The organism is Pseudomonas sp. PSB18, assembly GCF_014596565.1.
Taxonomy (GTDB): Bacteria; Pseudomonadota; Gammaproteobacteria; order Pseudomonadales; family Pseudomonadaceae; genus Aquipseudomonas.
Genome location: NZ_NOIN01000001.1, coordinates 57,672 through 114,991, shown reverse-complemented (window position 1 = coordinate 114,991; position 57,320 = coordinate 57,672). Strand labels below are relative to the sequence as shown.

The following is a 57,320-nucleotide window of genomic DNA, read 5'->3' as shown; positions in this document are numbered from 1 at the left end:
ACGTTGAGCATTGATGGCGCGCAGTTGAGCAAAGTGCTGGAGGAGGCGTTGTAACCATCGGCGCTGATTTTTGTGGCGAGGAGGTTTGTTCCCTCGCCACCGGGAAGATTGGCAGTACCGCTTTTCCAAAAAACGACAGGGAGTCAACAATGTCATTCACCGAGCCCGCAGGACGCCTGGCTGTCACCGGATACCGCGCGCCCTTGCGCCCCCCCGAGTCCTGGCTGTCCCTCGCCGTCAGCATCGACCCCCAGGTGGCACAGTGCTTTCTGGTCAGCGCCCGTTGCGGCTGTTTCATGCAGGCGGCCCGTAGCTTGAACGTTAAGACCTCCTGGCTGCGAAAACAATTGGCCCGACTGGAAGCACGCCTGCAGCAGTCGTTGTTCAGCTTCCAGGGCACCACCTTGACCCTCAGTCGCGAAGGTCGGCAGTTGCAGAAACGCTTGCTCACGCTGGTCGAGGACGACCCGCCGCCGCTTGCCGGTCAACCGCTGATCCGCCTCGCTGTCGCCGAGTCGATCCTGCATGACATTCTGGGCCGCGACCTGATCTCGTTGCTGCGCCGCAACGCCAGCGTGCGACTGCAAATCATCACCCTGGATAGCGAGCTGGCGTTGCAGGCCGTCAACGCCGACCTGGCGCTGTGGCTGAGTGATCCACAGGGATCGGCGCCTGGGCCGAGTTTTCCAACGCAGGCGCCGGAGCGGTTGGCGCGCTTGGATTACCTGCCGCACATTGCCAAACGCTATTCGCGGCCGGCCACCCGTCCGGGCCGGCTGGATGATTTGAATGATTACCTGCTGGTGCAATGGCAGGCTGACCGGCAGCTGGACAGCTTCACGCCATGGAATGCCCTGGTGGAGCAGCGCCACGCTGGCGTCGTGCAAGTGCAATCCTATGGACTGATGCTGGAGATGATCCGCTGCAGCGCCTGCATTGGCCTGTTGCCGCAGTACATGAGCCGTTTCGACCGTGGCCTGGTGGGCTTGCCGGGACTGTTCGACCAGCCGATGCAGCGTCATCTGTGGCTGGCTGTGGGCTCCGAGGTCCAGCAGACGCCGCAGGTGCAGATGCTCGTCGAATTGATCCGCCACACACTGGTTGAGCGCAGGGAGTGGTTCTGATGCTGAAACCCATGGACTGTGGTCTGGCGGCGAAGCCAAGGCGCGTATCAACTTGCTCCATGACGATGCCCCAGAAGCTCATGGACCTGGTTCCAGGTGATGTTGAATCGCGCCAGGAATTTTCGAATTCGATCGGAGTCGTTACTCGATGACTTGACCGATCGGCTCTGTGAAAAGAGTTTGCGACCGGCATCCGCCTGGCTTGCCGCTGTGCTGCAGACCTTCAGGACCGATTCCAGTTGCAGCCGATCAAACAAGTCGATCTCAAGACCGGCCTTTGCCAAGTGCTCTGACAATGGGTCCGGTGCGGTCGGTATCCGCCAATCCAGGCGCAGTCGCTCCAGCTCGTCCTCCACTAGCGCCATGTCGATGCGTCCACTGTCAGCCAGTGTAGCCATGCGAGTGATCGAAGCAGAGAGCTGTCGGAAGTTTCCTGGCCAGGCGGCATCCCTGGCGGTCGCAAAGGAAAGGTATCGGCGCCGAGCTTCGGTGTTGAAGCGAACCAGCTGACCGTGGTCTCTGGCATATCGCTGCAATTCGAAATCGATGTTCGGTTCGATGTCCTCGCTCCGGCTGGCCAGTCCGGGCAGTGCAAACGTCCAGATGTTAATCCTGGCCAACAGGTCTTCGCGGAACAGGCCTTCGGCAACGCGCTCGTGAAGGTCCCTATTGGTGCCCGCTATCAGCGTGAAGTCAGATTCGACTTCCTTGTCGGAGCCCATCGGCAGGAACTTTTTTTCCTCGATCGCTTTCAGCAGTATTGCTTGTTCGTCGAGCGGTAATTCTCCGATCTCGTCGAGGAACAGGACGCCCTTGTGTGCCGAGCGCAGCAAGCCCTCGCGAGCCTGTTGAGCGCCGGTGAACGCGCCTTTCGTATGACCGAACAACGTCGACATCGCGGTATCACCGCGCAACGTGGCGCAGTTCACCTCGACGAACGGACCGTCTATCTGGTGGCGGCCCCGTTTGAGCTCGTAGATCTGCCGCGCGAGAAGGGACTTGCCTGCGCCGGTGGGGCCGCTAATCAAGATCGGCGCCCGGGATCGCACGGCGACCCGTTCGATCTGTTCTATCGTCCGGTTGAACGCCGCGTTGCGGGTCGCAATACCGGACTTGAGCAGTTCCGTGCCTTCCAGGCGCTCGGCTTGGAATCGCTTTGCGATCTGGTCGTAGCGTTGAAGGTCGAGGTCGGTGATGACGTGTTTGCCTGCTGGCCCTGAATCATCATCGCGCAACCCGCTCGGCTGCGTCTGTATCAGCCTGGCAGGGATGTGCCGGGACTCGGCCAGCAGGAACCAGACGATTTGCTGGACATGGGTGCCCGTCGTGATGTGAACGAGATAATCCTCATCCTCCGTATCGAACGGGTAGTCAGCCGCGAAATCATGCAGTGCGGCGTAGACCTCTTCGAAGTCCCAGGGGTTTCGCATCGCCATGGTATGCAGGCGAACCTCGGTCTCCGGCGAGACTTGGGCGATATCAGCCGCTATTTTCAGAGCGAGATCGATGTCCCAGCGCGCTTCGCCGTGAATCAGTTCCAGGCGATCGATCACCAGGTCGGGCTGCTGGCACAGCGAGAGGGTGGGGCGCCATTTGTTCCAGCGTTGCTCCCCCTTGCCGACGCGGTCAAGCTTTGACCCAAGGATGCCAATGGCGATCGTCTTTTTGTTCTGCATTGTTGAATATCTCAAAAGATAGCGAGCGATAATTGAGTATAGTTTTGCGGCCTTTCAGTGAACAGTACCGACCTGTGAGGACTAACGGAATTACGTTTAAATTCCTTTAATATCAATCGGATAGTAGGAATATGATCCGTCAACCGTAGAACTGGCATGCCGCTCGCTATAGAGCTCCCAAACAGAAATCACAGGAGCGAAAAACAATGACCACTCAAACCTTCGAGCTGCTTGAAGTCGAAAACGGCAAGCCCATCAAAATGTGGACCCGAGGCGTTCCGGTTGAGCCCGAGGCCAGGCAGCAACTGATGAACACGGCGCAGATGCCGTTCGTGTTCAAGCACATGGCCGTCATGCCCGACGTTCATTTGGGGAAGGGGTCGACGATCGGGAGCGTGATTCCTACCAAGGGCGCGGTCATTCCCGCTGCCGTCGGGGTCGACCTCGGTTGCGGAATGTCGGCTGTCCGCACCTCGCTGCGCGCCAGCGATCTTCCCGATCATCTGTTCGGCCTGCGTTCTGCAATCGAGAAGGCTGTGCCGCACGGACGCACCTCGGGACGTAGCGGCCGGGACAAAGGGGCCTGGGACACCGCACCGGCGATTGTCGACCAGGCCTGGTCAGCCCTCGAGGGGCGTTTCGACCTCATTACCCAGAAGCATCCTGGCCTTGAGAAGTCCAACAACCACAAACACCTCGGAACGCTGGGCACCGGCAACCATTTCGTCGAGGTGTGCCTGGACGAAGCCGACCATGTGTGGGTGATGCTGCACACCGGTTCCCGTGGCGTAGGCAACGCGATCGGTTCCTATTTTATCGAGAAGGCCCGTGAGGAAATGCGCAGGCACATGGTGAACCTGCCTGACCGGGACCTGGCCTACCTGCGGGAAGGAACGTCCAGCTTCGATGACTACGTCGAGGCTGTCGAGTGGGCCCAGGATTTTGCCAAGCAGAACCGCGCGGTCATGATGTTGGCGGTGCTGGATGCCGTACGATCGGTCATCACCAAGCCCTTTGAGTCGCGGCTGATCGCCGTCGACTGTCACCACAACTATGTGGAGCGAGGGACTTACTTTGGGGAGGATATTCTTCTCACCCGTAAAGGCGCTGTCTCTGCGCAGAAAGGTCAGATGGGGATTATTCCCGGGTCGATGGGCGCAAAGAGTTTCATCGTCCGGGGCCTGGGGAACGAGGAAGCCTTTTGCAGTTGTTCACACGGTGCAGGTCGGGTGATGAGTCGTACCAAAGCCAAGGCCATGTTTACGGTCGAGGACCAGGTGCGGGCGACCGCCCATGTCGAATGCCGCAAGGATGCGGCGGTCATCGACGAGATCCCGATGGCCTACAAGGACATTGATGCGGTCATGGCGGCCCAGCGCGATCTGGTTGAGGTGGTCCATACGCTGCGCCAAGTCGTCTGCGTGAAGGGGTGAGTGGATGAGCCAGGATCTGATTCTCATCGACGGCACCGAGGGAGGAGGGCAGGTGCTGCGTACCGCCCTCAGCCTCTCCATGATCACCGGCCAGGCGTTCCGGATGACAGGGATACGCGGCAAGCGCTCCCGGCCCGGCCTGTTGCGCCAGCACCTCACCGCAGTACGAGCAGCGGCTGAGATCTGCGGCGCCAAAGTCCTGGGAGCGGAACTCAATTCGACCGCTATCGAATTCCGTCCCGGGACCGTAAAGGCAGGGGAGTATTCGTTCGCGATCGGCACGGCGGGCAGCACGATACTGGTATTGCAGACCCTGTTGCCTGCGCTGTTGCAGGCTCACGGGCCGAGTACAGTGCGGATTACCGGCGGAACACATAATCCGGCGGCTCCTCCTTTCGATTTCATAGAACAGGCGTGGCTGCCATTGATACGGTGTATGGGGGCGCAGGTGGAATTGTCGCTGCTGCGTCATGGTTTTGTCCCCTGCGGAGGTGGCGTGATCGAAGCGACCATTCGACCATCGACGCTTGAACCATTGGTGCTGGACGGCGAGCAGGAACCCGTCACCATCGTTTCGGCTGAAGCGCTGGTTTCCGGCATTCCTGTCTCGATCGGGAATCGCGAACTCGATCGACTCTCGGCAAGGCTGAAGATAGCGCGACGCGATCTGTCGGTTACCGATCTGGGTGACCAGGCGGGACCCGGTAATGTGGTGTCGATCACTGCCACCAGAGCGGGCGTTACCGAGGTGTTCGCGAACATCGGGCAAGAACGTGTGCGCGCAGAGCAAGTCGCTGACTTGGCAATCGACGAGTTCACGGCGTGGGCCCAGTCAACCACAGCGGTTGGCAATCGCCTGGCGGATCAGTTGATGTTGCCGATGGCCATCGCCGGCGCTGGCAAACTGACGACGGAGCGCTTGAGCAATCACATCCGCACCAACGCCGCGGTGATCCAGCAGTTCATCGCTGTTGATGTGCGTCTCACTCGACTTTGTGACCAAGGAAACGTTGTTGTTGAGTTTCATGCCCGCTAGGCGAAGGGAAAACCAATCTTCGCGGGATCAACTAACAAAGAGTTTGCTCGGTTACTCATTTCGGTAGGCCAAGGCTTGTGGTTCCGTTGGGGAAGATTCTGTATGCCCGGATGTTGCTGGCCTGGACGTTTTGATCATCACAGGCCAACGGTCGCGAGTCGCTGACCCAGTGAACCTTGGGACGAACGGTGGCCATGAATTCGTTCCATGCGCTGCACTCACGCTTCCAAAAACTGCGACTACACTCGGTCTTGCTGGCCCAGAGATGGAGCTGCGGCTCTGTGGGGAACCTAAATCCAATTGCTCGAGCTATGAGGCTCAATCCGGCTACCAGCACATCTATGAGTACATGTCGTTGCTGGGGTTGCAGCTTAACGATATACCGATGCCGCCACCGTCCGGCAGCTAGTGTCCTGTATCACAAATACTGTTCTTTTTTGACGGCGTCTGTCGTCGTCATGCTGCGTTGCCGCTCCTCGCCATAGCGGGCTATGACTCGTCGCGGCGCCTTGCCTGACGACAACAGACACTCGTCAAAAAGGAACGTATTTGTGAAACAGGACACTAGGTCCTGACCGTACAGGGCCCTGGGACGATCCTCTGATCGTGCCGATGTTCGAGTTGCAGTTGCGGGCATTTCTTCGAGGTGCTCTCCAGCTGCAACTCCTGCGCAGCAGATCGACTTGATCTGCGGACGCTGACCTTGACCCTACTAATAGTGCGACCAGCCCAACCGCTCATTTCCCCCCAGTCACGTCGAGGAACGTGCCGGTAACAAAGGATGCCTCCGCACTGGCCAGCCACAGAATGGCCCGCGCCACTTCCTCCGGCTGACCGCCTCGGCCCATGGGGATCGAATCCTTGACGCGATCGACTCGCCCCGGCTCGCCGCCGCTGGCATGCATGTCGGTGTAGATGTGACCGGGCCGAATACCGTTGACGCGTATCCCTTCCCGAGCCACCTCTTTGGCCAGCCCGATGGTGAAGGTCTCCAGAGCCCCCTTGGACGCCGCGTAGTCGATATATTCGTTGGGGCTGCCAAGGCGCGCCGATGCCGAAGAGACGTTGATCACTACGCCGCCCGGACCGTTGTGCCGATAAGACATACGCTTCACCGCTTGCTGGGCGCAAAGCATCGGACCGATGGAATTGACCGCAAAGATGCGCTGCATGCGCTCGAAACCGAGGTCCTCCAGGCGTGACTGAACGGACAGTATCCCGGCGTTATTGACCAGGACGTCGATGCGTCCGAACGAGCGGTCGATGGCTGCGAACAACTCGGCGACCTGCTCGGAGTCGGCACTGTCGGCCCGCATGGCCAACGCCCGGCGTCCCATTGCCTGCACATCCGCCGCCACGGCCAGCGCCGCGGACTCGTTGGCCACGTAGCTGATCGCGACGTCGTAACCTCGGGCTGCGGCTAGCCGCGCGGTGGCGGCACCCACTCCGCGACCGCCGCCAGTAATCAGCATCAACGGGGCCTGTGAGACGTTATTCATCGAGATTACCTCCTGTAGCGGGGGGAACAGACGTGTCAGCCAATCATGAGAGTGCCGCTGACGATCACCGCGCACGCCAGGACCCGGCGGGCGGTGAGTCTCTCGCCGAGGAACACGGAGCCAATCAGCGCCGCAAACAGCACGCTGGTTTCGCGCAGTGCCGATACCGCGCCCAAGGGCGCTTCGCTCATGGCGTAGATGACAATTCCATAGGCCAGCAAAGAGACCAGCCCGCCGACCACGGCGGCCAGCATTCCGGGCCGGACGCAGAACAAGCTTCGGGCGTCGCGCAGGCCGATATACACCCCAGGCATCATCAAGCCCCACAAGGCGCACATCCACACGGTGTAGGCGAGCGGGGCGCCGGAGAGCCGGGTGCCGATGCCGTCGGTGACGCTGTAGGCGGCGATGAAGCAGCCGGTTCCCAGGGCGTAGGGCAGGCTGGGGACAGACAGTCTGCGCCCCCGGAAGGCCAGCGAAATAATCCCGCCTGAGACCAGCGCAATCCCCAGTAATGTGACAGGGGCGATGCTTTCTCCGGCAAAGACAGCGGCGCCAAGGGTGATCAGCGCCGGTGACGACCCTCGGGAAATCGGATAGGTCTGCCCCAGGTCGCCGACCCGGTAGCTGCGTACGAGAAACAGGTTGTAGCCGACATGCAGCAGTGCCGAAAGCACCATGTGGCCCCAGCTGGCGGGCGCCGGTGGCACCATGAACGCCGCGGCGACGGCACTGACGATAGCGATGGCGATGCACATGATCGTCATCGACCAGAGCCTATCGGCGCCGCCGCGCAGCAACGCATTCCAACTGGCATGCAGGAGCGCGGCGAAAAGAACCAGCAGGGTGATTTGGATTGGCATTCGCCATCTTATGCATTCGGGCGGGAGGAACTACAGCGAAGTCTCCTCATCGTTTCATGAGCAAATCCTCATGCATCATTCATAGGCGCGTTGGACTTTCAGCGCCTCACCGTTCAGCCACTGGCGAAAGCTGACGATGTGTGGCTGCGATTCGATGCCTTTTGGGCAGACGAAGTAGTAGGCAAGGGGTGATGGGAACGGCACGTCAAACAGCCGCACCAGACGACCATCGCTGATCTCGGTTTCGACATGCCCGCTGCGCACCAGGGCAACTCCCTGGCCCAGCAGAGCGGCCTCGACCGTCATGTTGCTATCGCCAAACCTGACGCTTTCCTTGAGTGGCAAAAACTCCAGCCCGACCTTTTGAAACCAGGCCTCCCATTTTGGCACCAGGTCGGCGCCATCTCGGGTCAGCAGTGGGTAGTGCAACAGTTCGGCAGGGCTGCGTGGTGTCCCGTATCGCTGCAGCAGATCGGGGCTTGCCACTGGAAACACCTGTTCGCCGAACAGGAACTCTGAATACAAGCCCGGGTAGATGCCCTTGCCGAGCCGGATCGCGACATCGGCCTGGGCGTCGGAGAAGTGGATGATCTTGTCCGTGGTGTCCAGCGACACCAACAGCTCGGGATGCTGGCGAGAGAGACTTGGCAAGCGTGGCAGCAGCCATTTCAGCGCAAAGGAATACGTAGTGCTGACTTCGAGCCGGACCCTGCCTTTCTGCTCGCGCAGATCGGCCAGGGTCGCCTCCAGGCTCAGGAAGAACTCCCTCACGATGGGCGCCAGCGTAGCCCCCGCTGGGGTAAGGCTTAATGATTTGCCGCGCTCGAACAGTTGCAATCCCCAAAGCGCTTCGAGGTGCTTGAGCTGGTGGCTGACCGCGCTTTGAGTGACATGCAGCTCCTGTGCGGCAGAGGTGAAGGTCGCGTGCCGGGTGGCGACTTCAAAGGCACGCAATGTAGCGGTGGGCGGCAGATCTCTCACGGATAGGGTATCCCGGCGAATCGTCAGAACAGGCGTGTCATGAATGTCAGCTCATGATAGAGCATCGTCGGGAGGTGTCGATCAGCGTTGTGATGGAAGCTACTTGAGGTACGCCATGCGTCTTTTGACTTTGTAGCAATCATTGATATCAAGCGCCTTCTGGTAATACGCCAATCGTTGCGCGCGATTGTTGTCGCCCAACAGTCGGTAGATTTCGGCCTGGTAGTCTCGACTGCCGCCCCACTGCATGGCGAAGCCCACCGGTTCTTCTTGCCTGCACTCAAGCCTGACAACCGGCTGCGGAAAATACTGCTCGTAGAGGGGCATGCTGGCTTCCAGCGCCAGCAAGGCTGTTTCGTATTGGGGCGTGTCGGTGAATGCCAAACACCAATATGCAATTTCAAGTGCAGGCGGAGCGAAGCCCTGGGCGAGGCTCCGTTCGAACAAGGGGCACGCTTTGTCTTTGATCACTTCGCTTGGAGACAGCATCACGTAGATAAGTCCGAGGCGATACTGGGCGACGGGATGATCAAGGGCCGTGGCTTGTTCGAGCAGCGTAAAGGCTGGCTTGAGCAACGCGCCACCTTCTTGCGCCAGGGCCAGGGAGCGCTCTCTCTCCTCTGCGCTTGTCGTAGGTGTCTCGGCAGTGACCGCTTCAAGCTTGCGATCCGCCTGTACCAGTTGCGCAACAGCCTGCTGGTAAAGGCTCTCGCCACGAGGATCGATGTGTAGCGCGTTGGCCATGCTCCACTGAGGTAGCAGGCACGCTAACAGGGCGTAGTTCCAACGGTTCAAGTGCACGATTGGCGTCCTTGCATCAACTATTCGACTGGCGGGTAGAGTACTCGAAATCCGGAGCGGAGGAGGGAGTGCTTAGCCTGAACTGATGAGGCGATGTAGGTATATGAAGGCGCAATTTTGTGACCATATTGTGTTTTGGTCATTGCTTGTCACCCCATGGGGGGACAGGTAAGCTGGCGCCATGAACCAAACATCCTTCCCTTCGCGCAACGTCCGTGGTCCTGTCGACCATGAAATCCGAGCCCAGATTGTCGCAGCGGCGAATGAGCATTTCAGTCGCTATGGCTATGGCAAAACCACGGTATCGGACCTGGCCAAGGCTATTGGTTTTTCCAAGGCCTACATCTACAAGTTCTTCGATTCGAAACAGGCAATCGGCGAAGCCATTTGCAGCAATTGCCTGGAGACGATTGTCACGGCCGTGGATGAAGCGGTCAGCGTGGAGTCCCTCAGCGCCACCGAGCGCTTTCGCCGCTTGGTCAAAACCGCGGTCGTCACCGGTGTCAGCCTGTTCTTCAACGACCGGAAACTCTACGACATTGCGGCATCCGCGGCGTCGGAGAGTTGGCCTAGCGCCCAGTTCTATGAGGCCAGCATCCGGGCATTCGTGAGGCAGATCGTCTCTGATGGGCGTGAGCTGGGTGAGTTCGAACGCAAGACGCCCCTGGATGAAACGGTCAATGCAATCTACCTGGCGTTGCGCCCGTACATCAATCCATTGCTATTGCAGTACAGCCTTGATGGCGTGGAGGATGCGTCCACGAGCATCGCCAATCTGGTACTGCGTAGCCTCATGCCTTGAGTCTCGGCGGTACGGGTATAGCGGTCAGCTGCGTTTCCATCACGACATACGTCTCCTCCATTCGATAAAAGCAGGATTAACGCTGGGCTCCTCTGCGGAAACTCGCTCTACATGAATCGTGACCATTGGCTAAAATGGTTACCAAGTAGCAGCGAGTACAGCCTGAGAAAAACATCCGACCTAAGCACGAACGCATGCATGCTGACCGATAAGCATCGGGTTCATTTCCCGAGCGTCCGTTCTAGCGGTTCATGAGACGGCTTTCATTCAGGAAAATGGAAGTGAAGCTTACGGTCGAGCAGCAAATGCAGTCAGCGCGTAGCCACGGGTTGGGTTTCAGTCGGCTGCCAACCGCCACCGAGCGCCCGGAATGCAGCGACCGCTGCGCGTGCCGACTCCGTTTGGGCCTGCGCTCTGGCGTCGGATGCCTGCAGCATTGTTTCATCGGCGTGCAGCACGTCGATCAGGCTGGCGGAGCCTTTCTGGTAAGCGATGAAGGACGACTGTCGAGCGCTGGTCAAAGCGCTTTCACCTCCGGTCAGCGTAGATGCCTGCGCCTCGCGGTTGACCAGCGCGGAGAAGGCGTTCTCGACGTCTTCGGTGGCTCGCAGCACTGACTGGCGATAGGCGGCAAGCGCTTCGGCTTCCTCTCCTTTCGCCTGATCGATCTGCGCGTTGATACGGCCGAAATCGAAAAGCCTCCAGCGCAACCCCAGGACCCCCGAGGCCTGGCTGGCCCCGCTGGAAAACAGATGACCGCTGGAAACGGCTGTCGCGCTACCAATCAAGGCGCTGAGCGAAAACTTTGGATAGTACTCACTGATCGCCACGCCGATGCGGGCATTGGACGCCGCCAGTCTGCGCTCGGCCACGATGAGGTCTGGCCGGCGGCGCAGCAGATCGGCCGGGGTGCCAGCGGAGGTAATCTGCGGTGCCTGAGGAATCGCCCCCGTCTCAGTCAATTGAGCCCGGTGGGTGCCGGGAGGGGTGCCGAGGATGACATCCAGTGCGTTCATCGCAGCGTCCAGACCAGTATTGAGGACCGGCACTGTCGCTTGAACCTGCGCAAGCGCCCCCTCGGTCTGGCGAACCTGAAATTCGGCGGCCAGCCCTTTGCCGTGGAGCAGTTGTACTTTCTCCAGCAGGTCTTGTTGGGTCTTGACCTGTCGATTGGCAATGGCCAGCCGGGCCTGCAGGCCTCGCAGGGTGATGTAGATGTCCGCGGTCTGCGCGGCGACGGCCAGGCGCGTCGCGGTAAAACCGGCCTCGGACGCCTGGTATTCCGCCAGTTCCGCCTCGCGGCCTCGGCGTAGGCCGCCGAATACATCCGGCTCCCAGCTTGCGCCGAGGTCCAGTTCATACAAATTGCCATAGCGATCATAGCCGGGCGTCGAGTTGAGCACCTGGCCCAGTGGTGTTTCGACTGACTGATAAGCGCGTGCGGCTTGTCCGCTGATGTTGCCCGACGGCAACAGGGCAGCGGTCGCCGCGCCAAGCCCCGCGCGTGCCTGAGTGACTCGTGCCGAGGCCTGGGCCAGATCGAGGTTCTGCGCAAGCGCCTTGGCGATGAAGTCACTGAGCAATGGATCACCGAAGCCTTCCCACCAACTGGCAAAGTTTGCCGGGCGGGCTGCCGTCCTCTGTTGAACGACGGATTGAGCCTGATAGCTGTCCGACAGCGGAGCGTCCGGACGTTGATAGTCCGGGCCAACCGCGCAGCCCGCCATTAAGCCGGTGTTCACAAGCAGAGCAAGCGTACGGAGGGAAGGCATGACGACTCCAGGTTTAGCCAAGTACTGTTCGTGACGATATTACCAATTGGTCACTCGTTGTCAATGAGGGTGCATGGAGCTAAGCTGGAAAAATGACTAAACACATGCATGCACCCCAGATACGTGGGCCGTCAGACCACAGCGTTCGCGATCAAGTCGTGGAGGCCGCCACGCTGCACTTTGGCCGCTATGGATATGAGAAGACGACCGTGTCTGACATCGCCAAGGCCATTGGTTTCTCCAAGGCTTATGTCTATAAGTTTTTCGATTCCAAACAGGCGATTGGAGAAGTGATTTGTACGAACCGTCTCGTCATGATCATGGCGATTGTGGATTCAGCGATCGTGGATGCGCCGACCGCTGCCGGAAAGCTGGAGCGTCTATTCCGGGCGCTGGCAGAGGCGGGCAGCGACTTGTTCTTCCATGATCGCAAGCTCTACGACATTGCTGCCATTGCCGCTCGCGAGCAGTGGCTTCCTGCGCAGGCGCATGATGAACGCTTGCGCCAGCTTATCCAGCAAATCCTCCTGGAGGGGCGTGAGTCCGGGGAGTTCGAGGGGGAAACTCCGTTGGATGAAGCCGTCCAGGCGATCTACCTGGTCATGAAGCCTTATGCCAATCCCGTGCAGCTGCAATACAACCTTGATACGGCCTCATCGGCCGCGGCGCTTCTATCGACGCTGCTGTTACGAAGCCTTTCGGCGCAGTCGTCCTGATATTTGTGACTGTTGACATTATTGGTCACTAGAATGAAGATGTGTTCCTGTTCTTTTTATTGAGTAGAGAACCATGCTTCGGCTAAAACCTGTTGCCGTCTGCTTAATGCCTCTCGTCCTGGCGGCGTGCGGTAATTCATCGACCGCCGTCGACGCACGCACCCAGTCTCCTCTGGTGAGGGTCGCGGGCGTCGAGAACTCGGTCGACATCGCGCGTTCGTTCACAGGCGTTGTGGTCGCTCGTGTCCAGAGCGATCTTGGCTTTCGAGTATCGGGGAAGGTGCAGGAGCGTCTGGTGGATGCCGGCCAGACGGTCAAGCGTGGTCAGCCACTCATGCGCCTGGACCCGGTCGACCTTGGCCTGCAGGCGCGTGCGCAGCAGCAGGCCGTGGCTGCGGCCCGGGCGCAAGCCAAGCAGACGGCGGATGACGAGGCGCGTAATCGCGAGCTGGTGGCGGCAGGGGCGATCTCGGCCTCTGCATACGACCAGGCAAAGGCCGCCGCTGACACGGCAAAGGCGCAGTTGAGCGCGGCGCAAGCGCAGGCTGATGTGGCAAGCAATGCCATGGGCTATGCGACCCTGTTGGCCGACGCCGATGGCGTCGTGATGGATACGCTGGCCGAACCTGGCCAGGTCGTCAGTGCGGGACAGCCGGTGGTCAAGCTGGCACGCGCCGGTCAACGCGAAGCCAGCGTGAACCTGCCCGAAACGCTGCGTCCAGCTGCGGGCTCGGTGGCCCAGGCGACTTTGTACGGCAACGGCAAGGTAGCCACGGTTGCGAAGCTGCGGCTGCTTTCCGATGCCGCCGACCCGGTAACGCGCACCTTCGAGGCCAGGTACGTGCTCGAAGGCGCGCTGGCTAATGCGCCGCTCGGTTCGACCGTCACGCTCAATATCGCCCAGGACAAGTTGCCGGGACAGGCGCTGCGAGTACCTGTCGCGGCTGTTTTCGACGCGGGTAAGGGCCCCGGTGTATGGGGCGTTTCCGGCGATCCGGCAAAAGTCTCGTGGCGTCCGGTTCAGGTCCTTGACCTTGGCGATGACATGGCGACGGTCTCCGGCAGCCTGAAGCCGGGTGAGCAGATCGTGGCTTTGGGCGCGCATTTGCTGCATGACGGCGATGAGGTTCGGGTGGCGCAAGAGGAACAGGTTGTCGCCAAGGGGAACCAGCCATGAGCGAGGGGCGTTTCAATCTCTCGGCCCTTGCCGTTCGTGAGCGATCGATCACCCTTTTCCTGATCTTTCTCATCACGATTGCCGGTGTCCTGGCGTTCTTCGGTCTGGGGCGTGCGGAAGATCCGCCCTTCACCGTCAAGCAGATGACGATCATCTCTGCCTGGCCGGGGGCTACCGCGCAGGAAATGCAGGACCAGGTCGCCGAGCCGCTGGAAAAGCGCTTGCAGGAATTGAAGTGGTACGACCGCACCGAAACGTACACGCGGCCTGGGCTGGCGTTCACCATGGTGTCGCTGCTGGACAAGACGCCGCCGGCAGAAGTGCAGGAAGAGTTCTACCAGGCCCGCAAGAAAATCGCGGATGAGGCGAAGACCCTGCCGGCCGGTGTCATCGGGCCGATGGTCAACGATGAGTTCTCGGACGTGACCTTTGCGCTGTTTGCATTGAAGGCCAAGGGCGAGCCGCAGCGCTTGCTGGCCCGCGATGCCGAGTCGTTGCGCCAGCGCCTTCTGCATGTGCCGGGGGTGAAAAAAGTCAACATCATCGGCGAGCAGTCCGAGCGTATCTTCGTGTCGTTTTCCCATGATCGATTGGCGACGCTTGGGCTTTCGCCCCAGGACATTTTTGCCGCGCTGAACAATCAGAACGTACTGACGCCCGCCGGCTCGATCGACACCAAGGGACCGCAAGTATTCGTGCGCCTGGATGGCGCGTTCGACAAGCTCGAAAAAATTCGCGATACGCCGATTGTGGTGCAGGGGCGGGCGCTGAAGCTTTCGGACGTCGCGACGGTCGAGCGTGGCTACGAAGATCCGGCGACCTTTCTGGTCCGCAACCAAGGCGAGCCAGCCCTGTTACTGGGTGTCGTGATGCGAGAGGGCTGGAACGGCCTGGATCTGGGCAAAGCGCTGGATGCCGAGACGGTCAGTATCAACGAAGGCATGCCGCTGGGCATGACGTTCACCAAGGTCACCGATCAGTCGGTGAATATCAGTTCGGCTGTCGACGAATTCATGATCAAATTCTTCGTCGCGTTGCTGGTGGTGATGCTGGTCTGTTTCCTCAGCATGGGCTGGCATGTGGGTGTGGTGGTGGCGGCGGCCGTGCCGTTGACCCTCGCTGTGGTGTTCATGGTGATGGCCGCCACTGGCAAGAATTTCGACCGCATCACCCTGGGGTCACTGATCCTGGCGTTGGGCCTGCTGGTGGACGACGCGATCATCGCCATCGAAATGATGATGGTCAAAATGGAGGAGGGCTACGACCGGATCAAGGCCTCGGCCTATGCTTGGAGCCACACGGCCGCACCGATGCTCGCCGGTACGCTGGTGACGGCCGTCGGCTTCATGCCCAACGGTTTCGCGCATTCGACCGCGGGCGAGTACACCAGCAACATGTTCTGGATCGTGGGCATTGCCCTGATCGCGTCCTGGGTGGTCGCGGTGGCCTTCACGCCTTACCTGGGTGTGAAGCTGCTGCCGCAGGTCAAACAAGTCGAGGGTGGTCACACGGCCATCTATGACACACCTCACTACAATCGTTTTCGCCGGTTGCTGACACGGGTCATCGCTCGCAAATGGCTGGTGGCCGTAGCGGTGATTGCCTTGTTTGTCATCGCCATCCTCGGCATGGGCCTGGTCAAGAAGCAGTTTTTCCCAGCGTCCGATCGCCCGGAAGTGCTCGTTGAAGTGCAAATGCCTTATGGCACGTCCATCGAGCAGACCAGCGCGACGACGGCCAGCATTGAGGCCTGGCTGCAAAAGCAGGACGAAGCGAAAATCGTCACCTCCTATATCGGACAAGGTTCACCGCGTTTCTACCTGGCGATGGCGCCGGAACTGCCCGACCCATCCTTCGCAAAAATCGTGGTACTGACCGGTAGCCAGGAGGCGCGTGAAACCCTCAAGCACCGTCTCCGCCAAGCGGTGGCTGACGGACTCGCGCCTGAGGCCCGTGTGCGGGTTACCCAGCTGGTGTTCGGTCCCTATTCCCCCTTTCCCGTCGCTTATCGGGTGATGGGGCCGGATCCCGCCAAGCTGCGTGAAATTGCGGGGCGGGTCGAGGCTGTCATGCGGGCAAGTCCTCTGATGAGGACCGTCAACACCGACTGGGGCACGCGCATACCGACACTGCATTTCTCATTGGATCAGAACCGGTTGCAGGCGGTCGGGCTGACGTCCAGTACGGTCGGCCAGCAATTGCAGTTCCTGCTGTCGGGGATTCCGATCACATTTGTGCGCGAAGACATTCGTTCCGTGCAAGTGGTGGGGCGTGCGGCGGGCGATATCCGCCTCGATCCGGCAAAAATCCAGGGCTTCACGCTGGTGGGCGCGGCCGGACAACGTGTTCCGCTGTCGCAGATCGGCAGCGTCGAGGTGCGCATGGAAGAGCCGGTCCTGCGCCGTCGTGACCGTACACCCACCATTACGGTACGCGGGGACATTGCCGAGGACCTGCAGCCGCCGGATGTATCCACGAACATCCTGACCCAGCTGCAGCCGATCATCAGCACGCTGCCGGCCGGATACCGCATCGAACAGGCCGGTTCGATCGAAGAGTCGGGGAAAGCCTCAAAAGCGATGTTGCCGCTGTTCCCGATCATGATCGCTCTGACGCTGCTGATCATCATTCTGCAGGTCCGTTCAATGTTGGCGATGGTGATGGTGTTCCTCACCGCACCGCTGGGACTGATTGGTGTGGTACCGACCCTGCTGATCTTCCATCAGCCGTTCGGCATCAACGCCTTGGTGGGCCTGATCGCCTTATCGGGCATCTTGATGCGCAACACGCTGATCCTGATCGGGCAAATCGATCACAACCAGAAAGAAGGACTCGATCCATTCCATGCGGTTGTAGAGGCGACGGTGCAACGCGCCAGGCCGGTACTGCTCACAGCGATGGCCGCCATCCTGGCCTTTATTCCGCTGACTCATTCGGTGTTCTGGGGAGCCCTGGCTTACACACTGATCGGTGGGACATTCGGTGGGACCGTCATGACGCTGGTGTTCCTGCCGGAGATGTATGCCATCTGGTTCAAGATCCGTCCCGACACCGCAGCAAGAACTGAAGCGCAGACAGCCAACTGAACGTCGACATCAAGAGGGTCTCATGATGAATTCCAATGATCAAACGCGAATCGTAGTCACGGGCGGCGGTATTGTCGGCCCCCTGGGATGCGGCATGGAAGAAGTCTGGAGCAGGTTGCTGGACGGCCGTTCGGGTATCCGCCGCCTGCCAGACGAAATCGCTGAAGGCACTGGCGTCGCCGTGGCGGGGCAGGTGCCGACCCTGGAAGAAGATCCCGTCGCCGGTTACGCGCCCGAGCGCATCATTGCGCCCAAAGAGCGCAAGAAGATGGACCGCTTCATCGAATTCGCGCTCATGGCCGCCCATGAAGCGCTGGAACAGGCAGGCTGGCATCCCACGGATGAAGCGCAACAACAGCGGACCGCGACCATTATCGCTTCCGGGGTCGGCGGTTTCGGTGCGATTGCCGAAGCCGTACGGACCACGGATGCCCGTGGGCCACGCAGGTTATCGCCGTTCACCGCGCCGGCATTCCTCGCCAACATGGCTGCGGGTCATGTCTCTATCCAGAACGGTTTCAAAGGCCCGCTCGGCGCACCGGTGACGGCCTGTGCCGCCGGCGTACAAGCCATTGGCGATGCGGCGCGACTGATCCGGAGCGGGGAGGCCGATATCGCCATTTGCGGCGGCACCGAAGCGGCGATCGATCGGGTGACGCTCGGTTGTTTTGCTGCCGCCCGCGCGCTGTCCACCGGGTTCGCTGACCGGCCACAGGAAGCATCGCGTCCATTCGATCGCGAGCGCGACGGGTTTGTCATGGCCGAAGGCGCAGGGTTGCTGGTGATCGAATCGCTGGAGCACGCACTCGCCCGTGACGCGACGCCCCTGGCGGAGCTGGTGGGCTACGGCACCAGCGCGGATGCCTATCACCTGACCGCAGGGCCGGAAGATGGGAATGGGGCCCGGCGCGCCATGGAACAAGCCTTGCGCCAGGCGGGTGTCAGCGCTGGCGACGTACAGCATATCAACGCCCATGCGACTTCGACGCAGGTGGGCGACAAGGGCGAACTGGCGGCTATCAGGTCCGTGTTCGGCGGCCACTCAGGCGTGGCGATCAGCTCGACCAAGTCAGCCACCGGGCATTTGCTGGGCGCGGCGGGGGGCATCGAAGCGCTTTTCACCGTGCTGGCTTTGCGGGATCAGATCATTCCCCCGACATTGAATCTCCTCAACCCCGATGAAGCCGCTGGCGGCCTCGACCTGGTTGGCCTGGCGGCACGCAAGGCCTCGATCACCTATGCGCTCTCGAATGGATTCGGCTTCGGCGGCGTCAATGCCAGCGTTCTGTTTCGTCGCTGGGAGTCGGCGTCGTGATCGCGAGGGGAGTGTCTGTGTAGGTTCTCGTCGTGAGTATCGATTCTGAATATTCAGTTTCCCGTAGAGGAAAAGACCGTGACTTCATTTTCCCAGCTGGTTAATCAGTTCGACCCTGACAGGCCTTTCGAGGCCCCCGCCAATTGGCTGCAAGGCAGGACCGTATTTGGCGGGCTCTCGACGGCTCTGTCGTTGCAGGCGGTGCATTTGGTGAATGGTGGGCAACTGCCGCCGTTCAAGTCCGCCCAGGTGTCCTTCATCGGCCCGGTGACCAAGGCGCAGACGTTCAATACCAGCGTCTTGCGCGAGGGCCGATCAGTCACCTCGGTGGCGGTTGACTGCCTGTCGGGGGATGAACTGGCGCTACGCACGACCTTGTTGTTCGCCCATCCGCGTGCCAGTCGGATCAGACACGACTTATGGGAGTGTCCGTCCGTGGGAGGGCCCTCCGAGCACCAGACGCTGGAGCTGGACAGACGGGTTGCCCCCGCCTGCGCCTACAACTTCGAGATGCGCCCGGCCGGCGGATCGCTGCCGGTGTCGGGTGCTGAAAATCCTGAGTTGCTGATGTGGGTGCGTCATCTGGACGCCCAGGGGGTCGATCCGGCCGTCGCGTTGATCGCACTGGCTGACAGCTTACCGCCCGCGGCCATGACCTGCTTTATCACGCCGGCCGCCATCAGTTCGGTTTCCTGGACCATAGACCTGCCGCAACCCGCCGTGGTCGGCGAATGGTTCCTGATCAATTCGTTCAGCCAACAAACCCAAGAGGGCTATTCCGTCCAGGATATGGAGATCTGGGATGAAAGCGGTCTGCGCGTGCTGTGGGCACGCCAGACCGTGGCGATTTTCGCTTGAAGCCAAAAGAGCCGAGGCCCCTGTTTTCCCTGCAACACCTATCTGCGACCACCCTAGAGATCCAATAATGAAAAAAATGATCTTCAAGACTCCGCTTGGCCTTGCTGTCGCTCTGGCCTCTTCGCAACTGTTCGCCAGCGGCTTTGCGCTCAATGAACAAAGCATCAGTGGGATGGGCACCGGTTTTGCCGGTCGATCCTCTTCCGCCGATGACGCGAGCACCGTTTTCGGTAACCCGGCGGGCATGTCTCGTTTGAAGCGAGAGCAAGTCAGCGTGGGCGCTGCGACGCTGTTCGCCAAATCAGACATCAGCCAGACCCGCAGCACGTTCGGCGGCCAGCAAGACGGCGACATGGTGCCCGTGGTCACGGTGCCCATGGGTTATTACGTCAATCCCATCGATGAGCATTGGGCGTTCGGTGTCGGTTTCTACGCGCCGTTCGGCCTGATAACGGATTATGGCAGTGGGTTCGCCGGTCGTTACTTCACCAACAAAAGCGAGGTCAAGACACTGACCTTCCAACCGACGGTCAGCTACGCCTTCAATGACAGGGTTTCCATCGGTTTCGGTCCGACGATCAACCGCATCAGCGGTGAGTTGTCGGCAATGGTCCTGAACCCCTTCAGTCCCGGTACCAATGACGGCAAACTCACCAGCAAGGGCGACGACACCGCCCTGGGTTTCAACGCCGGTATTCTGGTGCAGGCCACGAACAGCACCCGGGTGGGCATGACCTACCATTCCAAGGTCAGCTATCACCTGGATAATGCCAAGACCAAAGTCACCGGCGGCGTCTTTTCCCTACTGGGAGTCAGCGGCGAAAGTTACGATGCTTCGCTGGACGTGGACACGCCCGAATCCGTGGACTTCTCGGTGACCCAGCAACTCAATGACGATTGGACCCTGTACCTGGGCAGCACCTGGACACGTTGGAGTCGCTTCAAGGACATCACCATCGAGAACAGCGGATTGCCTCCGGCGCTGAGCGGCACGTTGAGCAGTGTCACTGAAGAGGAGAACTGGCACGACACCTGGGCACACGCGATCGGCGCTTCGTACCAGCTCAATAAGCAATGGGTGCTGCGCACTGGTTTTTCGGTGGATCAGTCCCCCACCAACAACACCAACCGTTCACCACGTATTCCAACAGGTGACCGCACGGTGGTCAGCTTGGGCGCCGGGTGGACGCCCGTGGACAATGTCACCGTCGACCTCGCTTACTCCTATCTGTGGGAGGAGAGCGTGAAGGTCAACGACGCTTCAGCCAGCCGGGGCGCCTACAGCTCCAAATACAAGAACAGCGCCAGTGGGTTCGGCACTTCCATCACTTATAAATTCTGATTCGCTAACGATGAAGCGCCTCTGCGAACGGAGGCGCTTTTCAGTGTTTTGAGGCAGATCCCGGCTTTTGATCTTCCTTATGTACTCGAGCCCTGGATTTCCAACGTCGGTACCATGCGAATGGCCTTGGAAAAATTTGCCAGATTCACCGATGTCCTGCTGACCACCCGGTGCAGTTCCTCGACCTTGTCGGGTTCAGCGTCCGTACTGATACATACCACATAGCCAACTTCGTCATACCCTGGGTTGACGTTATCATCCAGGCCGAGAAAACCGCGCAGATCAAGGCGGCCATCGGTCTCGATCTCCAGGCTCCTGATTTCGATGCCCATGGCGGCGGCGTTTGCCACATAGCCGACTGACAGGCAGGCGTTCAAGGCGGCCATCAGCAGTTCCTGAGGATTGGGGGCGGAGTTGGTGCCCAGCAACTCTGGCGGTTCGTCGGCGGCAATTTCAAAGTGGCGCTGGTGTGTTTCGCCGCCCAGGGTGTAGTGATTGACGGTCGCCACTGTGCGCGTCTGATGCTGCCATTTTGTTTTCACGTTGAAGCGAACTTCGCCTGCCGCCGGTGATGCGGCCACGCTTTTCGAAAACTGCTGCAGGGCAGCGACATCAATGCCGTTCAGGTTATTGCTCATCTCATAATCTCCAGTCGTCGGGGACGGAGCGATGAGGGAACTCTCTCTTCGAAAAAGACAGCTCCCTCGGTCGCTTTAGCCTTTCAGGCGCTCACGCAGTGTTTCGGCAAGGGGGACGGCCGACGCCGGGCTTTGGCCAGACATCAGCAAGCCGTCGACGACCACGTGCGGTTCCCAGTTGGCTGCGCTGCTGTACTTGGCGCCGCGTACCTTCAGTTCATCTTCCAGCGAGAACAGCAAGTGATGCAGCAGTTCGATCTCGCTGTCTTCGGCGTTTTTGAAACCAGTGACGTTCAGGCCCTTGACCAGATACTCGCCGTCGCTTTTCTTGACGTCGCGCAGGATGGCCGGTGCATGGCAGACCATGGCGATCGGGCGGTTGGATTCGTAGAAGTCGCGGATCAACTTGATCGCATGGGAGTCGGACGCCAGGTCCCAAAGCAGGCCGTAGCCGCCTGGGAAGAAAACGGCGTCGAAACCGCTGTAATCGATGTTGCGCAGCTTGCGGGTGTTTCTGGCGGCAAACAGGGCGACCGGATCGGCGAGGAAGCGATCGGTGTACTCGGTGGTGAAGGGCGCCTTCATGCTCAACAGATCAATGGGGGCCTCGCCGCCAGCCGGAGATGCGAAGACCACCTCATGGCCTGCTTCGGTCAGGATGTAGTAAGGCGCTGCCAGCTCGTGAAACCAGGTGCCGCTCTGCTTGCCGCTGATGCCCATCTCGTCGAGGGACGACATGATGAGAAGGATGCGTTTCTGTTTATTGACGTGGCTCATGGTGGTTCTCCCGTTGGATTTGAGAAACGAAACCGGGGCATAGCTCGACGCTTCTGCCACCCAAGCCAGGGTCAGCGATGAACGCAAGAAAATCTATTTGATGAAGGACAGCTCGAATGACTCTGCTGCCCTGATTTTTTGGGTTAATCTCCCTGGCTTGGTTGGGATTTTCCGGTCATTTCTGGCGGTCAACAAACGAGATTAAATGTGTTTTATCGATAGAAAATCTTCTAGCCTTGTGTTTGCTTCAGGCAGGTGCAGTTCTTCTCGAGGAAGAGAGCAGTTCGCTGGCGATGGGCAGGTTGGCGCTTACCGGCTGATAGTCATTTCGCCGTGGCCTTTGACGGGCGTGTTCACGCCCGAGTCTGGGCTGTTCTCAAGCGGTAGGCCGACGCATGGCGAGGATAGCCGCGCCGAAGCCGATGAATGTCGAGCCCACCAGCCTACTGATCCACACAGAGAACGCCGGGCGGGTCAGCAAGCCTTTGACCTGAGCCGCTGCGAGGGCATACACGCTCAATGATGTCAGCGACAACCCCATGAAGATGGTCGTAAGCAGCAGGAATTGCGGCAGCAGCGCTGCGCCCTGATCGATGAACTGCGGGAACAGGGCGGTAAAGAACATGGTCGCTTTGGGATTGGTGGCGGCGGTCAGGAACGCCGACTTGTAGAGTTTCATTCGCGACGGGGCCGTTGCTTTTCCATCCGGCTGCACATCCTGGGCGAGGATCGGGCGTTTGTTGAACAACTGCTTCGCACCCAGGTAAAACAGGTAGCCGGCCCCCAGGACCTTTACCGCATTGAACATCCATTCGGAGCTGGCGAGCAAGGCGCCCAGGCCGGACATCGCGGCAGCCGACAGGCAGAACAGTCCGCACGCATTGCCCAAGGATGACCACACCGCGTAACGCGGCCCGTACGCCAGACTGTTGTTGATCGCCATTAGCGTCGCAGGTCCAGGGCTAGCGATAGCAATCGCGGCGACCAGGGTAAAGGCCAAGACTGAGTGCAGTTCCATGTTTTCACGTTCATAAGTGGTTGGCGGGGAGGGGGCATAGTACAGGACTCTTTGCACCTGCCTGATACCGAGTGCGAAAAACTCGGGCTCTGGGGCGAGGTGCATAGGGTTTAGATTTTTGCGCAGGGAGCAAGGCTTCTGACGCGTTTTACAACGTATTGATACCGTCGGCTCCGGGCAGTGTGAGTTGGGCTGATACACGCAGGTGACGGGAGCTTATAGCGTAGTGGCTCAACGCTCCCGTGCCAGTCCGACTCGGCTTTGCTTTACAGGCTGGGTGCTAGCGTGGATCGACGTTATCCAACGCCCGATTTGCCAACAGCTCACTCAACTCGATGACTTGCTGAATACCCAGCGCAACATGCCGCCGCGACCCCTCAAGGTCGAACGCCAGGTCGTTGATCATGGCGTTGGCCGAGGCCAGGCTCTCGCTGAGGTTGGCGAGCAGACTTTCGGTGTCGATGCCGTCGATGACGGTGAAGAGCTGACCCGGGGGTGTGTCGGTTCCGGCGTCGGTGTCTTTCGGGTTCAGATAGAAATCCAACGCCCGATCGGTGGCCTCTTGAACTTTCTTTGGATCGAGGCCGTTGGCGCTGGGGTCTGTTTGCGGAGGGTTGGGAGTTACTTTGAACATGATGACGCTCCTATAGGGAAATGAGAGCCGCCAAGACCTGTCGCTAAACAGAATGGTGGCGACTGCACGCAGGTTAGCGAACCGGACATAGGCACCCGGTAGACCCGAAGGTCTCCTACATACAGCCGCCATAACGTAATTGCAGTTAGATCCCGCAACGAAGCATGGACGCTTATGTGCCTACGGTTCGGGTCGCTAAACCCGATCACTGATGAGCAGTGACGGAAACCAAGCTACCGGTACGGCCCGGGGCACACAATCGGGCGGATTCTGGCTTAGTTGTAGGCAAAGGTGCAAGGCGACGTAGCCTCGGGACTAGGGCTCGGTGTTACGGAGGTGTATGGCTAGAGGACTCGACCCGCCGGATAAAATGGATGTCCTTTTCCGGGGTTGTAGGCAAGCTCCGATAGTTGCGTAGGAGGAGCCTTTTACGGTGTTTTTTTAATCGTAACTGCCTTGATGGCCAGCTCTTCACCGGGATATTTTCCTCAGGTGGCTGCAAATTCAGCGACCGGGATTGGTACCCGATGAGTTTGTCGAAGACACAGCGTTCATACGCGATACCGACCGAAAAGCCAGGGCTGGGCATTACTTCACGGTGATGGGCAAGGCGGTCATCGATGACGTGGTAATGGCCGTTACGCCCAAATCCGGGCTGGACCTGTACGGGGCAAAACCATGACGGTCCATAGGAGCACACGCCGCATTGACGCCGCGGTGATGAGCGCAGATACTTAACCCAATAGCGCCCGAACCTCTGGTGCTGGCTCAGTCCAGCACTATGTTCGGGCCTTCTTGTTTCTGGACAAAGGATGTCGCAGCCATTAGCTCCGCCAAAGCCGTTTCGATCCTATAGCGATCTGTGCACTCTGCTCACCAGCCGTGGTATGCAGATTCTCGATGTACCCCGCGCCAAACGTAAACTCAGTCAGATTGGCTACTACCGCTTAAGCGGATTCTGGTATCCGTGCCGTGAATTCCTTCGTAATGCCAGGGGTGACGTGGTGCTGTGCGCCACGGGTAAAAGACCACGGCGTCAAAACGCGTTTGCCCCAGGCACCCATTTCGATTCCATTATTGAACTCTATCTGTTCGACAAAAAATTGCGCCAACTGATGCTGGATGCCATTGAGCGCGTTGAGGTGCACCTACGCTCGGCAATCGCTCACGAGGTGGGTTTTCACGACCCGCTGGCCTATCAAGACATCCGCTATATCAATCCTTCGCAAACCAGGAACTTCACAACCAGACAGGGTAAGCCGCGCAACATTTGGAACGACTGGTCAAAGCGTCAAGAAGAGCAAATTGCTCGTAGCCGCGAGGACAGTATCGAGTGGCATCGACAGCAGCGTAAAGCAATGCCCTTTTGGGTGATCGTCGAAGCATGGGACTTTGGAATAGCATCGAAGTACTACGAGATACTCAAAGATGGCCATCGGAACAGAATCTGCAAACGGTTCGGCCTCACTCACGCAAGAATTCTTAAAGAATGGCTCCAGGAGATCAGCATCCTACGCAACCGGTGTGCGCACCATAGCCGCATCTGGAACCAGGTTTCAGCCAATCCTGTACCCACCGTGCCAAACGATCCCTACTTCCAGAGGATCGGCCTCGACTCGAATGCGACGAGCCGTCTTTATGGTCTGATCGCGGTGCTCTGGTATCTGGTCAAAAACATCGGCGTCAACTCGAAATGGATACATCAGGTAGCGGATGTCATCGACGCTAAACCCACGTTGCCTGGCTGCCCGTTTGCGGCGCTGGGTTTTCCTGATGAAACCGGATTCCCTCGGAGTCTGTTCGGGATATGACTGTGCTTGAGTGATGTGGTGCTCGCAAAAACACGTTAACCATTATCGTTCGGTATGGTCATTCTTCCTCACAATTATCTTGTGAGGAACCCAACGGAGGCTCTTCAACGTGTTCCCATTCCAAGTACCACTCGTATGTTTCGTTGTCAGCCTTGAATTCATGTTTAATAGTCCAGCCAAGCCCCACTAGCTTTTGAGCCTTGTGAGAGCCGTGTGTCTTAGTCATTCTCGACGCTTTCATATTTCGGCCTCCTTTTTTCTGCGTCCTGCCTTTGGTGAGCGCACTGCTAGAGTTTGGCATTCAACCAGCATGTTAATTTATCCCCAACAGGACTTCGGTGCAGCCCAATTCTATCGGCTGTTCTTGGCCGGTAGCCGGCTACTATCTGATGTTGAAAATTCGAGAGATCAGGGCTGTAGCTTTTTGACCGTCAGCCTCATAGAGGCCAGTCAGCAATCTCTGATCCGTGAGCTTATGAAGGTTGAAAAAGTTGTAGAAGGCTTGACCGAGTCTCTGTTGTTGGAAGGCGTCTTGGTTCCATTGGATCAGAAACTCATCGTAAGCAGCTTGCTCGATTTCCAATGCTGCATGGCTTTCCATATGCACCTCCCGTTGGCTATAAGCGCTTTCAGAGCGTACTCAGCCCGTTTGGCTGGTGCAAGGAATGACGGCTGCTAACTCGAAGCGGACATTGCTTGGATTTGAAGTTGACCGTCAATGAAGCCGGATTGCAGCATGGCATTGAACATGTGGCGGCTGTGCGGCCACTCTGTTGGATAGAAAACTTATGAGTGATGCAAGCGTACTTTCGTACCTAACCGGAAGAAGCTCATGATCAGGGTGTTACCCAAGAGTGAGCTCGAGAAGCTTTCGATAAAAGCTGGCGCAGAGGGTTTGATCCTGAGTGATCTTGTCGCCACATGCGAGAAATTTGATGTTACACCGCAAGATGTGCTGAACGAGCTGTCCGTTGCGGTTGCGGAAGGTTATTTACAGGGATCTTTGCTCTATGATTTTTGCGACGGCGTCATGAACGGGATCATAAATGCCGTGGTTGAGGTGGGTGTGACCAACGAAATGCCTCAGCCTGCTTTCTCGCTTTACCAAGCGTTCGATCAAGGTGAGTGGATTCGTAGTAGCGACCCGCCTGAGACTGACCCCAGTGAGAAATATACAAGGCCGGTGGTTAGCGAAATAATGCGAGCTCTTACAAATTGAGAGTTTTTTGTTTTTCTGGTTCGCCCCGCCAGATTATGGCTAAGCGGGGCTATTCCTGTTGCACCGGCCGCAAGGGTATTGCATAGGCTGTCCCAATTTGTGCCAGCCTATCCCGGACTGTGCCTGCGCGGCCACGGACATGCCTACCCAAGCCTTAAATGAAGTCAGTACCGTCCCAGGCGTGCATCCACCGAATACGCTCCACCGCCGCGCGCGACGATGTAGAGCGCCAGAAACCCCATCAACACCGGAAACTCGATGCCCCGGTCTATCCAGGGCCATGTCGGTCCCAGCGCATAGCTGATGGCAAGCATTTGAAGGGCAATAAGCAGGGCGACCAGCCTCGTGGCGAGGCCCATCGCCAACAGAAGGGCGCCTGCTGTTTCCAGCAGCATGACCAGAAAAGCGAGTTGCGCAGCAAAAGGCAGCCCCATCACGTTCTGGATGAGGTTGATCGAAGCGGCCATGGGGTCGGCCATCGAGCCGTGGGAGGTTCCCAGTGCCTTGGGGAGTCCGTGGGTCAATAACACGACAGCGAAGACGGTGCGCAGCAAGGCGTACAGATAAGATTCGAGATCCGTGGCTCGTGCGCTCAGCATGGTCAGGGCGGAGCGTAATGACGATGGGGTTTCGCGTGTCATGGGAAATCCTTGCGCAGCGGCGGATGACTAGGAACCGGGGTACCTGGGCGGGCTTGCGGGCATTTTTCTTGTTTGGGGCGAAGAGATAAATCCTGTGAAGTTGCCATGTGAATTCAAGGCAGAACAACAATCGGCCGGCTCCAGTTCTGCGTACAACGCAAAGCCATAACCCTTCGATAGGGTTCAAGCTTTTCTATTTTATGAAACCTAATAATCGAAATTAGGCGTCTTTTTAGATAAGTGAATTACCCGCAGAATTTCCCTCATTGCGGTTCACCAAGGTGGTGGGCCCTTCCAGAGGAAATCGCCATGACTCATTCCAACCTGTCGTCCAGCACCCTTGCCAACACTGCCATCGGCTCCGCCAGCACACTGTCTTCATCGGTTGCGCTCTCCGGGCGTATCCTGTTGAGCGCCATCTTCCTGCTCTCTGGCGTCTCCAAGATCGGTGCGTCGGCCGGCATGATCGCCTACATCGAATCGGTCGGCTTGCCGTTCCCGAGCCTGGCGCTGGCCATCGCCATCCTGGTGGAAGTGGGTGGGGGGATCGCGCTGATCCTGGGCTACCGCACGCGTCTGGTCGCGGCCGGGCTGGCCTTGTTCAGCGTCGCCACCGCGTTGGCGTTCCACAACCAACTGGGGGACCAGAACCAGTTCATCCACTTCTTCAAGAACATCGCCATGGCGGGCGGCCTGTTGCAGGTTGTCGCCTTTGGTGCCGGTCGTTTCAGCCTGGACGCGCGCCGCGCGTGACCCGAAGCCGGTTTCCCGCCGGCTCGCCACTTTTTACGAGGTGAGATATGAAAACGATTCGCGTAGCGCAATATGGGCAGGTCGAAGGTTTGTCGTTCGAGGAGCTTCCTTCACCAGTGCCAGGCCAGGGTGAGGTGCTGATCGAGGTGGCCGGTAGCGGGGTGAATCCGATTGACTGGAAGATCCTTTCCGGCGCCATGAAAGCTTTCATTCCGCTGCAGTTGCCCTACACCCCTGGCGTCGAGGTAGCCGGTCGTGTGGCGGCCATAGGGGAACACGTCACGGGCTTCGCCGTCGGCGATGAGGTGTTCGGTTTTATCAATATCGTGGGTGGGTACTCTACTGAGGTTGTCGCCAGTGCGGACCGTCTCGCGCATCGGCCCGAGCGGCTGTCAGCGTTGCACGCCGGTGGTGTCCCGGCCGTCGCGTTGACCGCATGGCAGGCCCTGCATGAGCACGGGCAGATCAAGGCCGGCCAACGGGTGCTGATCCACGGCGCTGCGGGTGGCGTCGGTAGCATGGCGGTGCAGATGGCGCGTATTGCGGGTGCGACCGTTATCGCCACCGCCTCGGCGCGCAACCGTGACTACTTGCTCAAGTTGGGCGCCACGCAGGTGATCGATTACAACCAGACGGCATTCGAGGCCGCGGTCGAGCCGGTCGATGTGGTGCTGGACCTGGTCGGTGGCGATACCCAGGAACGCTCCTGGTCGGTATTGAAACCCGGCGGTGTGCTGGTGTCCCCGGTGAGCCCACCGGATGCCAGGCGGGCCGAGGCTGTTGGGGCGACCGGCAAGCATTTCGCCACGCGCTCCGATGGCGCGCAGCTTCAGGAGATCGCCGCGCTGTTCGAAACCGGCGAGCTGGTGATCGAGGTCGAAGTGCTGCCGTTGTCCCAGGCGCAAGACGCACTGCGCAAGAGCCAGGACCGGCATATCCGTGGCAAGCTGGTGCTCGACGCCCGTCGGTAAGCCGGGAATCGGTAGCGAACCAAGCCGGGCGGAAGCCCGGCTTTTTTCATCGGGGATTTTCCCTGGACAGAGCATCTCACGTCTGGCGGTAAGCGCTGGGCGTGACGCCCACCTCGCGACGAAACACCTGGGAGAAATGGCTTGGGCTGGAATAACCGACCTCCAGCCCGATGTCGATGATACTGCGGTCGGTTTCCAGCAACAGGTGCCGGGCGCGACTCATCCGCACGCGGATGAAGTACTGCGAGGGCGACAATCCGGTCGCGCGCTTGAATACCCGGCTGAAGTGGTACTCGCTCAATTCGGCGATCCGGGCCAGTTGCGCCAGATTGAACTCATCGGCCAGGCCCTGGTTCATTGCCGTCAGCACACGGCGCAACTTGTACGCTTGCAATGCGCTGCCGCGTCTCTGGCTGCCGTGTGGAGCGGGGTAGCGACGGAGCAAGTGCACGGCCAGCGCCTGGGCCAGACTGTGAACGAACAGCGGGCTGGGCTGGCGTTCTTCGATGAGTTCGATGCGCAGCTGATCGAGAATGAAGTGTACCCGCTCATCCCGGGCGCCGGAGATGTCCAGGAAGCTTACGGGCGCGGACTGCTCGCCCAGGAGATCGCGGGCAGCCTGGTCGATCAGCGACAGGCCTAGGTACAAGTGCATCACTTCGAAGGTGTCGCCCTCGAGGGTTTGCCAGCGCATCTCGTAGGGCTCTTGAGTATGGGTGAGAAAAAAGTCGCCGGCCTTCACGGTGGTGGCTTCCCATGCGCCGTTGAGCGCGCGTTCCTCGACCCTGGCCTTACCTGCCAGCACCCACACCAGCAGCGGCTCCACGACGGCAGGTACCTGTATCGGTTCGACAAGGCTGTGATGGCTGAACAACTGAACGACCACATCCTGCAAGTGCGGATGCGATGGCAACGCCTGTGCTGTTCCTGGCAGGTGATGGGGCATCGACTCGGCCATGATCCGCGGGGTGTCGCTGGCTGCCAGGTCGTCATGTTCAGGTGGATGCACAGGAGGCTCCTTGGACAGGTTCGGCTTGATCAAGTCTTCAGAGGGCAGTTGCCTGGGCCTTGAAGCGCTCGATCAGCCAGCGGGTCGCAGGCCCGGGTGGCATGTCCGTCCGGTAGATGGCGTCAAAGGCATAATCCCCGCCAACGCAGTCAGGCAGTTCGAGACGCACCAGTCGGCCGCTGGCCAGGTCGTCGCGCACCCGGTCGATGGGCATGTTGCCCCAACCGATGCCTTCGCGAAGCAACATGTGCTTGGCACCCAGATCCGCCAATCGCCAGGTACGGGTGCCGACCACTGCGAACTCTTGATCTTCGGTCAGACGGGAGCGGTCAGTGAGGACCAACTGCACATGGGAGCGCCCGGTACCCGGCGCATGCGGCCCCGGTTGTGCCAATGGGTGATCGGGTGCAGCGACCGGTATCAAGGCCACCTTGCCCACGCCGATACGCTCGATGCCGTCGAGGCTATTGGTCAGCGGGCCGCTCACGCCCAGCGTGGCCATGCGGTCGAACACCCGCTGCGTCACGCCGCCCAGGGCCTCGATATGCAAGTGCAGCGACACGGTCGGGAACTGCTCGCGAAACGCCTTGAGCGCGTCGACCATCCGTTCACTGGGCAGCATCACATCCAGTACCAGGTGCACTTCGGCTTCAAGGCCGTGCAGCAGCCCGCGAACCTTGGCCCGCAGGCCGTCGATACCGTTGTAGATGGTGCGTGCTTCGGCCAGCACGGTGCGCCCGGCGTCGGTCAGTTGCGGTTTGCGGGTGGTCTTGCGGTCGAACAGGCTGACGCCGAGCTGCATCTCCAGGTTGGCGATCGAATAGCTCACCACGGAAGTGGCCCGATGCAGTTTGCGCGCCGCGCCGGCGAAGCTGCCGACATCGACCACGGTCAGGAATACGCGTAGCTGGTCTAGGGTAGGCGTGCCTGGGTCTGAAATCATTGCTAATCGCTCGAACGTTTCATGGATGTTATCCGGATTTTTCGGACAAGCGCAAAACCCCGACAGCCTCGGCAAACCTGCGAAAGCCTGGCGCTCCCCGTTGCGAGACAGTGAAGCCGTCGATAACGACCGCGCCCCGTGGGCGCTGAGCCGGCGAATGTCTCCTCGGCTCGCAACGCAGGAGAACATCATGACTGATATCAAGCACGCTCTACCCAACGAAGTCGAAGGCAAGGTCGCACTGGTCACCGGCGCCGCCAGTGGCATCGGCAAGGCGATCGCACTGTTGCTGCATGCCCGCGGAGCCCAGGTCGTCGCCGAAGACCGCAACCCGGCCGTCGAAGAGCTCGCCCGCCCAGGGCTGGTGCCGCTGGTGGCCGACATCACCGAGGACGGCGCCGCCGAGCGCGCGGTGGGATTGGCCGTGGAACAGTTCGGTCGTCTGGACATTCTGGTCAACAACGCCGGGATCATCATCAACAAACGGGTGATCGACATGACCCGTGAAGACTGGGAGCGCATCCAGGCGGTCAATGCCACCGCAGCCTTCTTGCATTGCCGCGAGGCGGTCAAGGCCATGATGCCCAACGAGGCCGGCGCCATCGTCAATATCGCGTCCTATGCCTCCTATTTTGCCTTTCCCACCATTGCCGCCTACACGGCATCGAAAGGCGCGTTGGCTCAACTGACCCGCACACTGGCGCTCGAAGCGATCGAGCATGGCATCCGCGTCAATGCCGTTGGCGTCGGCGACGTGGTGACCAACATCCTCAACGACGTGGTCGATGACGGTCCGGCTTTCCTGGCCCGGCACGGCGAAGCCGCCCCCATCGGTCGCGCCGCGCAACCGGAGGAAATCGCTGAAGTCGTGGCTTTTCTCGCATCGGATCGCGCAAGTTTTATCGTCGGCTCGGTGGTCATGGCCGACGGCGGCATGACCGTCACGGCCGGTTGATCAATCCGGTAGTGCCTTGCGGTGAAGAAAAAAGCCCGATGCAGGAGGGCATCGGGCTTGCGCTTGGACATTACCGCCCGGTTCGCTTGAACGTCTGCCTGAACCTGTGCAGCAGCTGCTCGGTATAACCGTTGGGCTGGTCGCAGCCTTCGAATACCAGGGCGCAGGCGGCTTGGAAGGCGAGTGATTGTCCGAACTCGGGCGCCATCGGCTTGTAGAGCGGATCGCCCTTGTTCTGCTCATCCACCACCCGCGCCATGCGTTGCAGGATGTCCAGGGTCTCGTCCCGAGTGATCACCCCATGGCGCAGCCAGTTCGCCATGTGCTGGCTGGAGATGCGTAGCGTCGCCCGGTCTTCCATCAGTCCCACGTCATGGATATCCGGCACCTTCGAACAGCCGATCCCATGTTCGACCCAGCGCACCACATACCCCAGCAGGCCTTGCGCGTTGTTCTCGACTTCCTGGCGAATGTCCTCCGCCGACCACGGCCTGTCGGCTGACACAGGGACGCTTAGCAGGCCTTCCAGCAGCGCCTGGCTGAGCCCATCCAGATCGACGTCTTCCAGCGCCGTTTGCACCTGTCGCACACTGACTTGATGGTAATGCAGCGCGTGCAGTGTCGCGGCGGTGGGCGAGGGCACCCAGGCGGTGTTCGCACCTGCTTGCGGATGGGCGATCTTCTGTTCGAGCATGTCGCGCATGCGGTCCGGCATCGCCCACATGCCCTTGCCGATCTGCGCCCGGCCGCGCAGGTTGCAATCGAGGCCGACGAGTACGTTGTTGCGCTCATAGGCGTCGATCCACGGCGTACTTTTCATATCACCCTTACGTAGCATCGCGCCGGCCTGCATGGCGGTGTGCATCTCATCGCCGGTGCGATCCAGGAAACCGGTGTTTATGAAGGCCACCCGTTCGGCTGCCGCCGCGATGCAGGCCTTGAGGTTGACACTGGTGCGGCGTTCTTCGTCCATGATGCCCATTTTCAGCGTGTGACGTTCGAGCTTGAGCAGGTCCTCGATGCGGCTAAACAATTGGTCGGCGAAGGACACTTCGGCGGGTCCGTGCATCTTCGGCTTGACGATGTAGACACTGCCGGTGCGGGAGTTGCCGCGGCGTTGCAGGTCATGCAGGGCGATCAGGCTGGTGATGACGCCATCGAGAATCCCTTCCGGGATTTCCAGTCCGTCCCTGTCGAGGATGGCGGGGTTGGTCATCAGGTGCCCGACGTTGCGAATGAACAGTAACGAGCGCCCGTGCAACGTCAGCGTGCGTCCATCGGCCGTCGTGTACTCGCGGTCCGGGTTCAGGGAGCGGGTGAGGAGGCGGCCGTTCTTCTCCAGGTCCTCCTTGAGATCACCCTTCATCAGGCCCAGCCAGTTGCGGTACACCTGGACCTTGTCATCGGCGTCGACCGCCGCCACCGAGTCCTCGCAATCGATGATGGTCGAAAGGGCCGCCTCGATCAGCAGGTCCTTGACGCCGGCGGCGTCGGTCTTGCCGATGACGCTCTGCCGGTCGATCTGGATCTCCACGTGCAGATCGTTATTCTTCAACAGGATGGCCGCAGGCTCGGTGAGCGAACCTTGATAGCCGATGTACTGCCCGGGGTTCGCCAGGCCGGTTTGGCGGCCGTCTTCCAGTATGGCTTGCAATGTTCCGCTGTCGATCTGGTAACGCATCACCCCGGCGTGGGAGCCGCTGCTCAAAGGGAACGCCTGATCGAGAAAGCCACGGGCGAATGCAATGACTTTCGCACCGCGCACCGGGTTGTAGGTCCGTCCCGGCTCGGCCCCGCCGTCGTTGGCAATCACATCGGTGCCGTACAGCGCGTCGTACAGCGACCCCCAGCGGGCATTGGCGGCATTCAACGCATAGCGAGCGTTGGCGGCCGGCACCACCAGTTGCGGCCCCGCCTGCACGCTGATTTCCGTATCGACGTGGTCGGTGCCGACCTTGACGTTATCGGGTTGCGGTTGCAGGTAACCGATGCGGGTCAGGAAGTCGCGGTACGCCGACATGTCCGCCACCGGTCCCGGGTGAGCGCCGTGCCAGGTGTCCAGCTCGCTTTGAAGGCGATCACGTTCAGCCAGGAGTGCGCGGTTGATCGGTGCCAGTTCATGCACCAGTGCGGCGAAGCCGGTCCAGAACGCTTGCGGGGCCAGGCCGGTTCCGGGCAGTACGTCGCAATCAACGAAGCGTTGCAGGACGGGGGCCACCTTTAGGCCTTGGCAGTTGACGAAATCAGTCACTGGGATCTCTCCATCACTCGGGTTTCCAACGGGGCGCAGACCGCCCACTTCAGTTCAGGCCTTGCGCGCCGGCTTTGGCGACCTGGGCGTCCTGCTCGGCCTTGACCCCGGACACGCCCACGGCGCCGATCACCTGACCGTCGACAATGATCGGCACGCCGCCCTCCAGGGACGTCAACAGCGGCGCGGACAAAAAGGCCTGGCGTCCACCGTTGACCATCTCTTCATAGCCTTTGGATTCGCGCCGGCCGAGGGCCGAGGTGCGGGCTTTCTCAGTGGCGATATAGGCACCGATGGGCGCGCAGCCGTCGAGGCGTTCCAGGGCCAGCGGGTGACCGCCATCATCGACAATCACGATGGCGACGGCCCACTGGTTGCTGTTCGCTTCATCGCGGGCGGCCGAGAGGATCCGGCTGACTTCGTTCTGGCCGAGTACGGCTTTGCTTTTCATGGGAGGCTCCAGAGGTTTAAGGCAAGGCGGCTTCGACCCACTCGATCCAGTGCCGGACCGGGGTCCGGCCTGCACCGTCGAGATGGGACTGGCAGCCGATATTGGCAGTAACAATCACGTCGGGGCGCCCGCTTTCCAGGGCGTTGAGTTTGTTGTCGCGCAGTTGCCGGGACAGTTCGGGTTGGGTGATCGAATAGGTGCCCGCCGAGCCGCAGCACAGGTGACTGTCGGGAACCTGCGTGAGGTTGAAACCCAGCTTCGTCAGCACCGCCTCAACGGCGCCGCCCAGTTTCTGCGCATGCTGCAAGGTGCAGGGGCAGTGGAAGGCCAGGCGCTGGTCGCTGTGGATGCTCAGTTTTTCCAGTGGCTCTTCGCGCAGTACTTCAACCAGGTCCTTGGCCAGGGCGCTGACCTTTTTCGCCTTTTCGGCGTAGGCCGGATCGCTGCCGAGCAAGTGCCCGTAATCCTTGATGAACGCGCCACAACCGCTGGCGGTTTGCACGATGGCTTCGGCACCGTTCGCGATGCTCGGCCACCACGCATCGATGTTGCGACGGGCACGGTCCAGGCCCACGGCCTGGGCGTCCAGGTGATAGTCCACGGCACCGCAGCAGCCGGCTTCGGCAACGGGCGTCACACTGATCCCCAGTCGATCCAGGACCCGGGCGGCGGCCGCGTTGGTATTGGGCGACAGGCTCGGTTGCACGCAGCCTTCGAGCATGAGCACCTGCCGGGTATGGCGGGTCACCGGTCGCGGTTTGGCGGCAGGGACATGCCGAGGTAACTTGCCGCGCAGGGTGTCGGGCAGCCATGGACGAAACACCCGGCCGCCGAGGACCAGGCCCTTGAACATGCTGGGGTTGGGCACGACCGCTCGCAACCCCTCGCGCAACAGGCGCTGGCCGAGAGGCCGTTCGACCGCCGCATCGACCACGGCGCGGCCAATGTCCAGCAGGTTGTGGTAGTCGACCCCGGAGGGGCAGGTGGTTTCGCAGTTGCGGCACGACAGGCAGCGGTCCAGGTGTTGCTGGGTCTTCGCCGTGACCGGGTTGCCTTCGAGCACTTGCTTGATCAGATAGATCCGCCCCCGCGGGCCATCCAGCTCATCGCCGAGCAATTGGTAGGTCGGGCAGGTGGCATTGCAGAAACCGCAGTGCACGCACGTGCGCAGGATGCTTTCGGCTTCTTCGGCGCGGGGCAGTTGGCGAGCCTCTTCACTCAAGGTTGTCTGCATGATCAAAGCTCCGCGTAGAGGCGACCGGGGTTGAAGATTCCCTGTGGGTCGAGCCGATGCTTCAGGTTGCGGTGGTAACGCATCAGCGCGTCGGGCAGCGGCTGGAACGGACTGTCGATCAGGCCATGGCTGTAACAGGTCACATGGCCGCCGACGCCTTCGACGATCCGGCGAATGAACGCGGCTTCGGCACCGGACTTGAGCCAGCGCTGGGCGCCGCCCCAGTCGATCAGTTGCCTGCCGGGCAGGGGCAGCCACGCTGTGTTGTGCGGCACGGACAGGCGCCACAGCGGCAGATCCTCATCGAAGAAACCCAAGCGATGTTCGTTCAGATCCTCCCAATACGAAGCGTCCAACACCTCGCCGCCCAGTCGGTCATGGGCCGCCGCCACCGAACCTTCGCCGCCCTCGAGCCGCAGGTGCAGGCGTTGGCCATCGTGGCAGGCGGCGCTGATCGGCAGCGGCTGCTGGCCCCATTCCGCGAGGCGCAGCAAGGCGCGATCGCTGTCCATTTCCAGGCTGATGCTCAAGGCTTGCCGAGGTTTGGGCAGGACTTTGAGCGACACCTCGGTGATCACCCCAAGGGTGCCGAAGCTGCCGGCCATCAGGCGCGACAGGTCGTAACCGGCGACATTTTTCATGACTTCGCCACCGAAGCGCAGAAGCTTGCCCTGGCCGGTGATGACCCGTGTGCCGAGGACGAAGTCCCGCACCGAACCCGCCCACGGACGGCGTGGGCCGCAGAGGCCGCTGGCAATCATGCCGCCCACCGTGGCGTCGCCGAAGGAGGGCGGTTCGCAGGGCAGCATTTGCTGCGAGGCGTTCAGCACCTCGGACAACTCCCGTAGGGGCGTACCGCAACGCACGGTCACCACCAGTTCCGTCGGGTCATAGCTGACGATGCCCCGGTGGGCGCGGGTGTCGAGGCGCTCGCCGGTGACCGAACGCCCCAGGAAAGCCTTGCTGTTGCCACCGTGGATCCACAGCGGCGTGGCGTTCTTCAGCGCCTGATTGACCTGTTCGAGCAACGCGTCGCTGGCGTCCCTATCGAGTGCGTTGTGCATCAGAAACGCTCCAGTTCAGGGAAGGGCAACTGCCCCAGGTGCACGTGCATGGCGCCAAACTCGGCGCAGCGGTGCAGCGTCGGGATGTTCTTGCCGGGGTTGAGCAGGCCGCTCGGATCGAAGGCGGCTTTGACGGCGTGGAACACGGTCAGTTCGTCGCTGTTGAACTGCGCGCACATCTGGTTGATTTTCTCCCGGCCCACCCCGTGTTCGCCGGTGATGCTGCCGCCGACTTTCACGCACAGTTCGAGGATCTTGCCCCCCAGGGCCTCGGCGCGATCGAGCTCGCCCGGTTGGTTGGCGTCGAACAGGATCAGCGGGTGCATGTTGCCGTCGCCGGCATGAAACACGTTGGCGACCCGCAGGCCGTATTCGGCCGACAAGGCGGCGATGGCGTGCAGCACTCCAGGTAGCTCCCGGCGCGGGATCGTCCCGTCCATGCAGTAATAATCCGGCGAAAGGCGGCCCACGGCCGGAAACGCATTCTTGCGCCCGGCCCAGAAGCGCACGCGTTCGGCCTCGTCGCGGGCCTGGCGCACTTCGGTGGCGCCGGCCTGCTCCAGCACCTGGCGCACCCGGTCGCAATCATCATGGACGTCGGCTTCGACGCCATCGAGTTCGCACAACAAAATGGCTTCGGCCTCCACCGGGTAACCGGCGTGGATGAAGTCTTCGGCGGCGCGGATGGCCAGGTTGTCCATCATTTCCAGCCCGCCGGGAATGATGCCCGCGGCGATGATGTCACCCACTGCGCGACCGGCTTTTTCGACCGAGTCGAACGCCGCCAGCAACACCTTCGCGGTCTGCGGCTTTGGAAGCAGCTTGACCGTGACTTCGGTGATCACCCCGAGCATGCCTTCGGAGCCGGTGAACAACGCCAGCAGATCCAGGCCCGGCGAATCGAGCGCGTCACTGCCCAGGGTCAGCTGTTCGCCGTTGACGGTGAGGATGTCGACCTTGAGCAGATTGTGCACGGTCAGGCCGTATTTGAGGCAATGCACGCCACCGGCATTTTCCGCGACGTTGCCGCCGATGGAGCAGGCGATTTGCGAAGACGGGTCCGGTGCGTAATACAAGCCAAACGGCGCGGCCGCCTGGGAAATCGCCAGGTTGCGCACCCCGGGCTGGACCCGTGCGGTACGGGCGGCCGGGTCGATGTGCAAAATGTTGTTGAAGCGCGCCATGACCAGCAGAACGCCTTTTTCCAACGGCAGCGCACCACCGGACAAACCGGTCCCGGCACCCCGGGCGATGACAGGCACCTGCCGTTCATGACACAGCGCCAGCACGCCCCGAACCTCGTCGAGATGGCGGGGCAGTACCACCAGGAGCGGCGTGGTGCGATAGGCGGAAAGTCCATCGCATTCGTAGGGCATGAGTTCTTCGCGCTGGTGCAGGATTTCGAGGTCCGGCAATCGCGCCTGCAAGGCCTGCAGCAGCGTGGCCTTATCCACGACAGGCAGGGCACCATCAACGCGTTCATCGTAGAGAATGTTCATAGTCGGCTGACGACACTCGGTTGTTTTTATTTGAGGTCAGGTTCCGCATGCAGCTGACTTGCATCATTGGTCCGAGGCGATCTACTGTCTATGCATTGTTGAGGTGGTCGAACCAGTTTTTGACTGGCTGTTTTTTTATGGATTTTTATAAATCTTCTAAAAACAATGAGTTGAAATGAATGGTGAGACGACTTGAGAAGCATGGCTAAGCTGGTCATACCAGTTGGAGGCGCAATGGACGACACCCAGACCCGTCGCAATCTGCAAGTGGCCGATGTGGTGTGCGAGCGCATCGAGCGCCTGATCGTGGACGGCGTGCTCAAGACGGGGCAGTTGTTGCCGTCGGAGCGTCGGCTGACGGAAAAACTCGGTGTTTCACGCACGGCGCTGCGCGAGGGGCTGAAGCTGCTGCGGGCTCGCGGGATCATCAAGACGGAGCAGGGCAAGGGCTCTTTCGTCGCCGATCTGTCGGGCAACAGTGCCGCGTCGCCATTGATGCACCTGTTCAGCTCGCAGCCACGCACGCTTTACGATCTGTTCGAGGTCCGCAGCCTGCTCGAAGGCGAGTCCGCACGGTTGGCGGCCTTGCGTGGCACGGAAGCCGATTTCGTCCTGATCACCCGCAGCTACGACGCCTTGCTCGATGCCCACACCCGCGCACTGGAGCCCTCCGAACACGCCCGGCTCGATCATGCGTTTCACCTGGCAATCTGCGAGGCGTCGCATAACCCGGTGCTGGTGCAGACCTTGCGCTCGCTGACGGACCTGCTGCTCACCACGGTGTTCGCCTCGGTCAACAACCTCTATCACCGTGAACCGCAGAAGCGGCAAATCGATCGCCAGCATGCACGGCTCTATAACGCCGTGACCGGACGCCTTCCCGAACAGGCGCGCAAGGCCGCCATTGCGCATATCCAGAGCATCTGCGAAAACCTGAAGGAAATCGAAAGCGAAGAGCAACGCCTGGTACGTGCCACGTTGCGACTTGAGGGGTGGGCATGACGCAGCACCTGGATCATTTGTCCTTGCACCTGTTTATCCTGGTCTGCGAGGAGGGGACGATCGCACGGGCGAGCGAACGCGCGTTCATCGCGCCCTCGGCGGTCAGCAAGCGGCTTTCCGACATCGAGGCACGATTCGGGACGTCGTTGCTCAAACGCAGCAAACGTGGAGTGGAGCCGACGCCGGCCGGCTTGGCGCTGCTGCGGCATGCACGGTCCCTGACGCGGGCCATGGAGCGGCTCGACAGCGAGCTCAGCGAGTACGCCGAGGGCGCGCGCGGGCATGTCCGTATATGGGCGAACGTCTCGTCGATCATGGAGTTCTTGCCGGAAGAACTGTCCGACTTCATGTTGAAGCATCCAGGCGTCCAGACCGACATCGAAGAGCGTATCAGCCCCGATGTGGTACGTGGCGTCGCCGAGGGCTCGGCCGACCTGGGTATCTGTCGCCGCTCGATGGCCATGGGCGACCTGGAGTTCCTGCCTTACCGCCAGGACCATCTCGCGGTGGTGGTGAGCGCCGGTCATCCTTTGGCCGATCGTCTCGGCGTTGCATTCGAAGAGACATTGGATTTCGATCATCTGGGCATGTCGGCCTTCGCCACGATCAACACGTTCATGCGCGAAGATGCGCAGAAGCATGGTCGGGAGTTGCGGTTCCGCTCCTACGTGTCATCGTTCGACGCCGCGTTCCGCCTGATCCAGTTCGGACTGGGGGTCGCGGTGATCCCGCTCGAAGCGGTGGAGCGCTACACGCAACTGTTCGATCTGCGCATCATCCCCCTGACTGATGAGTGGGCGCGGGGCGAATTCGTGATCTGTGTGCGAAATCGTGAGGCCTTGTCACTGTCTGCGCGTCGGCTCCTGGACCATCTGCTGTCACGGTCACCGCCACGTCCTTCCACGACCGATCCTATCCATCGCAGTTGACGATGGATCAACGCGCCAATGGCGTCTTTTCATCGCATCCGGGGCTCTCTAGTCTGAAATCACGCTTCCGCCTAAGAGAGCCTGTTCATGACAACAATAACAATCAACGAAGTCGGCATGCGCGATGGTTTGCAGAGCCTGCAAGCCATCATGCCGACCCGCGCCAAATGCCAGTGGATCGATGCCGCCTATGCCGCCGGCGTGCGCCACATGGAGGTCGCGTCGTTCGTCCCCGCCAAGCTGTTGCCGCAGATGGCCGACGCCAGGGAAGTGGTGGCCCATGCCTTGGGTTACCCGGAACTGGTGGTCACCGTGCTGGCGCCGAACCTGCGGGGTTGTCGCGATGCCCTCGAATCCGGCGCCCATCGGATCATCGCGCCGGTGTCCGTCAGCGCCGCCCATAGCCTGGCGAATGTGCGTCGTACCCCCCTGGAGATGGTCGAGGAACTGGCGCGGATGTGCCAGCTGCGCACCGAGCTGGGACTGCATCAGGTCCAGATAATTGCTGGGATGTCCGTCGCATTCGGCTGTACCCGCCAGGGCGAGGTGCCCCTGGGTGACCTCTGTGAATTGACTGGTCACGTCCTTGAGGCCGGCTGCGACCTGGTGTCACTCGGCGATACCACCGGCTACGCCAATCCCGCCCAGGTGATCACCACCTTGCAGGCGATTCGTGCCATTGCCGGCGACAAGCTCAGGGCCGCGCATTTCCATGACACGCGTGGCTTGGCACTGGCCAACAGCCTGGCGGCGGTGCAACAAGGCATCACCGAACTCGATTCGTCACTGGCCGGGCTGGGCGGTTGCCCGTTCGCGCCGGGTGCGTCCGGCAACACTGTCACCGAAGACCTCGTATTCATGCTCCAAAGCATGGGCTACGACACCGGTATCGACCTGGCTGCACTGATCGAGTCGCGGGACGTGCTGCATGCGGCGCTGCCGGACGAACCCCTCTACGGCTGCGTCGCCCGCGCAGGCCTTCCGCTTCATTACCCGTCAGCTGTTCGCCACGCCTGAACCGGTCCAATCGAGGAAAACCGTCATGTCCAGACTTCCATTGGACGGCATTCGTGTCGTCGAAATTTCACACATGGTGATGGGGCCGACCTGCGGGATGATCCTGGGTGACCTCGGTGCCGAGGTGATCAAGATCGAGCCGACTCGCGGTGACGGGACGCGTCGCCTGCTGGGTGCCGGTGCGGGATTCTTTCGCACCTTCAACCGCAACAAACAGTGCATCGCCGTCGACGTCAACACCCCTCAGGGGCGCGACGCGGTGCTGGAACTCATCGACACCGCCGACGTGTTCATCGAGAACTTCAAACCCGGCCGCATGCAGGAACTGGGCTTTGGCTACGAGGCGATTCGCGAGCGTAACCCGCGCATTATCTATGCCTCGCACAAGGGCTTCCTGAGCGGCCCCTATGACCACCGCCTGGCCCTGGATGAAGTGGTGCAAATGATGGCGGGCCTGGCCTACATGACCGGTCCAGTGGGGCGACCGTTGCGGGCGGGCAGTTCGGTGAACGACATCATGGGCGGCATGTTCGGCGCCATCGGTGTGCTTGCCGCGCTCAATGAGCGCAATGTCACCGGCGTCGGCCGTGAGGTGCAAAGCGCGCTGTATGAAAACTGCGTGCTGCTGGCTGCCCAGCATATGCAGCAATACATTGTGACTGGGCAGGCGGCCGCCCCGATGCCGAACCGCATCAGCGCCTGGGCGATTTACGATGTGTTCGAGTTCGCCAACGGCGAGCAGATGTTTGTCGCCGCCACCGGCGAAGGGCAGTGGAATGCGCTGTGCCAGGTGCTGGGACAAACCGCATTGCTCGATGACGAGACGCTGGCCACCAACAACGATCGGGTGCTGCAACGCCCACGGCTGCTGGCGCATCTGGCTGAAGTCTTCGCGACCGTGGATGCCCAGGCCCTGGCGCCACAGCTCGAAGCCCACGGCATTCCCTTCGCGCCGATTCGTCGTCCGGAAGAGTTGTTCGAAGATCCTCACCTGCTGCAAAGCGGTGGGCTGGCGAACCTGGAACTTGAAGACGGATCGTTCACCGCCATGCCATTGCTGCCCCTGTCCCTGGATGGCGAGCGCCTGCAACCCCGTCGATCGATTCCCCGCATCGGCGAGCATACCCACCTGGTCATGCGCGAGCTGGGTTATAGCGATGAGCACATTGCCGAGCTGTGTGCAGCCGGTGTCCTGAAAACAGATGCTCAGGCCTGAAGAGGAACTGCCATGGCGATCTATCGATACGACACACTCATCCCCGCCATTCACGCCGAGACGTTCGTCGCCGAGGACGCCACGGTCATTGGCGATGTGACCCTGGCGCAAGGCGTCAGCATATGGCCCCAAGCGGTTCTTCGCGGTGACAACGAGCCGATTCGCATCGGTCAGCACAGCAACGTGCAAGAAGGTGCAGTGCTGCATGCCGACCCCGGTTTTGCATTGACCGTGGGGGAGGGCGTCACCGTCGGACACCAGGCCATGTTGCACGGGTGCACCGTCGGCGACGGTGCGCTGATTGGGATCCAGGCGGTGGTGCTCAACGGGGCGGTGATCGGCCGAAACTGCCTGGTCGGCGCCGGTGCCATCGTCACCGAAGGCAAGGTGTTCCCCGACAATTCACTGATTCTCGGCGCGCCGGCCAAGGTCGTGCGCGAGCTGACGCCCGAGGCCGTCGCCGGCCTGCACCGCAACGCAGAGGACTATGTCCTCAAGGGACAGGCATACCGGGACAAATTGATTCGAATCAGCTAAACCAGCAACGTCCCCAAGGGCGTTGCCGCTCTCCAATAACTACAACAATGGAGAAACATCATGGTTGCCATGACTGGCGAAATCCCGCTTGCACGCAGCGAAGACATCAACGAGCTGCTGCTCTATCGACGCGTGGCCTGGCGCATCATGCCGCTGGCCATTATCTGCTTTCTGTTCTCCTATTTTGACCGGATCAACATCAGTTTCGCCAAGACCCAGATGCAGCAGGAACTGGGCTTGACCGATGCGGCGTATGGCCTGGCCGCGAGCATGTTCTTTATCGGCTACGTGCTGTTCGAAGTGCCCAGCAGCCTGGGCCTGAAACGCTACGGAGCGCCGGCGTGGATCTGCCGCATCATGATCTCCTGGGGGCTTGCCACCGCTGCGTTGGTGTTCGCCTACACCCAATACACGCTCTACTTCCTGCGCTTTCTGATCGGTGTCATGGAAGCCGGTTTCGGCCCGGCCATCCTGTTCTACCTGGCGTGCTGGTTTCCCAAGAAGCATTTGGCGAAAATGAACGGCCTGTGGTTCCTGTCAGTGCCGTTGGCCGGTGCAATCGGCGGCCCGGTGGCCGGCGTCCTGCTCGGTACGATGGACGGTGTGTTCGGGCTGGCGGGCTGGCACTGGTTGTTCCTGATGTCCGGTCTGCCCTGTGTCGTGCTGGGGTTGCTGGTGCTGTGGAAACTGGATCGCGACATCGAATCGGCCAAGTGGCTGAGCCGTAGCGAGAAAGACCTGCTGGCGGCCAATCTCGAGCAGGACAAGGTCAACCAGAAACCCGTGCTGGGGTCTTTGTGGCGGGTGCTGCTGACGCGGGAAGTCGCGATCATGGCGTTCATCTACTTCGTGATCAAAAGCGCGTCCTATGGCCTCAATTTCTGGATGCCGCACCTGATCAAATCCTCTGGCGTGCAAAGCCTGTTCTGGGTCGGCATGCTGTCGGCCTTGCCCTACATCGTTGCCTGCCTCGGCATGGTCTGGCTGACCCGACGCTCGGACCGTTCCGGTGATCGTAAAACCTACCTCGTCCTGTGCCTGGCGGCGGCCGCCGTCGGCTACCTGTTGGCCTGCCTGTTCTCCGACTCGTCCTGGGCGATGATGGCCGCCTTGCTCCTGGCGACTGCGGGCACGTTCATTGCCATCCCGATCTTCTGGACGATTCCGCAATCGACCTTCTCGGGCCTGGCGATTGCCACGGGAACTGCGGCGATCAACTCCATTGGCCAGCTCAGCGGCATTGTGGCCCCGGTGATGGTGGGCAAGATCAACGACCTGTCCGGCTCCACCTACATGGGCATGCTCTCCATTGCGCCGCTGATTCTGATCGCCTGTTTTGTCGTCGTGCGCTACGTCAGGAATCCCAGGTCCTGACCGGTGTGTGCGGGCTCCGGCTGCATCGGTGGGGACATAGTCAAATCATGAACGCCGCAACGTCTCGATGGTGTCGATCAGGGCGTCATAGGACACCGGCTTGCCCAGGTGCTGGTCAAACCCTGCCGCGTGGGATTTCTGAACATCGCCATGGGTGCCGTAGCCGGTGAGGGCGATGGCCGGTACGTTTTTCGCCAGCGGTAGCTGGCGCAGCGCACTGATCAGTTCATGGCCGTTCATGATCGGCATGCCCAGGTCGGAGATGATCAGGTCGAAACGCTGGGATTCTGCCGCTTTCAGCGCCTCCAGCGGCTGGTCAAAGGCCAATACCTGGGCGTCTTCCATTTCCAGCAGCATCTTCATGGTTTCCAGCACTTCCGGCGAATCATCCACCAACAGGATCTTCAAGCCATCGAGCTTGCCTGACGCTGATTCGATGGTCGCTACCGGGGCTGTTTCGCTCTGTGGGGCGGCCAGGGGCAGGCAGACGCTGAAGGTGCAGCCGGCGCCCAGTCCTGCGGAGGTCACCTGGACGGTGCCATGCTGTGCCTCGGTCAGCTGTCGTACCAGGGACAGCCCAATGCCCAGGCCTTCGCGCTGATGATGCACCTGCTGTTTTTCCGCCTGGCCGAACATGTCAAAGACGTGTTCGAGGTTTTCCACGGCAATACCGATGCCGGTGTCCTTGATATCGATCCGCGCCATTTGATCCTGACGACGGGCGATCAGTTGGATGTGCCCCGTGGGTGGGGTGAATTTCAGCGCGTTATTGACCAGGTTCCAGATGATCTGGTCGACCCGGATCGGATCGGCATAAACGACCAGCGGTTCATCTGGCAATTGCAGATCGATCTGGGTCTGGTGTTGTTCGTTGATCACCACGGTGTAGATATCGCGAAGAACATCGATCAAGTCGATTCGCGACGGTTGCAGTTTGAGTTTTCCGGTGCGTACACGGGCAACGTCCAGCAGGTCATCGATGATACGGGCCTGGCTGTTGACCGCATCGCGGATGGTCTCCACGGCTTTGGCCGCAGAACTGGAGGTGCGGGTGATCGGCAAGCGACGCAGCATTTCGGCGTTGAGCTGGATCAGGTTCAGCGGATGCTTGAGCTCATGGGACATGACCGCAAAGAATTCGTCCTTCAGGGAAATGGTATTGCGGGACTGTTTCAGTTCCTGGCTCTGTTTTTCGTGTTCCTGCTGGTGCCCGGTCAGGTCGCGGGCGATTTTCACGTAGCCTTGCAGGTGATCGCCGCTGAGCAGGGTGACCTCGCCACTGCAATAGAAAAGGCTGCCGTCCTTGCGCAAGTGCCAGCGTTCATCTTCGGCGCGACCGTGGGTACGGGCAGTCTTCAGCTCAGCTTGCGGCGCACCGTTGGCGCGATCCTCTTCGGAGAAAATGAACTCGTAGGAGGCGCCCTCGGCCTCCGCCTTGGTATAGCCAAAAATCAGCTCGGCACCCTTGTTCCAGTGGGTGATCACGCCTTCTTCGTCGAGGATGATGATTGCGTAGTCATGGGTGCTTTCCGCCACCAGTCGCATGCGCTCTTCGCCCAGGCGCAGTTCCTCTTCGGCGGCGCGGCGGGTAGTGATGTCGATGAAGGTCAGCACCGTGCCATCGATATGGTCTTCGCTGGAGCGATACGGCAGCAGCCGGGCGATGTACCAACGCTTGTCGCTGATGCTGCTGACTTCACGTTCGATCATGTTCAGCGTCTCGAACACTTGCGCCGCATCGTCGGCCAGGTCGGTGTAGTCCAGGCGATGGGTGATATCGAGCAGTGAACGACCGGTGTCCACCGGCAGCATGTTGAAAATCTCCGTGGCCCGTGGCGTGAACCAGCGGATGCGCATGCTGCGGTCGACAAACACCGTGGCGATGTCGGTCGATGCGATCAGGTTGGTCAGGTAGTCGTTGACCTTGTCGGTTTCTTCCACCTTGGTCTTGAGCTCGAAATTGACCGTCAGCAATTCCTCGTTGATCGACTGCAATTCTTCCTTGCTGGTTTCCAGCTCTTCGGTGGCCGAGCGCAGCTCTTCGTTGATGGCCTGCATTTCCTCGTTGGAAGCCTTCAGCTCCTCGTTGGAGACCTCCGACTGCTCGATCGTATCCTGCAGGTGCAGCTTGGTGCGTTGCAGTTCGCGTTCGAGATTGGACAGGACCTGGCTTTCGGTTTGCACCTGGGCCATGGCCGCTTCTGCCGAGTCGATGTCGCTTTCCTCGAAGATCACCAGCAGGTAGTCGCTGTCCGACTGCTCGTCCCGATAGGGTTGGACGATCATGTCGATCCGTAGATGCCGGTCTTCATACTTGATCGATACGTCCCGCGACTTGACCGCCAGGCCACTCTGTTGCACCTGGAACAAGGCGGTGCGAATTTCCAGGCGCAGCTCCGGCATGATCAATGTCAGCAGGTTGCGCGACAACTCGCCGCCGACGTGCCGCAGGAAGCGCCCGGCGCCTTCACTCATGTGCAGGATGTCGGCGTTGGTGTCGACGATCATGCTCGGCGGTGCCGCGCGTTCGATAGCGCGTCGGTGGATGTCGGCGAACGACAACTTGGGTTGCACGTGATTCTTCAGTTCGGGAAGCGAGTGGCCGGTGCTGCGGGTGTAGCCACCCCGGGGCATGGTGGGAACGCGCCGGCTGTTGGGGCTTGTGTTCTTGGCCCGGAAGATCCGGTTGCGCTTGTCCACCGGACTGAACAGCTCATGGCAGGCATCGGCGCTCTCGGAGGTGCCGAGAAACAGGAAGCCACCGGGGCGAAGCGCGAAATGGAACATCTGCAGGATTTCGCGTTGCACTTCCCGATCCAGATAGATCAGCAGGTTACGGCAGACGATCAGGTCGATCTGCGAGAAGGGCGGATCGGCCAGCAGGCTGTGCTTGGCAAACAACACCTTCTCTCGGAGTTCCTTGCGAATTCGATAGTGATCATCTTCCTTCACGAAATACTGGCGCAATCGGGTCGGCGGCACATCGGTGACGATGGCCTGGGGGTAACGACCGGCCCGACCGAGGCTGATTGCGCGCTCGTCGATGTCCGTGGCAAACAGTTGCAACTTGGCTTTGCTGCCTTTGATCTGCAACTGGTCGTCGAGCAGCATCGCCAGGCTGTAGACCTCTTCCCCGGTGGAACAACCCGCCGACCAGATGCGCAGTTCTTCATGTTCCGGTCGCGACGGCGTCAAGCTGGCGACCAGCTGCGGTATCACGTCGCGCTCCAGCGCTTCGAAAGCCTCGCGGTCGCGGAAAAAGTTGGTGACGCCGATCAGCATGTCCCCCAACAGCGCCTTCGGCTCCTCTGGATTGCCTTGCAGGTACTGGGAGTAGGTCGCCAGATCGGCCTGGGTGGTGACTTGCATCCGCCGTTCGATCCTACGCAGCACCGTGGCGCGCTTGTAGTGCTTGAAGTCGTGACCGGTGCTGGTGCGCAGGTAGGCCAGGATCTCGTGCAGATAGTGCTCGGCGGCGACGGCTTCCTGTTCGGCGATATTTTCCAGCCCAGGATCAATGGCGCTGGGAAGGGTGATCGCTTGGGAGTTACGCCACAGTTCGAGGATTTTCTGCGGCATGTCCACCACCGGCAGGACCAGGTCGACCATGCGTGTTTCGATGGCGGCGCGGGGCATGCCGTCGAACTCGGCGTCTTCCGGCGATTGCGCCAGGGTAACGCCGCCCTGTTCCTTGATGCGCGACAGCCCCACGGCACCGTCCGAGCCGCTGCCCGACAACACCACGCAAAAGGCCCGTTCACGGTGAACATTGGCGAGGTCGCGAAAAAACAGATCAATGGCACAGTGGCGATCGAGGGTGGAAACGGCGGGACTGACGTTCAGGTAGCCATCGTTCATCGTCAGCTGCTGCGCTGGCGAAATGACATAGACGTGGTTCTTTTCAATGGGCACGGTCTGCGTGACCTGCACAACCGGCATCTTGGTCGATTGCTGAATGATCTGGTCGGCAATGCTTTGATGGTCAGGCGACAGGTGCAGGACAATCACGAAGGCCATGCCGGTTTCCTGTGGCATGTTCTCGAAAAACAGCTTGATTGCCTGCAAACCGCCCGCGGACGCGCCAATCCCGACGACGCCAAATTCAAGGTGGGAGGCGGTTTTACTCAATGGTGATGGCGTTGTCATGGGGCTTCTCTTGATAAAGCGACGACCTGACGCCGCACACATCGGACTTTTACCTGGAGCAGGCGAATGTTGGCGAAGCGGTGGAATGCCGCACCCAAAACATCATTGTACGCTATGTAACGAGTGGGTCTTTGGAAGGGATGTGCGTTGGATGAGCGGCCATCCGGAAACAGCTCTATCGGACCCGATTACCGAGGAGACTTTTGCTGATCGAGCGCTACAACATACGCACTGAACATGTCCGCCATGGCATCGGCGTATGCCGCGATTTGCGCGTCGGTCCGTGGGCTTCCTGAAAAATCCTTGCCCACGGAACTCAGCGTGGTCAGGATCAGATCGCAGGCCGCCGAACGGCTGGACTCATTGACGCCGGGGAGCAACTCGAACATGAAATCGGCGAAGATCCGCTTGCCTGTCGCACGCACTTCCTGGGCCTGCGGCGCGTCGCGATAGAGCGGCGCGGCGTCGTTCAGCGCGCCACGCATCGGCGCTTCCTCGCACTCGGAACGAATGAACGCATGCACCAGGTTGCGCAGGCGATCCAGGGGCGGCTCCTCCAGGTTTTCCAGAATCCGGCACAGCATTTGGGTGGTCTGCTGCCATTCATCGCTTTGCAGCCGGAACAGGATCGCAACCTTGTTGGGAAAATACTGGTACAGCGAGCCGATACTCACGCCGGCCTTTTCCGCGACGCGGGCGGTGGTGAAGCGAGCGGCGCCTTCCTTGGCCAAAACCTGAACAGCAGCCTCGAGAATGGCTGCCACCAGCTCGGTGGAGCGCGCCTGCTGCGGCTGCTTGCGTGAGGAAATACGGGCGGTCTGGCGTTGGGTCATGGGCGGCTCGGGCGTCGTGGGGAAACGCGAATAGCGAATGGGGCGAATCACTCGCATCATTTAAATGCGATGAATCAGTCGCATCTTAGTCCCCTATCGATGGAAAGCAATCATGACTACTTTGACCACTGAACCTCTGGCGACCCTGATCGAACGTCTCTACACCCAGGCCAGCGCGGCCACCAGTCCGGTGCTGAGCACTGTGCCGAGTGAAGAGCGCGAGCGGCTGATGCGCAGCAAGACCGAATACCTGGAACTGTACGGGATGCTCAAGGACTTGTGGCTGCCGGTCTCCCGCGACACCGGCAAGCTGCTGTACATGCTTGCACGCAGTGCGAAGGCCAGGGCCATCGTCGAGTTCGGCACTTCGTTCGGCTTGTCTACCCTGCACCTGGCGGCTGCGTTGCGGGATAACGGCGGCGGCGTGCTGATCGGCAGCGAATTCGAGCCTTCGAAGATCGCCCTGGCGCGTCGTCACTTCGTTGAAGGTGGGGTCGACGACCTGGTGGACATTCGCGAAGGCGACGCACTGGTTACCCTGGCCAGCGATCTCCCGGAAGCGATTGACCTGCTCCTGCTCGATGGCGCCAAGGCGTTGTATGGCGACGTGCTTGGCCTGGTTGAAAAACACCTGCGGCCGGGCGCCCTGGTAGTGGCGGACAACACCAATTACTGCCCTGAGTACCTGGCTTACGTGCGTTCGCCGCAGAATGGCTACCTCTCCGTGCCTTTCGCGGATGACATTGAGGTGTCGATGCGCCTGGGGTGATACAGGCCTCTCAAGGGGCTAGCGGGATCGGTGGGGTTGGTTGTTCACCGACCGATCAGCCCTGTCTCGCTGCGGCCGCTTCATTCACCGCCTCATCCCAGGCCGGCGTTGCGGGAAACAGTTCAAGCAGAAAGGCGATGAAGGCTTTTACGTTGGGGCTCCCACGGCGGCTTTCCGGCCACAAGGCGGTGATGGAGAAGCGCTCCGCGGTGAACTGGGGGAGGACTGGAATCAGTTCTCCGCGGCGGACATAGGGCGCAGCCACGTAGTGCGGGGTGATACCGATGCCTCCTCCCGCCGCCATGATGGCCGCTACCGCGTCGCTGACATCCACGGTGAACGCGACGTCGGGACTCCACTCGAGTTGTTTGTCGCCCGCCTGATAGGGCCAGCGTAGACTCTGCCCGGTGCTCTGGTAGCGAAAGTTCACGCACTCATGTTCCGCGAGATCTTCGGCGATCACCGGCATGCCTTTGCGTTGAAGGTACCGGGGCGACGCAAACGCGCCGATTCGATGAGGGCCCAAGGGGCGGGAAACCAGGCGTGAGTCGGTGAGGTTTCCCACGCGAATGGCGACGTCGATCCCTTGTTCGATGATGTCGGAATACTGATCGCCAAGTCGCAGGTCGATGGCCAGTCTGGGATATTGCTCGCGGAACCTGGGCAAGGCCGGCGCCAGGATGTTCACGCCGATGGGGAGCGGAGCCGTGACTTTCAAGACGCCAGCAGGCTCGGCGCGGGAGGCGACGGCGGCTTGATCGATTTCTTCGACCTCTCGCAGGATTCGCAACGCCCGTTCGTAAAGATCCCGCCCTTCAGGGGTGAGGGTCAGGGAGCGCGTGGTCCTGGTGAATAGCATCAGCCCAAAATGTTCCTCAAGCCGCTGCACGCTCTTGCTGACGGCGGAGGGGGATACCGAGAGCGCCCGCGCCGCTGCGGTATAGCTGCCCAGGGAAGCGGCTCGCGCGAATGCGATAAGCCCGGTAAGACGGTCGAGACCAATTTGTGCCTTCATGGCACTAGTAAAGCGACTTATGCCCTGATTATCAATCCGTGTTCACAGCCTTACGCTTACTCCATCCCACGCCATCCTGGCGTTCACTGGAGCCTCGACATGACCATCACCCCAACACTTGCATCCAATCTCACCGGCCGTACCGTTGTTATCTTCGGCGGCACGTCGGGCATCGGCCTGGCAGCCGCAATACAAGCGAAGGCCGCCGGCGCCAAGGTCGTGGTCATCGGCTCGAATGCGGAACGTGCCGAGCAGGCGGCGAAAGAACATGGCCTGGACGGCTGGCGCGCGGCCGACGTGACCCGCCGTGAGGCGATCGAAGCGGCCCTGGCGGATATTCCGGTGGTGGATCACCTGGTGCTGCTCGCCGGTACATTCGTCACCGGAAGCATCCTGACCGCTGACGTCGATCATCTGCGCCGGGCGTTCGATGAGCGTATCTGGGCGTCCATCAACGCGATCCGTATCCTGGGTGACAGGTTGTCCAAGGCGGGATCGATCACCTTCATCTCGGGTGCGCTCGCTGATCGACCCAATGCCCATGGCACTGCCGTCATCGGGGCGGCATCGGCCGCCATGGAGTCGCTGGCTCGTGGCCTGGCCCTGGAGTTGGCGCCGATTCGGGTGAACACCCTGTCGCCAGGCCCGATCGACACCCCGATCTTCAGCAAGGCCTTGGGCGAAGGCCGTGATGCCTACGTGGCTTCCCTGGAGCAGGCCCTGCCGCTGCGTCGCATTGGTACGGCGGAGGAAGCCGGTGCTGCAACTGTGTTCTTGATGACCAACACGTTCATGAACGGTGCCGTGCTCAACGTTGATGGCGGTGTTCGATTGGTTTGATCTTGAAGGGACGAACGGACACCCCACGGTAGAACGACAGGATGGCGAACATCTGCACGACGACGGCGGCTGTCACGACGGCGACGATGGCTTGATCCGGGTGGCTGAAGGCGGTGCGCACCAGGCCGAAGAACGCAGGGGCGAAGGCATAGGTGGCTTGGCTGATCGCGACCATCAGCGCGATGACCCTGGCGGTGTGTTCATGGCTGAACTCGGTCTGTGCGATCAGTGGCGGCAGGGAGGTGGCGTTGCCAATGCCCGAGCCGATCAGCACCACTGCCAACCAGGCCACGGATGGGTGCAGGTCCAGGCCGAGGAGCATCAAGGTGCCCAGCAGTTGGATGGCATAGCCCAGGCACGCCAGCAGCCTGCGGTCGATGCCTTGGATCATCAGGCGCGCGGCGATGTAGCGTCCGCCCATGGCGCTGGCGGTGGCCAGGCCCATGGCAAGTGAGGCGTCGTGGGCTCCCATGCGTCCCGCCAGGATCGAGTACAGGTGGGCGATCAAACCGATCTGGGCGAACAGTCCGAGGGCCATGCCGGCTGTCAACGTGCGGAAATTGGCCACCTTGAGGGTCTGCACGACCGTCCATGGAACGGCGCTGCTGGCGGGTGTCACGGGTTCCGGCTGCTCGGCGTTGTCAGGATGCTGTCCCAGGCTCTTTGGGGTTTTGTTGAAGACCAGAAAGGCGAAAATGCCGATGATCAGCACGGCCGCGAGGCTGATCACCAGCGCCGCCGTGGCAAAGCCAAAGCCCTCGATCAGCCATACCCACAGGGGCGAAAAGACCACGCCGCCCATGCTGGCGCCGTTGTAGGCTTTGCCCAGGGCCTTGGGCCTTTCCTTGACGTACCACGGCGCGACCAGGGTATTGACGGCCGTGGCCCCCAAGGTCACCCAGCCGACACCCGAGCACACGGCGCCGGCATACAGCACCCAGAGCTGGGTGGCCTGGGCCCAGATATTCACGCCGATGCCCAGGAGAAGGCTGCCCAGCAGGGTGATGGCAGGAATGCCGAAGCGTGCGTAGAGCCTTGGCAGGTTGGCGATGACGATCGTGCCGCTGAGAAAGTGCAGGGTGACGGCAGTCGACACCTGGGCAATGGGCCAACCCGTGCGCTCCATGACCGCTTGCATGTAGATCGGCGGGCCATAAAAGCCGATTCCCCAACCGATCATTGCCAGGATGAATGTGCAGGTCAGTACGGTTTTTCCAAAAAAACGGCTGTGTTTCATCGCCAACTCCTCCATGTGGGCTCACAGCGTATGCGTCCGGCAGATGTCTCACTTCGAGGCGCAACGAACAATGGATGTTTCGCTACACATGCAAGCGACGAGGGGAGATAGTGAGGACTGGGTGAGATGACTCAATGAAAAACGCCACTGTCCCTGGCCGGGATAGCGGCGTTGACATCCAGCCTTTCGCGCTTACTTGTAATGCTGTTCAAACATCGCGACCTGTTCCGGCTTGATCAGCTGAAAAGGCACCCAGACTTCCGCGTCGACCGGCTCGCCCTTGATCATTTTGACGGCCGCTTGCAGCGCGGCGGTCGCCTGGGCCTTGGGGTCCTGGAACACCGAGGCGACCAGCATTCCGCGCTTGATCGCCGCCAGCCCGTCGGGCAGGCCATCGATGCCGACAATCGCGATTTCGCCCTTGGCTTTTCCCGCTTGTTGCAGGGCCATGGCCGCGCCGATGGCCATTTCATCGTTGTTGGCGACAATGGCGTCGAACGAGGTACCGGCCAGCAGCCAGTTGCTGGTCAGGTCCATCCCCTTGGCCCGTTGCCACTCGGCGCTTTGCTGTTCGACGATCTTGATCCCGGGGTAATCCTTGAGCACCTGTTTGACCCCTTCGGTGCGGTCGTGCGTAGCGTTCTGCGCGAGGTCGCCCATGATGATCGCGAGGGTGCCTTTGCCGTTCAGTTTTTCCGCCAGGTAGTGCATTTGCAGTTGGCCGGCCTCGATGTCGTTCGAGGCCACGGTGACCACGCCCTTGGGCAGGATGCGTTCGTCCGGGTGCCGGTTGACGTAGACCAGCGGCACCTTCGCCTCGACGGCGGCGCGGGTCATGTTGGTGGTGGCGGCGGTGTCCACGGGCAGGACGATGACCGCGTCGACCTTCTGGTTGATGAAGCCCTGGACCTGGTTGAGCTGGCGCACCACATCGCCCTGGGCATCCTCGAACTGGATCTGTACGTTGTCTTTCTTTGCGGCGTCTTCCAGGCCGCTGCGCACATAGGTCATGAAGTTGTCGTCAACCCTGGCGATGCTGACGCCGATGCGATAACTGGCGTTGGCCCATTGGCTGAAGGCGAAGAGCAGCGTGGCAAGAAGCAGTGTGCAACGACGCATGGTGATATTCCTTTTGTTGTTATGAGTCGATCAGGCGTGAAGGTTGCCGGCGCACCTCGATCAATGCCCGAGGGCGCCGCCGTTTCATCGATCCAGGCTAAACGCTTGCCGGAAGCGTTGGAGTGCTGCCTCGCTGTCACCGCTGGCCCAGCCCTCAAGGCCGACGACACCGGTGTATCCCATGTCGAACAAGGCTTTGGCAATGGCCGGGTAATGGATTTCGCCGGTTCCCGGTTCCATTCGGCCAGGGACGTCGGCCACCTGGATTTCGCCGATGGCGCTGCCGGCGCGCTGGATCAGTTCGATCAGGTTTCCCTCGCCGATCTGCGCATGGTAGAGGTCCAGGTTCAGCTTCAGATGAGGGCTGCCCACGGCCTCGATCAGTGCCAGGGTGTCATCGGCGCGGGCGAACGGCGTGCCGGGGTGGTCTACCTCGGTGTTGAGGTTTTCCAGCAGGAACACCCGGCCGGCGTCTTCACCCAGGCGCGCGATTTTTTCCAGGGTCTTGCAGGCGTTCAACCACATGCGGCCGGTGGTGAGTGCCACCGGTTTGACCGGCAGGCCTTTGTCGCCCAGGCCCGTGCCATGCAGGTTGAGGCTCGGGCAGTTCAACCGGGCGGCGACGGCCAGGGATTCCCGTGCGCTGTCGAGCAGGTGCTGAATGTCCTCGGGGTCGGTCAGGTTGCCCGCGATGTAGCCGGTCATCGAGGTGAAGTCGGCACCGGTGGCGACCAGGGCGGCAATGTCCTTCTTGGTCCAGTCCCAGATTTCGGCGCTGAAGCCCAGTGCATGAATCCGTTTGACCCGTTCGGTGAACGGCAGGTCGAGGAAGACCATCTCGGCGCTGATCGCCAGTTTGAACGGAGTGAAACTCATGACCGGCCTCCCTGCACGCGCACCGGCTGGCCTTGCTGGAACGACTCGATGCAGGCGCGGGCAATGGCCAGGGCAGCGCGGGCGTCTTCACCGCTGGCGAGGGGTTTTTCGCCGGTGCGCAGGCAGTCGACAAAGTGGTTGAGCTCGGCCACGTAGGCATCCCGCAGCAGGTCGGTGTCCAGGCGCTGTGTGTCGGCCTGGATGCCACCGGCCAGGTAGCGAACCAGATCCGAGTCGTTGACGGCACCCATGGTCAACATGCCGGCGCTGCCGAACACTTCGCCGCGGACATCGTAGCCATACACCGCCTGGAAATTCGCCTCGGCGGTGGCGAGGGCGCCGTTGTCGAAACGCAGGTTCACCAGGGCGGTGTCGAGGAAGCCCTTGTCCTTGAAGTCCGGAGCGATCAAGGCATCGGCCATCACGAAGACTTCGACGACCTCGGCCCCAGGATTGAGGTAGCGCAAGGTGTCGAAGTCGTGGATCAGGGTTTCGAGGAAGATCACCCATTGCGGCGAGTTGGCCGGATTGTTCAGCGCCGGATCTCGGGTCAGTGACCGCAGCAGTTGCGGGGTGCCGATACGGCCGGCGGCCACGTCCAGGTGCGCGGTGCGAAAGCTCTTGGCGAACCGGCGGTTGAAGCCGACCTGCAAGGTGACCCGGGCATCGGCGGCAGCGGCGATGGCGCGGTCGGCTTCGTCGAGGGTGATCGCCATGGGTTTTTCACAGAACACACTTTTGCCGGCGCGGGCTGCGCTGATGACCAGCTCGGCATGGCTGCGGGCCGGAGCGGCAATCAGTACGCCGTCGATCTCGGGGTCGTCGAGCAATTGCTGTGGATCGGTGTAGACCCGCTCCACGCCCAACTGTGCCGCCAGGCGGGCGGCTTGGCCCGGCGTGGGGTCGGCGATGGCGGCCAGGCAGGCACCGGGAATGTGTCGGGCAGCCGTCAAGCCGTGAAAGCTGCCCATGCGGCCGGCGCCAATGAGGCCGAGGCGGATGATCTTGGATGTATTCATGAAACTGACTTCCCCTTTTTTTGTTATCAGCAGGATTGTTTCGCTGTACAGGCAGGGGAGCAAAGCCTGTGCCAATGCTTAACTGATTGATAAATAGGGGTTTATTTCTTGTTTGGCGAAATAGGTGTTAATTCTCATGACATGCCTATACTGGACATGTACAAAAAATGAACATTGGAGCCTTCCGTGATTCCGGCACCCATCGCTGTCAGCGAGCAAGACCTCGACTACATCGCTTCACTCGGTCCGGCGTCGTTGAGTGACGGGCCGATTGCCGCGTTGGAGCAGGCCTGGCTGGCTTGCCTGGACGGATGTATCGAGCGGCCTGACGGGGTCCGGCAGGTGATCTGGAACTCCTGGTTGCGCAGCGTCGGCGCCGGCCTTGACCCCGAGGATGGCGCGTATCGTTTTGTCGAGCCTGCCGACCTGGCCGCAACGCTGGCCGCCCATCGCGTGATGATCGCGGTGGCGGCCGAGGTCATGGGCGGGTTGCTGGCCTACAACCCCAGGGGTCATATCAACCTGACCGATGCCGAAGGGACCACCCTGTATTTTTGCGGCAGTGATCTCACCCCGGTAGGCAGCCGCTTGCTGGAGTCGGTGCAAGGCACCAACTGTACGGGGCTGGCACTGGCTGAAGACCGGCTGGTCTATGTACTCGCCGAAGAAAACTTCGGCATCGGCTTGCGCAAGCGGCGCATGCATTGCGCCGCCGCGCCGATTCGCGATGCCCGGGGACGGACCCTGGCGATCCTGACCCTGACCGCCGAGCCGGGCTGGTTTCATTTCCACACGTTGGGCACCGTGCAGGCCGCGGCCGAAGCCGTATCGCGGCAAATGGCGCTGCAAGCCTTGTTGGAGGAACAACAGACGATGCTTGAAGTGCTCAACGAAGGCTTGGTCGTGCTGGACGACCGTGGCTGCATCAGGGCCATCAACGGTTATGCCCGGCAGTTGTTTCACGTCGGGCGGGACCTGCTGGGCCAGCCGTTCCAGCGCTTGGGCCAGAGTGAGCTGACCGATGAGATCCTGCTGCGTGGCG

52 protein-coding genes (2 of these 52 cut by a window edge) are annotated in these 57,320 nt (G+C 60.7%); 26 read left to right on the top strand and 26 right to left on the bottom strand.

Translation table 11 applies throughout. The annotated features are described in order from the left end of the window. Both CGA22_RS00415 and CGA22_RS00410 read left to right on the top strand, forming a co-directional pair. On the top strand, nt 1-54 hold the 3' portion of the coding sequence (locus CGA22_RS00415) for a peptidylprolyl isomerase (RefSeq protein WP_188258453.1). Its footprint begins 891 nt before the window's first position; the window shows 54 of its 945 coding nt (coding positions 892-945); the start codon falls outside the window, past its left edge; the stop codon is at nt 52-54. Nucleotides 55-149: 95 nt separating this feature from the next. Then, nucleotides 150-1,124: a LysR family transcriptional regulator gene (locus tag CGA22_RS00410; RefSeq protein WP_041021699.1), complete on the top strand. Its 975-nt coding sequence runs from the start codon at nt 150-152 to the stop codon at nt 1,122-1,124. Nucleotides 1,125-1,171: 47 nt separating this feature from the next. On the opposite strand, the gene rtcR is transcribed toward CGA22_RS00410, so the two are convergent. Next, entirely contained in the window at nt 1,172-2,800 is a 1,629-nt protein-coding gene (gene rtcR / locus CGA22_RS00405) for an RNA repair transcriptional activator RtcR (RefSeq protein WP_041021700.1), read from the bottom strand. 206 nt (nt 2,801-3,006) lie between these two features. On the opposite strand from rtcR, the gene CGA22_RS00400 reads away from it, so the two are divergent. Both CGA22_RS00400 and rtcA read left to right on the top strand, forming a co-directional pair. Beyond that, the gene (locus CGA22_RS00400) at nt 3,007-4,233 is read left to right on the top strand and encodes an RtcB family protein (protein WP_041021701.1); all 1,227 of its coding nucleotides are present in this window, start codon (nt 3,007-3,009) and stop codon (nt 4,231-4,233) included. A gap of 4 nt (nt 4,234-4,237) precedes the next feature. Then, nucleotides 4,238-5,269 carry an RNA 3'-terminal phosphate cyclase gene (rtcA, locus tag CGA22_RS00395; RefSeq protein ID WP_041021702.1) on the top strand — a complete coding sequence of 344 codons (1,032 nt, stop codon included), beginning with the start codon at nt 4,238-4,240 and terminating at the stop codon, nt 5,267-5,269. Nucleotides 5,270-6,006: 737 nt separating this feature from the next. Here the strand turns inward: rtcA and CGA22_RS00390 are convergent. From CGA22_RS00390 to CGA22_RS00375, 4 genes are all read right to left on the bottom strand, one after another. Then, entirely contained in the window at nt 6,007-6,768 is a 762-nt protein-coding gene (locus tag CGA22_RS00390) for an SDR family oxidoreductase (RefSeq protein WP_041021703.1), read from the bottom strand. A gap of 35 nt (nt 6,769-6,803) precedes the next feature. Next, complete coding sequence (locus CGA22_RS00385; protein WP_041021704.1) at nt 6,804-7,631, bottom strand: DMT family transporter; 828 nt, start codon at nt 7,629-7,631, stop codon at nt 6,804-6,806. Between the two features lie 75 nt (nt 7,632-7,706). Beyond that, the gene (gcvA, locus tag CGA22_RS00380) at nt 7,707-8,612 is read right to left on the bottom strand and encodes a transcriptional regulator GcvA (protein WP_041021705.1); all 906 of its coding nucleotides are present in this window, start codon (nt 8,610-8,612) and stop codon (nt 7,707-7,709) included. Between the two features lie 99 nt (nt 8,613-8,711). After that, nucleotides 8,712-9,413 carry a hypothetical protein gene (locus tag CGA22_RS00375; protein WP_041021706.1) on the bottom strand — a complete coding sequence of 234 codons (702 nt, stop codon included), beginning with the start codon at nt 9,411-9,413 and terminating at the stop codon, nt 8,712-8,714. Nucleotides 9,414-9,594: 181 nt separating this feature from the next. Here CGA22_RS00375 and CGA22_RS00370 point away from each other — a divergent pair, with 181 nt between their 5' ends. Beyond that, on the top strand, nt 9,595-10,215 hold the full coding sequence (locus CGA22_RS00370; RefSeq protein ID WP_041021707.1) for a TetR/AcrR family transcriptional regulator: 621 nt from the start codon (nt 9,595-9,597) through the stop codon (nt 10,213-10,215). A gap of 311 nt (nt 10,216-10,526) precedes the next feature. Here CGA22_RS00370 and CGA22_RS00365 read toward each other — a convergent pair whose 3' ends face one another. Then, a complete protein-coding gene (locus tag CGA22_RS00365) occupies nt 10,527-11,987 on the bottom strand; it encodes an efflux transporter outer membrane subunit (RefSeq protein WP_041021708.1) in 1,461 nt (486 codons plus the stop codon). A 92-nt stretch (nt 11,988-12,079) separates the two neighbouring features. Between CGA22_RS00365 and CGA22_RS00360 the strand changes: the two genes are divergently transcribed. From CGA22_RS00360 to CGA22_RS00335, 6 genes are all read left to right on the top strand, one after another. Further along, nucleotides 12,080-12,703 carry a TetR/AcrR family transcriptional regulator gene (locus CGA22_RS00360; RefSeq protein WP_041021709.1) on the top strand — a complete coding sequence of 208 codons (624 nt, stop codon included), beginning with the start codon at nt 12,080-12,082 and terminating at the stop codon, nt 12,701-12,703. Between the two features lie 73 nt (nt 12,704-12,776). Beyond that, nucleotides 12,777-13,880 (top strand): efflux RND transporter periplasmic adaptor subunit, encoded by a 1,104-nt coding sequence (locus CGA22_RS00355; RefSeq protein ID WP_041021710.1) that lies wholly within the window; start codon nt 12,777-12,779, stop codon nt 13,878-13,880. Next, on the top strand, nt 13,877-16,966 hold the full coding sequence (locus tag CGA22_RS00350; protein ID WP_041021711.1) for an efflux RND transporter permease subunit: 3,090 nt from the start codon (nt 13,877-13,879) through the stop codon (nt 16,964-16,966). Before CGA22_RS00355 ends, CGA22_RS00350 begins: the two co-directional genes overlap by 4 nt. A gap of 22 nt (nt 16,967-16,988) precedes the next feature. Then, nucleotides 16,989-18,281, top strand: coding sequence for a beta-ketoacyl-ACP synthase II (fabF, locus tag CGA22_RS00345; protein ID WP_084213732.1), 1,293 nt, complete (start codon nt 16,989-16,991; stop codon nt 18,279-18,281). A 78-nt stretch (nt 18,282-18,359) separates the two neighbouring features. Then, nucleotides 18,360-19,139 (top strand): thioesterase family protein, encoded by a 780-nt coding sequence (locus tag CGA22_RS00340; RefSeq protein WP_188258452.1) that lies wholly within the window; start codon nt 18,360-18,362, stop codon nt 19,137-19,139. A gap of 67 nt (nt 19,140-19,206) precedes the next feature. Then, nucleotides 19,207-20,481, top strand: a complete 1,275-nt coding sequence (locus tag CGA22_RS00335) for an OmpP1/FadL family transporter (protein ID WP_041021713.1) — start codon at nt 19,207-19,209, stop codon at nt 20,479-20,481. A 77-nt stretch (nt 20,482-20,558) separates the two neighbouring features. On the opposite strand, the gene CGA22_RS00330 is transcribed toward CGA22_RS00335, so the two are convergent. The 4 genes from CGA22_RS00330 to CGA22_RS00315 form a co-directional block, all read right to left on the bottom strand. Continuing rightward, complete coding sequence (locus tag CGA22_RS00330; RefSeq protein ID WP_041021714.1) at nt 20,559-21,119, bottom strand: OsmC family protein; 561 nt, start codon at nt 21,117-21,119, stop codon at nt 20,559-20,561. A gap of 75 nt (nt 21,120-21,194) precedes the next feature. Beyond that, entirely contained in the window at nt 21,195-21,896 is a 702-nt protein-coding gene (locus CGA22_RS00325) for a type 1 glutamine amidotransferase domain-containing protein (RefSeq protein ID WP_041021715.1), read from the bottom strand. Between the two features lie 376 nt (nt 21,897-22,272). Beyond that, nucleotides 22,273-22,914: a LysE family translocator gene (locus tag CGA22_RS00320; protein ID WP_041021716.1), complete on the bottom strand. Its 642-nt coding sequence runs from the start codon at nt 22,912-22,914 to the stop codon at nt 22,273-22,275. Nucleotides 22,915-23,194: 280 nt separating this feature from the next. Beyond that, nucleotides 23,195-23,548: a DUF6124 family protein gene (locus CGA22_RS00315; protein WP_041021717.1), complete on the bottom strand. Its 354-nt coding sequence runs from the start codon at nt 23,546-23,548 to the stop codon at nt 23,195-23,197. A gap of 517 nt (nt 23,549-24,065) precedes the next feature. On the opposite strand from CGA22_RS00315, the gene CGA22_RS00310 reads away from it, so the two are divergent. Both CGA22_RS00310 and CGA22_RS00305 read left to right on the top strand, forming a co-directional pair. After that, a complete protein-coding gene (locus CGA22_RS00310; RefSeq protein ID WP_370444491.1) occupies nt 24,066-24,230 on the top strand; it encodes a DUF3077 domain-containing protein in 165 nt (54 codons plus the stop codon). Between the two features lie 205 nt (nt 24,231-24,435). After that, nucleotides 24,436-25,359, top strand: coding sequence for an Abi family protein (locus CGA22_RS00305; RefSeq protein WP_052435098.1), 924 nt, complete (start codon nt 24,436-24,438; stop codon nt 25,357-25,359). Nucleotides 25,360-25,741: 382 nt separating this feature from the next. On the opposite strand, the gene CGA22_RS00300 is transcribed toward CGA22_RS00305, so the two are convergent. Continuing rightward, nucleotides 25,742-25,960 (bottom strand): hypothetical protein, encoded by a 219-nt coding sequence (locus CGA22_RS00300; RefSeq protein WP_041021720.1) that lies wholly within the window; start codon nt 25,958-25,960, stop codon nt 25,742-25,744. A gap of 231 nt (nt 25,961-26,191) precedes the next feature. Between CGA22_RS00300 and CGA22_RS00295 the strand changes: the two genes are divergently transcribed. Then, nucleotides 26,192-26,578: a hypothetical protein gene (locus CGA22_RS00295; protein ID WP_041021721.1), complete on the top strand. Its 387-nt coding sequence runs from the start codon at nt 26,192-26,194 to the stop codon at nt 26,576-26,578. Between the two features lie 164 nt (nt 26,579-26,742). Here CGA22_RS00295 and CGA22_RS00290 read toward each other — a convergent pair whose 3' ends face one another. After that, on the bottom strand, nt 26,743-27,219 hold the full coding sequence (locus tag CGA22_RS00290) for a DoxX family protein (RefSeq protein WP_041021722.1): 477 nt from the start codon (nt 27,217-27,219) through the stop codon (nt 26,743-26,745). 309 nt (nt 27,220-27,528) lie between these two features. On the opposite strand from CGA22_RS00290, the gene CGA22_RS00285 reads away from it, so the two are divergent. Then, nucleotides 27,529-27,972, top strand: coding sequence for a DoxX family protein (locus tag CGA22_RS00285; protein ID WP_041021723.1), 444 nt, complete (start codon nt 27,529-27,531; stop codon nt 27,970-27,972). A gap of 47 nt (nt 27,973-28,019) precedes the next feature. Continuing rightward, nucleotides 28,020-28,943, top strand: coding sequence for an NADP-dependent oxidoreductase (locus CGA22_RS00280; protein ID WP_041021724.1), 924 nt, complete (start codon nt 28,020-28,022; stop codon nt 28,941-28,943). A 76-nt stretch (nt 28,944-29,019) separates the two neighbouring features. On the opposite strand, the gene CGA22_RS00275 is transcribed toward CGA22_RS00280, so the two are convergent. Together CGA22_RS00275 and CGA22_RS00270 are read right to left on the bottom strand one after the other, a co-directional pair. Continuing rightward, the gene (locus CGA22_RS00275; protein WP_084213734.1) at nt 29,020-29,889 is read right to left on the bottom strand and encodes a helix-turn-helix domain-containing protein; all 870 of its coding nucleotides are present in this window, start codon (nt 29,887-29,889) and stop codon (nt 29,020-29,022) included. A 100-nt stretch (nt 29,890-29,989) separates the two neighbouring features. Then, nucleotides 29,990-30,895, bottom strand: a complete 906-nt coding sequence (locus tag CGA22_RS00270) for a LysR family transcriptional regulator (protein ID WP_041021726.1) — start codon at nt 30,893-30,895, stop codon at nt 29,990-29,992. A gap of 190 nt (nt 30,896-31,085) precedes the next feature. On the opposite strand from CGA22_RS00270, the gene CGA22_RS00265 reads away from it, so the two are divergent. Next, nucleotides 31,086-31,850 (top strand): SDR family NAD(P)-dependent oxidoreductase, encoded by a 765-nt coding sequence (locus CGA22_RS00265; protein WP_041021727.1) that lies wholly within the window; start codon nt 31,086-31,088, stop codon nt 31,848-31,850. Between the two features lie 70 nt (nt 31,851-31,920). Here the strand turns inward: CGA22_RS00265 and CGA22_RS00260 are convergent, their stop codons facing one another. From CGA22_RS00260 to glcD, 5 genes are read right to left on the bottom strand one after another with little or no spacing between them, the layout of a single operon-like run. Beyond that, on the bottom strand, nt 31,921-34,101 hold the full coding sequence (locus CGA22_RS00260) for a malate synthase G (protein ID WP_041021728.1): 2,181 nt from the start codon (nt 34,099-34,101) through the stop codon (nt 31,921-31,923). 49 nt (nt 34,102-34,150) lie between these two features. After that, a complete protein-coding gene (locus tag CGA22_RS00255; RefSeq protein WP_041021729.1) occupies nt 34,151-34,552 on the bottom strand; it encodes a heme-binding protein in 402 nt (133 codons plus the stop codon). Between the two features lie 16 nt (nt 34,553-34,568). Next, the gene (gene glcF / locus CGA22_RS00250; protein ID WP_041021730.1) at nt 34,569-35,786 is read right to left on the bottom strand and encodes a glycolate oxidase subunit GlcF; all 1,218 of its coding nucleotides are present in this window, start codon (nt 35,784-35,786) and stop codon (nt 34,569-34,571) included. A 2-nt stretch (nt 35,787-35,788) separates the two neighbouring features. Continuing rightward, nucleotides 35,789-36,850 (bottom strand): glycolate oxidase subunit GlcE, encoded by a 1,062-nt coding sequence (gene glcE / locus CGA22_RS00245; protein ID WP_041021731.1) that lies wholly within the window; start codon nt 36,848-36,850, stop codon nt 35,789-35,791. Continuing rightward, complete coding sequence (gene glcD, locus CGA22_RS00240; RefSeq protein ID WP_041021732.1) at nt 36,850-38,349, bottom strand: glycolate oxidase subunit GlcD; 1,500 nt, start codon at nt 38,347-38,349, stop codon at nt 36,850-36,852. The genes glcE and glcD overlap by 1 nt, the downstream gene beginning before the upstream one ends. Nucleotides 38,350-38,583: 234 nt before the next feature. Between glcD and glcC the strand changes: the two genes are divergently transcribed. From glcC to CGA22_RS00210, 6 genes are all read left to right on the top strand, one after another. Beyond that, nucleotides 38,584-39,351 carry a transcriptional regulator GlcC gene (gene glcC, locus CGA22_RS00235; RefSeq protein ID WP_041021733.1) on the top strand — a complete coding sequence of 256 codons (768 nt, stop codon included), beginning with the start codon at nt 38,584-38,586 and terminating at the stop codon, nt 39,349-39,351. After that, entirely contained in the window at nt 39,348-40,280 is a 933-nt protein-coding gene (locus tag CGA22_RS00230) for a LysR family transcriptional regulator (protein ID WP_041021734.1), read from the top strand. The genes glcC and CGA22_RS00230 overlap by 4 nt, the downstream gene beginning before the upstream one ends. An 87-nt stretch (nt 40,281-40,367) precedes the next feature. Continuing rightward, nucleotides 40,368-41,297, top strand: a complete 930-nt coding sequence (locus tag CGA22_RS00225) for a hydroxymethylglutaryl-CoA lyase (protein WP_041021735.1) — start codon at nt 40,368-40,370, stop codon at nt 41,295-41,297. A 25-nt stretch (nt 41,298-41,322) separates the two neighbouring features. Further along, nucleotides 41,323-42,513, top strand: coding sequence for a CaiB/BaiF CoA transferase family protein (locus tag CGA22_RS00220; protein ID WP_041021736.1), 1,191 nt, complete (start codon nt 41,323-41,325; stop codon nt 42,511-42,513). Between the two features lie 12 nt (nt 42,514-42,525). Next, entirely contained in the window at nt 42,526-43,050 is a 525-nt protein-coding gene (locus tag CGA22_RS00215; RefSeq protein WP_041021737.1) for a gamma carbonic anhydrase family protein, read from the top strand. Nucleotides 43,051-43,110: 60 nt separating this feature from the next. Then, entirely contained in the window at nt 43,111-44,424 is a 1,314-nt protein-coding gene (locus CGA22_RS00210) for an MFS transporter (RefSeq protein WP_052435099.1), read from the top strand. A gap of 45 nt (nt 44,425-44,469) precedes the next feature. Here the strand turns inward: CGA22_RS00210 and CGA22_RS00205 are convergent, their stop codons facing one another. After that, complete coding sequence (locus CGA22_RS00205) at nt 44,470-48,570, bottom strand: CheR family methyltransferase (RefSeq protein WP_041021738.1); 4,101 nt, start codon at nt 48,568-48,570, stop codon at nt 44,470-44,472. Between the two features lie 188 nt (nt 48,571-48,758). Then, nucleotides 48,759-49,403 (bottom strand): TetR family transcriptional regulator, encoded by a 645-nt coding sequence (locus tag CGA22_RS00200; protein ID WP_041021739.1) that lies wholly within the window; start codon nt 49,401-49,403, stop codon nt 48,759-48,761. A gap of 112 nt (nt 49,404-49,515) precedes the next feature. Here CGA22_RS00200 and CGA22_RS00195 point away from each other — a divergent pair, with 112 nt between their 5' ends. Continuing rightward, on the top strand, nt 49,516-50,172 hold the full coding sequence (locus tag CGA22_RS00195) for an O-methyltransferase (RefSeq protein ID WP_041021740.1): 657 nt from the start codon (nt 49,516-49,518) through the stop codon (nt 50,170-50,172). A 55-nt stretch (nt 50,173-50,227) separates the two neighbouring features. Here the strand turns inward: CGA22_RS00195 and CGA22_RS00190 are convergent, their stop codons facing one another. Beyond that, nucleotides 50,228-51,187 (bottom strand): LysR family transcriptional regulator, encoded by a 960-nt coding sequence (locus CGA22_RS00190; protein ID WP_041021741.1) that lies wholly within the window; start codon nt 51,185-51,187, stop codon nt 50,228-50,230. Nucleotides 51,188-51,286: 99 nt separating this feature from the next. Here CGA22_RS00190 and CGA22_RS00185 point away from each other — a divergent pair, with 99 nt between their 5' ends. Further along, a complete protein-coding gene (locus CGA22_RS00185) occupies nt 51,287-52,027 on the top strand; it encodes an SDR family oxidoreductase (RefSeq protein ID WP_041021742.1) in 741 nt (246 codons plus the stop codon). Here CGA22_RS00185 and CGA22_RS00180 read toward each other — a convergent pair. The 4 genes from CGA22_RS00180 to CGA22_RS00165 form a co-directional block, all read right to left on the bottom strand. Next, nucleotides 51,996-53,264, bottom strand: coding sequence for an MFS transporter (locus CGA22_RS00180; protein ID WP_041021743.1), 1,269 nt, complete (start codon nt 53,262-53,264; stop codon nt 51,996-51,998). The genes CGA22_RS00185 and CGA22_RS00180 overlap by 32 nt on opposite strands. Before the next feature lie 192 nt (nt 53,265-53,456). Next, entirely contained in the window at nt 53,457-54,383 is a 927-nt protein-coding gene (locus tag CGA22_RS00175) for a sugar ABC transporter substrate-binding protein (protein ID WP_041021744.1), read from the bottom strand. 84 nt (nt 54,384-54,467) lie between these two features. Continuing rightward, nucleotides 54,468-55,259, bottom strand: coding sequence for a TIM barrel protein (locus CGA22_RS00170; RefSeq protein WP_041021745.1), 792 nt, complete (start codon nt 55,257-55,259; stop codon nt 54,468-54,470). Then, nucleotides 55,256-56,278, bottom strand: coding sequence for a Gfo/Idh/MocA family oxidoreductase (locus CGA22_RS00165; RefSeq protein ID WP_041021746.1), 1,023 nt, complete (start codon nt 56,276-56,278; stop codon nt 55,256-55,258). Before CGA22_RS00165 ends, CGA22_RS00170 begins: the two co-directional genes overlap by 4 nt. 186 nt (nt 56,279-56,464) lie before the next feature. Between CGA22_RS00165 and CGA22_RS00160 the strand changes: the two genes are divergently transcribed. Next, on the top strand, nt 56,465-57,320 hold the start of the coding sequence (locus CGA22_RS00160) for a sigma-54 interaction domain-containing protein (RefSeq protein ID WP_041021747.1). 1,163 nt of this gene lie beyond the right edge of the window; only the first 856 of its 2,019 coding nucleotides appear in the window; its start codon is at nt 56,465-56,467; its stop codon lies off the right edge, out of view.

Coding starts and splice junctions, on each gene's coding strand:
- CGA22_RS00410 (WP_041021699.1), top strand. CDS start 150: ATGTCATTCACCGAGCCCGCAGGACGCCTGGCTGTCACCGGATACCGC.
- rtcR (WP_041021700.1), bottom strand. CDS start 2,800: ATGCAGAACAAAAAGACGATCGCCATTGGCATCCTTGGGTCAAAGCTT.
- CGA22_RS00400 (WP_041021701.1), top strand. CDS start 3,007: ATGACCACTCAAACCTTCGAGCTGCTTGAAGTCGAAAACGGCAAGCCC.
- rtcA (WP_041021702.1), top strand. CDS start 4,238: ATGAGCCAGGATCTGATTCTCATCGACGGCACCGAGGGAGGAGGGCAG.
- CGA22_RS00390 (WP_041021703.1), bottom strand. CDS start 6,768: ATGAATAACGTCTCACAGGCCCCGTTGATGCTGATTACTGGCGGCGGT.
- CGA22_RS00385 (WP_041021704.1), bottom strand. CDS start 7,631: ATGCCAATCCAAATCACCCTGCTGGTTCTTTTCGCCGCGCTCCTGCAT.
- CGA22_RS00370 (WP_041021707.1), top strand. CDS start 9,595: ATGAACCAAACATCCTTCCCTTCGCGCAACGTCCGTGGTCCTGTCGAC.
- CGA22_RS00365 (WP_041021708.1), bottom strand. CDS start 11,987: ATGCCTTCCCTCCGTACGCTTGCTCTGCTTGTGAACACCGGCTTAATG.
- CGA22_RS00360 (WP_041021709.1), top strand. CDS start 12,080: ATGACTAAACACATGCATGCACCCCAGATACGTGGGCCGTCAGACCAC.
- CGA22_RS00355 (WP_041021710.1), top strand. CDS start 12,777: ATGCTTCGGCTAAAACCTGTTGCCGTCTGCTTAATGCCTCTCGTCCTG.
- CGA22_RS00350 (WP_041021711.1), top strand. CDS start 13,877: ATGAGCGAGGGGCGTTTCAATCTCTCGGCCCTTGCCGTTCGTGAGCGA.
- fabF (WP_084213732.1), top strand. CDS start 16,989: ATGATGAATTCCAATGATCAAACGCGAATCGTAGTCACGGGCGGCGGT.
- CGA22_RS00335 (WP_041021713.1), top strand. CDS start 19,207: ATGAAAAAAATGATCTTCAAGACTCCGCTTGGCCTTGCTGTCGCTCTG.
- CGA22_RS00330 (WP_041021714.1), bottom strand. CDS start 21,119: ATGAGCAATAACCTGAACGGCATTGATGTCGCTGCCCTGCAGCAGTTT.
- CGA22_RS00325 (WP_041021715.1), bottom strand. CDS start 21,896: ATGAGCCACGTCAATAAACAGAAACGCATCCTTCTCATCATGTCGTCC.
- CGA22_RS00320 (WP_041021716.1), bottom strand. CDS start 22,914: ATGGAACTGCACTCAGTCTTGGCCTTTACCCTGGTCGCCGCGATTGCT.
- CGA22_RS00315 (WP_041021717.1), bottom strand. CDS start 23,548: ATGTTCAAAGTAACTCCCAACCCTCCGCAAACAGACCCCAGCGCCAAC.
- CGA22_RS00305 (WP_052435098.1), top strand. CDS start 24,436: ATGCAGATTCTCGATGTACCCCGCGCCAAACGTAAACTCAGTCAGATT.
- CGA22_RS00300 (WP_041021720.1), bottom strand. CDS start 25,960: ATGGAAAGCCATGCAGCATTGGAAATCGAGCAAGCTGCTTACGATGAG.
- CGA22_RS00295 (WP_041021721.1), top strand. CDS start 26,192: ATGATCAGGGTGTTACCCAAGAGTGAGCTCGAGAAGCTTTCGATAAAA.
- CGA22_RS00290 (WP_041021722.1), bottom strand. CDS start 27,219: ATGACACGCGAAACCCCATCGTCATTACGCTCCGCCCTGACCATGCTG.
- CGA22_RS00285 (WP_041021723.1), top strand. CDS start 27,529: ATGACTCATTCCAACCTGTCGTCCAGCACCCTTGCCAACACTGCCATC.
- CGA22_RS00280 (WP_041021724.1), top strand. CDS start 28,020: ATGAAAACGATTCGCGTAGCGCAATATGGGCAGGTCGAAGGTTTGTCG.
- CGA22_RS00275 (WP_084213734.1), bottom strand. CDS start 29,889: ATGCCCCATCACCTGCCAGGAACAGCACAGGCGTTGCCATCGCATCCG.
- CGA22_RS00270 (WP_041021726.1), bottom strand. CDS start 30,895: ATGATTTCAGACCCAGGCACGCCTACCCTAGACCAGCTACGCGTATTC.
- CGA22_RS00265 (WP_041021727.1), top strand. CDS start 31,086: ATGACTGATATCAAGCACGCTCTACCCAACGAAGTCGAAGGCAAGGTC.
- CGA22_RS00255 (WP_041021729.1), bottom strand. CDS start 34,552: ATGAAAAGCAAAGCCGTACTCGGCCAGAACGAAGTCAGCCGGATCCTC.
- glcF (WP_041021730.1), bottom strand. CDS start 35,786: ATGCAGACAACCTTGAGTGAAGAGGCTCGCCAACTGCCCCGCGCCGAA.
- glcE (WP_041021731.1), bottom strand. CDS start 36,850: ATGCACAACGCACTCGATAGGGACGCCAGCGACGCGTTGCTCGAACAG.
- glcD (WP_041021732.1), bottom strand. CDS start 38,349: ATGAACATTCTCTACGATGAACGCGTTGATGGTGCCCTGCCTGTCGTG.
- glcC (WP_041021733.1), top strand. CDS start 38,584: ATGGACGACACCCAGACCCGTCGCAATCTGCAAGTGGCCGATGTGGTG.
- CGA22_RS00230 (WP_041021734.1), top strand. CDS start 39,348: ATGACGCAGCACCTGGATCATTTGTCCTTGCACCTGTTTATCCTGGTC.
- CGA22_RS00225 (WP_041021735.1), top strand. CDS start 40,368: ATGACAACAATAACAATCAACGAAGTCGGCATGCGCGATGGTTTGCAG.
- CGA22_RS00220 (WP_041021736.1), top strand. CDS start 41,323: ATGTCCAGACTTCCATTGGACGGCATTCGTGTCGTCGAAATTTCACAC.
- CGA22_RS00215 (WP_041021737.1), top strand. CDS start 42,526: ATGGCGATCTATCGATACGACACACTCATCCCCGCCATTCACGCCGAG.
- CGA22_RS00210 (WP_052435099.1), top strand. CDS start 43,111: ATGGTTGCCATGACTGGCGAAATCCCGCTTGCACGCAGCGAAGACATC.
- CGA22_RS00205 (WP_041021738.1), bottom strand. CDS start 48,570: ATGACAACGCCATCACCATTGAGTAAAACCGCCTCCCACCTTGAATTT.
- CGA22_RS00200 (WP_041021739.1), bottom strand. CDS start 49,403: ATGACCCAACGCCAGACCGCCCGTATTTCCTCACGCAAGCAGCCGCAG.
- CGA22_RS00195 (WP_041021740.1), top strand. CDS start 49,516: ATGACTACTTTGACCACTGAACCTCTGGCGACCCTGATCGAACGTCTC.
- CGA22_RS00190 (WP_041021741.1), bottom strand. CDS start 51,187: ATGAAGGCACAAATTGGTCTCGACCGTCTTACCGGGCTTATCGCATTC.
- CGA22_RS00185 (WP_041021742.1), top strand. CDS start 51,287: ATGACCATCACCCCAACACTTGCATCCAATCTCACCGGCCGTACCGTT.
- CGA22_RS00180 (WP_041021743.1), bottom strand. CDS start 53,264: ATGAAACACAGCCGTTTTTTTGGAAAAACCGTACTGACCTGCACATTC.
- CGA22_RS00175 (WP_041021744.1), bottom strand. CDS start 54,383: ATGCGTCGTTGCACACTGCTTCTTGCCACGCTGCTCTTCGCCTTCAGC.
- CGA22_RS00170 (WP_041021745.1), bottom strand. CDS start 55,259: ATGAGTTTCACTCCGTTCAAACTGGCGATCAGCGCCGAGATGGTCTTC.
- CGA22_RS00165 (WP_041021746.1), bottom strand. CDS start 56,278: ATGAATACATCCAAGATCATCCGCCTCGGCCTCATTGGCGCCGGCCGC.